The 56,730-nt window shown below is 74.8% G+C and carries 51 protein-coding genes and 2 pseudogenes (1 of these 53 running past the window's edge); 12 read left to right on the forward strand and 41 right to left on the reverse strand.

Going from position 1 to position 56,730, the window contains the following annotated elements; translation table 11 throughout:
* Window positions 1-128: 128 nt before the first annotated feature.
* From ACGFNF_RS06270 to ACGFNF_RS06300, 7 genes and pseudogenes are all read right to left on the reverse strand, one after another.
* Window positions 129-1,805: a ribulokinase gene (locus tag ACGFNF_RS06270; protein WP_393166172.1), complete on the reverse strand. Its 1,677-nt coding sequence runs from the start codon at window positions 1,803-1,805 to the stop codon at window positions 129-131.
* Between the two features lie 157 nt (window positions 1,806-1,962).
* Window positions 1,963-2,223 (reverse strand): hypothetical protein, encoded by a 261-nt coding sequence (locus tag ACGFNF_RS06275; RefSeq protein WP_132234668.1) that lies wholly within the window; start codon window positions 2,221-2,223, stop codon window positions 1,963-1,965.
* Window positions 2,224-2,290: 67 nt separating this feature from the next.
* Window positions 2,291-3,695: pseudogene (locus tag ACGFNF_RS06280) on the reverse strand (PLP-dependent aminotransferase family protein).
* Window positions 3,644-4,768, reverse strand: a complete 1,125-nt coding sequence (locus ACGFNF_RS06285) for an alpha-hydroxy acid oxidase (protein WP_357576272.1) — start codon at window positions 4,766-4,768, stop codon at window positions 3,644-3,646. Before ACGFNF_RS06285 ends, ACGFNF_RS06280 begins: the two are co-directional and overlap by 52 nt.
* Complete coding sequence (locus tag ACGFNF_RS06290) at window positions 4,768-5,739, reverse strand: alpha/beta hydrolase (RefSeq protein ID WP_357576273.1); 972 nt, start codon at window positions 5,737-5,739, stop codon at window positions 4,768-4,770. Before ACGFNF_RS06290 ends, ACGFNF_RS06285 begins: the two co-directional genes overlap by 1 nt.
* On the reverse strand, window positions 5,736-6,956 hold the full coding sequence (locus tag ACGFNF_RS06295) for a cytochrome P450 (RefSeq protein ID WP_357576274.1): 1,221 nt from the start codon (window positions 6,954-6,956) through the stop codon (window positions 5,736-5,738). The genes ACGFNF_RS06290 and ACGFNF_RS06295 overlap by 4 nt, the downstream gene beginning before the upstream one ends.
* 62 nt (window positions 6,957-7,018) lie before the next feature.
* Window positions 7,019-8,293, reverse strand: a complete 1,275-nt coding sequence (locus tag ACGFNF_RS06300; RefSeq protein WP_357576400.1) for an SGNH/GDSL hydrolase family protein — start codon at window positions 8,291-8,293, stop codon at window positions 7,019-7,021.
* 299 nt (window positions 8,294-8,592) lie between these two features.
* Here ACGFNF_RS06300 and ACGFNF_RS06305 point away from each other — a divergent pair, with 299 nt between their 5' ends.
* The 3 genes from ACGFNF_RS06305 (at window position 8,593) to ACGFNF_RS06315 (ending at window position 12,234) form a co-directional block, all read left to right on the forward strand.
* Window positions 8,593-10,188: a class I adenylate-forming enzyme family protein gene (locus ACGFNF_RS06305; RefSeq protein WP_393166175.1), complete on the forward strand. Its 1,596-nt coding sequence runs from the start codon at window positions 8,593-8,595 to the stop codon at window positions 10,186-10,188.
* Window positions 10,185-11,420 carry an MFS transporter gene (locus ACGFNF_RS06310; RefSeq protein ID WP_357576276.1) on the forward strand — a complete coding sequence of 412 codons (1,236 nt, stop codon included), beginning with the start codon at window positions 10,185-10,187 and terminating at the stop codon, window positions 11,418-11,420. The genes ACGFNF_RS06305 and ACGFNF_RS06310 overlap by 4 nt, the downstream gene beginning before the upstream one ends.
* 136 nt (window positions 11,421-11,556) lie before the next feature.
* Window positions 11,557-12,234, forward strand: coding sequence for an SGNH/GDSL hydrolase family protein (locus ACGFNF_RS06315; RefSeq protein WP_357576277.1), 678 nt, complete (start codon window positions 11,557-11,559; stop codon window positions 12,232-12,234).
* A gap of 18 nt (window positions 12,235-12,252) precedes the next feature.
* On the opposite strand, the gene ACGFNF_RS06320 is transcribed toward ACGFNF_RS06315, so the two are convergent.
* The 5 genes and pseudogenes from ACGFNF_RS06320 to ACGFNF_RS06340 all read right to left on the reverse strand — a co-directional run.
* Complete coding sequence (locus ACGFNF_RS06320; protein WP_357576278.1) at window positions 12,253-12,990, reverse strand: hypothetical protein; 738 nt, start codon at window positions 12,988-12,990, stop codon at window positions 12,253-12,255.
* 103 nt (window positions 12,991-13,093) lie between these two features.
* Window positions 13,094-13,687 carry a TetR/AcrR family transcriptional regulator gene (locus ACGFNF_RS06325; protein ID WP_393166177.1) on the reverse strand — a complete coding sequence of 198 codons (594 nt, stop codon included), beginning with the start codon at window positions 13,685-13,687 and terminating at the stop codon, window positions 13,094-13,096.
* 125 nt (window positions 13,688-13,812) lie between these two features.
* Window positions 13,813-15,228, reverse strand: coding sequence for an MFS transporter (locus tag ACGFNF_RS06330; protein ID WP_393166179.1), 1,416 nt, complete (start codon window positions 15,226-15,228; stop codon window positions 13,813-13,815).
* A 211-nt stretch (window positions 15,229-15,439) separates the two neighbouring features.
* Window positions 15,440-16,183, reverse strand: a complete 744-nt coding sequence (locus ACGFNF_RS06335) for an ABC transporter permease (RefSeq protein ID WP_357576281.1) — start codon at window positions 16,181-16,183, stop codon at window positions 15,440-15,442.
* Window positions 16,184-16,209: 26 nt separating this feature from the next.
* A pseudogene (locus ACGFNF_RS06340) lies at window positions 16,210-16,914 on the reverse strand (ABC transporter ATP-binding protein); the annotation flags it as partial.
* Window positions 16,915-17,045: 131 nt separating this feature from the next.
* Here ACGFNF_RS06340 and ACGFNF_RS06345 point away from each other — a divergent pair.
* Window positions 17,046-18,971: a sensor histidine kinase gene (locus tag ACGFNF_RS06345; RefSeq protein ID WP_393166181.1), complete on the forward strand. Its 1,926-nt coding sequence runs from the start codon at window positions 17,046-17,048 to the stop codon at window positions 18,969-18,971.
* Window positions 18,935-19,582: a response regulator transcription factor gene (locus ACGFNF_RS06350; protein ID WP_132234698.1), complete on the forward strand. Its 648-nt coding sequence runs from the start codon at window positions 18,935-18,937 to the stop codon at window positions 19,580-19,582. Before ACGFNF_RS06345 ends, ACGFNF_RS06350 begins: the two co-directional genes overlap by 37 nt.
* 67 nt (window positions 19,583-19,649) lie before the next feature.
* Here ACGFNF_RS06350 and ACGFNF_RS06355 read toward each other — a convergent pair whose 3' ends face one another.
* The 14 genes from ACGFNF_RS06355 to ACGFNF_RS06420 all read right to left on the reverse strand — a co-directional run bounded on the left by ACGFNF_RS06355 (window position 19,650) and on the right by ACGFNF_RS06420 (window position 33,281).
* Window positions 19,650-20,624, reverse strand: coding sequence for a phosphotransferase family protein (locus ACGFNF_RS06355; protein ID WP_393166183.1), 975 nt, complete (start codon window positions 20,622-20,624; stop codon window positions 19,650-19,652).
* A 37-nt stretch (window positions 20,625-20,661) separates the two neighbouring features.
* Window positions 20,662-21,906 carry a hypothetical protein gene (locus ACGFNF_RS06360; protein WP_393166185.1) on the reverse strand — a complete coding sequence of 415 codons (1,245 nt, stop codon included), beginning with the start codon at window positions 21,904-21,906 and terminating at the stop codon, window positions 20,662-20,664.
* Window positions 21,907-22,057: 151 nt separating this feature from the next.
* Entirely contained in the window at window positions 22,058-23,416 is a 1,359-nt protein-coding gene (locus ACGFNF_RS06365) for a hypothetical protein (RefSeq protein ID WP_393166187.1), read from the reverse strand.
* Window positions 23,417-24,388: a transketolase C-terminal domain-containing protein gene (locus ACGFNF_RS06370; RefSeq protein ID WP_357576287.1), complete on the reverse strand. Its 972-nt coding sequence runs from the start codon at window positions 24,386-24,388 to the stop codon at window positions 23,417-23,419.
* The gene (locus ACGFNF_RS06375; RefSeq protein WP_393166189.1) at window positions 24,389-25,360 is read right to left on the reverse strand and encodes a thiamine pyrophosphate-dependent dehydrogenase E1 component subunit alpha; all 972 of its coding nucleotides are present in this window, start codon (window positions 25,358-25,360) and stop codon (window positions 24,389-24,391) included.
* Window positions 25,357-26,154, reverse strand: a complete 798-nt coding sequence (locus ACGFNF_RS06380) for a DUF3050 domain-containing protein (RefSeq protein WP_357576289.1) — start codon at window positions 26,152-26,154, stop codon at window positions 25,357-25,359. The genes ACGFNF_RS06375 and ACGFNF_RS06380 overlap by 4 nt, the downstream gene beginning before the upstream one ends.
* A 1-nt stretch (window position 26,155) precedes the next feature.
* Entirely contained in the window at window positions 26,156-27,085 is a 930-nt protein-coding gene (locus tag ACGFNF_RS06385; RefSeq protein ID WP_393166191.1) for a phytanoyl-CoA dioxygenase family protein, read from the reverse strand.
* A complete protein-coding gene (hppD, locus tag ACGFNF_RS06390; RefSeq protein ID WP_393166193.1) occupies window positions 27,082-28,182 on the reverse strand; it encodes a 4-hydroxyphenylpyruvate dioxygenase in 1,101 nt (366 codons plus the stop codon). The genes ACGFNF_RS06385 and hppD overlap by 4 nt, the downstream gene beginning before the upstream one ends.
* A 71-nt stretch (window positions 28,183-28,253) precedes the next feature.
* Window positions 28,254-29,492 carry a beta-ketoacyl-[acyl-carrier-protein] synthase family protein gene (locus ACGFNF_RS06395; protein ID WP_357576292.1) on the reverse strand — a complete coding sequence of 413 codons (1,239 nt, stop codon included), beginning with the start codon at window positions 29,490-29,492 and terminating at the stop codon, window positions 28,254-28,256.
* Entirely contained in the window at window positions 29,489-31,105 is a 1,617-nt protein-coding gene (locus ACGFNF_RS06400) for a class I adenylate-forming enzyme family protein (RefSeq protein WP_393166195.1), read from the reverse strand. The genes ACGFNF_RS06395 and ACGFNF_RS06400 overlap by 4 nt, the downstream gene beginning before the upstream one ends.
* Window positions 31,102-31,659, reverse strand: coding sequence for a beta-ketoacyl synthase chain length factor (locus ACGFNF_RS06405; RefSeq protein WP_393166197.1), 558 nt, complete (start codon window positions 31,657-31,659; stop codon window positions 31,102-31,104). The genes ACGFNF_RS06400 and ACGFNF_RS06405 overlap by 4 nt, the downstream gene beginning before the upstream one ends.
* Entirely contained in the window at window positions 31,656-32,738 is a 1,083-nt protein-coding gene (locus ACGFNF_RS06410; RefSeq protein ID WP_393166199.1) for a beta-ketoacyl-[acyl-carrier-protein] synthase family protein, read from the reverse strand. Before ACGFNF_RS06410 ends, ACGFNF_RS06405 begins: the two co-directional genes overlap by 4 nt.
* Entirely contained in the window at window positions 32,731-33,015 is a 285-nt protein-coding gene (locus tag ACGFNF_RS06415) for an acyl carrier protein (protein WP_393166201.1), read from the reverse strand. The genes ACGFNF_RS06410 and ACGFNF_RS06415 overlap by 8 nt, the downstream gene beginning before the upstream one ends.
* Window positions 33,015-33,281 (reverse strand): acyl carrier protein, encoded by a 267-nt coding sequence (locus tag ACGFNF_RS06420; protein WP_311412663.1) that lies wholly within the window; start codon window positions 33,279-33,281, stop codon window positions 33,015-33,017. The genes ACGFNF_RS06415 and ACGFNF_RS06420 overlap by 1 nt, the downstream gene beginning before the upstream one ends.
* 15 nt (window positions 33,282-33,296) lie before the next feature.
* Between ACGFNF_RS06420 and ACGFNF_RS06425 the strand changes: the two genes are divergently transcribed.
* Window positions 33,297-34,151 carry a 4'-phosphopantetheinyl transferase superfamily protein gene (locus tag ACGFNF_RS06425; RefSeq protein WP_357576297.1) on the forward strand — a complete coding sequence of 285 codons (855 nt, stop codon included), beginning with the start codon at window positions 33,297-33,299 and terminating at the stop codon, window positions 34,149-34,151.
* Here ACGFNF_RS06425 and ACGFNF_RS06430 read toward each other — a convergent pair.
* The 10 genes from ACGFNF_RS06430 to ACGFNF_RS06475 form a co-directional block, all read right to left on the reverse strand.
* Window positions 34,082-35,467, reverse strand: a complete 1,386-nt coding sequence (locus tag ACGFNF_RS06430) for a class I adenylate-forming enzyme family protein (protein WP_357576298.1) — start codon at window positions 35,465-35,467, stop codon at window positions 34,082-34,084. The two genes, ACGFNF_RS06425 and ACGFNF_RS06430, sit on opposite strands and share 70 nt — an antisense overlap.
* A gap of 586 nt (window positions 35,468-36,053) precedes the next feature.
* On the reverse strand, window positions 36,054-36,356 hold the full coding sequence (locus tag ACGFNF_RS06435) for an antibiotic biosynthesis monooxygenase family protein (protein ID WP_357576401.1): 303 nt from the start codon (window positions 36,354-36,356) through the stop codon (window positions 36,054-36,056).
* An 83-nt stretch (window positions 36,357-36,439) separates the two neighbouring features.
* Window positions 36,440-37,687, reverse strand: a complete 1,248-nt coding sequence (locus ACGFNF_RS06440; protein WP_393166384.1) for a beta-ketoacyl synthase N-terminal-like domain-containing protein — start codon at window positions 37,685-37,687, stop codon at window positions 36,440-36,442.
* 14 nt (window positions 37,688-37,701) lie between these two features.
* Entirely contained in the window at window positions 37,702-38,976 is a 1,275-nt protein-coding gene (locus tag ACGFNF_RS06445) for a beta-ketoacyl-[acyl-carrier-protein] synthase family protein (RefSeq protein WP_357576300.1), read from the reverse strand.
* Between the two features lie 114 nt (window positions 38,977-39,090).
* Complete coding sequence (locus ACGFNF_RS06450; RefSeq protein ID WP_151456459.1) at window positions 39,091-39,495, reverse strand: cupin domain-containing protein; 405 nt, start codon at window positions 39,493-39,495, stop codon at window positions 39,091-39,093.
* Window positions 39,488-40,213, reverse strand: a complete 726-nt coding sequence (locus ACGFNF_RS06455) for an SRPBCC family protein (RefSeq protein WP_393166204.1) — start codon at window positions 40,211-40,213, stop codon at window positions 39,488-39,490. The genes ACGFNF_RS06450 and ACGFNF_RS06455 overlap by 8 nt, the downstream gene beginning before the upstream one ends.
* Entirely contained in the window at window positions 40,210-41,589 is a 1,380-nt protein-coding gene (locus ACGFNF_RS06460; protein ID WP_393166206.1) for an acetyl/propionyl/methylcrotonyl-CoA carboxylase subunit alpha, read from the reverse strand. The genes ACGFNF_RS06455 and ACGFNF_RS06460 overlap by 4 nt, the downstream gene beginning before the upstream one ends.
* Window positions 41,590-41,602: 13 nt before the next feature.
* Window positions 41,603-42,160, reverse strand: coding sequence for a biotin/lipoyl-containing protein (locus ACGFNF_RS06465; protein WP_357576402.1), 558 nt, complete (start codon window positions 42,158-42,160; stop codon window positions 41,603-41,605).
* Window positions 42,161-42,381: 221 nt separating this feature from the next.
* Window positions 42,382-44,103: an acetyl-CoA carboxylase carboxyltransferase subunit alpha gene (locus ACGFNF_RS06470; protein ID WP_393166208.1), complete on the reverse strand. Its 1,722-nt coding sequence runs from the start codon at window positions 44,101-44,103 to the stop codon at window positions 42,382-42,384.
* Complete coding sequence (locus ACGFNF_RS06475; protein ID WP_132234740.1) at window positions 44,100-44,438, reverse strand: TcmI family type II polyketide cyclase; 339 nt, start codon at window positions 44,436-44,438, stop codon at window positions 44,100-44,102. The genes ACGFNF_RS06470 and ACGFNF_RS06475 overlap by 4 nt, the downstream gene beginning before the upstream one ends.
* A 413-nt stretch (window positions 44,439-44,851) precedes the next feature.
* Here ACGFNF_RS06475 and ACGFNF_RS06480 point away from each other — a divergent pair, with 413 nt between their 5' ends.
* The 6 genes from ACGFNF_RS06480 (at window position 44,852) to ACGFNF_RS06505 (ending at window position 50,715) form a co-directional block, all read left to right on the forward strand.
* On the forward strand, window positions 44,852-45,661 hold the full coding sequence (locus ACGFNF_RS06480) for a BTAD domain-containing putative transcriptional regulator (protein WP_393166210.1): 810 nt from the start codon (window positions 44,852-44,854) through the stop codon (window positions 45,659-45,661).
* A 122-nt stretch (window positions 45,662-45,783) separates the two neighbouring features.
* The gene (locus ACGFNF_RS06485) at window positions 45,784-46,128 is read left to right on the forward strand and encodes a TcmI family type II polyketide cyclase (protein ID WP_132234744.1); all 345 of its coding nucleotides are present in this window, start codon (window positions 45,784-45,786) and stop codon (window positions 46,126-46,128) included.
* Window positions 46,129-46,143: 15 nt separating this feature from the next.
* Window positions 46,144-47,493 (forward strand): FAD-dependent oxidoreductase, encoded by a 1,350-nt coding sequence (locus ACGFNF_RS06490; protein ID WP_393166211.1) that lies wholly within the window; start codon window positions 46,144-46,146, stop codon window positions 47,491-47,493.
* Between the two features lie 230 nt (window positions 47,494-47,723).
* Complete coding sequence (locus tag ACGFNF_RS06495; RefSeq protein ID WP_393166213.1) at window positions 47,724-49,013, forward strand: hypothetical protein; 1,290 nt, start codon at window positions 47,724-47,726, stop codon at window positions 49,011-49,013.
* Window positions 49,014-49,319: 306 nt separating this feature from the next.
* Complete coding sequence (locus ACGFNF_RS06500) at window positions 49,320-49,526, forward strand: hypothetical protein (RefSeq protein WP_091630565.1); 207 nt, start codon at window positions 49,320-49,322, stop codon at window positions 49,524-49,526.
* A 229-nt stretch (window positions 49,527-49,755) separates the two neighbouring features.
* Window positions 49,756-50,715, forward strand: a complete 960-nt coding sequence (locus ACGFNF_RS06505) for a TIGR03557 family F420-dependent LLM class oxidoreductase (RefSeq protein WP_393166215.1) — start codon at window positions 49,756-49,758, stop codon at window positions 50,713-50,715.
* Between the two features lie 117 nt (window positions 50,716-50,832).
* Here ACGFNF_RS06505 and ACGFNF_RS06510 read toward each other — a convergent pair whose 3' ends face one another.
* The 5 genes from ACGFNF_RS06510 to ACGFNF_RS06530 all read right to left on the reverse strand — a co-directional run.
* Window positions 50,833-52,377 carry a hypothetical protein gene (locus tag ACGFNF_RS06510; RefSeq protein ID WP_357576307.1) on the reverse strand — a complete coding sequence of 515 codons (1,545 nt, stop codon included), beginning with the start codon at window positions 52,375-52,377 and terminating at the stop codon, window positions 50,833-50,835.
* 172 nt (window positions 52,378-52,549) lie between these two features.
* Window positions 52,550-54,643, reverse strand: coding sequence for an amino acid transporter (locus tag ACGFNF_RS06515; protein ID WP_357576308.1), 2,094 nt, complete (start codon window positions 54,641-54,643; stop codon window positions 52,550-52,552).
* A gap of 85 nt (window positions 54,644-54,728) precedes the next feature.
* Window positions 54,729-55,130, reverse strand: a complete 402-nt coding sequence (locus tag ACGFNF_RS06520; RefSeq protein WP_357576309.1) for a hypothetical protein — start codon at window positions 55,128-55,130, stop codon at window positions 54,729-54,731.
* 316 nt (window positions 55,131-55,446) lie between these two features.
* Window positions 55,447-56,217, reverse strand: a complete 771-nt coding sequence (locus ACGFNF_RS06525) for a DUF5995 family protein (RefSeq protein WP_357576310.1) — start codon at window positions 56,215-56,217, stop codon at window positions 55,447-55,449.
* A 111-nt stretch (window positions 56,218-56,328) separates the two neighbouring features.
* A protein-coding gene (locus tag ACGFNF_RS06530; protein WP_357576311.1) for an AAA family ATPase crosses the window boundary here: on the reverse strand, window positions 56,329-56,730 show its end. 2,493 nt of this gene lie beyond the right edge of the window; only the last 402 of its 2,895 coding nucleotides appear in the window; the start codon falls outside the window, past its right edge — the gene reads right to left on this strand; the stop codon is at window positions 56,329-56,331.

The following is a 56,730-nucleotide window of genomic DNA, read 5'->3' on the forward strand; positions in this document are numbered from 1 at the left end:
GGCATCGCCCAATGCGGCGTCGATCATGTAGTTGTGGTGCCCGTTTCATCCGCCTTGATGCCGTCCTGCGGCCCACCACAACTGCATGATCGACGCGCTGGTGAGGCGAGGGGGCAGGGTGGGGCGGGTCAGTGGGGGTGGGAGCGGTGGCGGAGGGTGCGGAGGCGGTGCAGGACGTCGGTGCCGCCACGGCCGAAGTGGTCGTGCAGGGCGCGGTACTCGGCGTACAGGTCGTCGTAGGCCGCCGCCCGGGCCGGATCGGGGTGCCAGGTCTCGCGCCGGCCGGCGCCCATCGCCGCCGAGGCGGCCGGCACGTCCGGGTACGCCCCGGCGGCGACCGCCGCGTGGATGGCCGCGCCCAGCGCCGCCGGGTGCGCGGAGTCCAGCACGTGCAGCGGCCGGTCGAGCACGTCGGCGTAGATCCGCAGCAGCAGCCGGTTGCCGGTCAGCCCGCCGGCCACGGTCAGCTCGTCGACGGCCACCCCGGCGGCGGTGAACGCGTCGACGACGGTCCGGGCGCCGAAGGCGGTGGCCTCCAGCAGCGCCCGCCAGATCTCCTCGGGGCGGGTGGCGAGGGTCAGCCCGACCAGCACGCCGCTCAGCTCGTGGTCCATCAGCACCGAGCGGTTGCCGCTGTGCCAGTCCAGGGCCAGCAGCCCGTGCCCGCCCACCGGTTGGTCGGCGGCCAGGGTGTCCAGCAGCTCGTACGGGCTGATCCCCCGGCGGCGCGCCTCGTCGGCGTAGCCGGCCGGCAGGGCGGTGCGGGCGTACCAGGCGAAGATGTCGCCGACCCCGCTCTGTCCCGCCTCGTAGCCCCAGGCCCCGGTGGTGACGCCCCCGTCGACCACGCCGCAGACGCCGGGCACCTCGCGGTACGCCGCCGCGTTCATGATCAGGCAGGTGGAGGTGCCGAGCACCGCGAGCATCCGGCCGGGCTCGACGGCGCGGGCCGCCGCGGCGGTGACGTGCGCGTCGATGGCGCCCGCCGCGACGGCGGTCCCGACCGGCAGCCCGGTCCACGCGGCGGCCGCGGCGGTGAGCCCGCCGGCCCGGGAGCCCACAGGCACGAGCGGACCGTCGACGCGCGGCAGCAGGCCGTCGAGGCGGGGGTGCAGGGCGCGCAGGAAGTCCGCCGACGGGTACCGCCCGTCCTGCCGCAGCCCCTTGTATCCGGCGGCGGAGACGTTGCGGGTCTCCCGGCCGCAGAGCTGCCAGACCAGCCAGTCCGTGGTCTCGATGAAGCGCTCCGCCCGGTCGAAGACCGCCGGGTCCTCCTCCAGCACCTCCAGCGCCTTGGCGAGCTGCCACTCGGCGGAGACCCGGCCGCCGTAGCGGGGCAGCCAACGCTCGCCGCGCGCGGCGGCGACGTCGTTGATCCGGGCGGCCTGCCGCTGGGCCGCGTGGTGCTTCCACAGCTTCGGGTACGCGTGCGGCCGGCCGCCCAGGTCGGGCAGCTCGCAGAGCGGGGTGCCGTCGGCGAGGGCGGGCAGCATCGTGCAGGAGGTGGCGTCGACGCCGATGCCGCACACGTCCCCGGGCCGGATCCCGGCGGCGCGCAGCGCGGCGGGCACCGCGACGCGGAGCACCTCGCGGTGGTCGTCGGGGTGCTGCAACGCCCAGTCCGGTGGCAGCGGCGTGCCGTCGGGCAGCCGCTCGCTGATCACCCCGTGCCGGTACGGGTGGACGGCCTCGCCCCGCACGGCGCCGTCGGCGACGTCGACCACCACCGCCCGGCCGGAGAGGGTGCCGAAGTCGACGCCGACGACGAACCGGGCCGACCCGGCCGCGCCTTCTCCTGCCGCCACGGCTGCTCCCTCCCGCCGCGGCGCGCCGGCACCCGGGCGGGCTACCGGTCGGCGGCGGCGGGAGGAAACGGTAGCAACACCGCCGCGCCCGCGGCACGTGACCGACAGCCGGCGGCCGGCCCGGGCCGGAGCCGGGGCGGGAGGGCGGGCCGGGGCGTCAGGCCACCGGCCGCTTGAGGTGGTAGCGGTGCACCTCGGTGCTGCCCTGGACGTTGTTCACGTCCTCGGCGGCGGAGACCAGTTCCCAGCCCTCCCGGCCGGCCCGGTTGAGGTGCGCGATCGCCGTGTCGCCGTACGCGGTGATGTCCCGGCGCGACCCGTCCGGGCCGTACCAGGTGAAGCTGACGTGAAAGGCGCGGCCCTGCCCCTGATAACGGCGGACCAGCAACGCGTACTCCCAGGCGACCATGGCGTCCATTATGAGTGTCCACCCAGGACGGCGAAACACGGGCAGTCGCGCTTTGCCATGCGGTGAACGCGTTGTGTCATCCCACCTCGGCGTTCGCCGCCCGGCGGGCCGTCTCGTCGGCGACCAGCGCGGCCAGCCGGTCCAGCCCGAGGTCGATCTGCTCCGGGGTCACGGCGCTGACCGACAGCCGCAGCGCGTCGACCGGGGCGCCGTCGTCGTAGAAGTGCGCCATCGGCGTCCAGAGCAGGCCGTACCCACGGGCGGAACGGTGCAGCAGCGCGTCGTCGACCCCGAACGGCACGGTGACCACGACGAAGAACCCACCGGCCGGGACGTTCCACCGCACCGGCGAGGTGCCCGCCGGGAAGCGCCGGGCCAGGCCGTCGACCAGGTGGCGCAGGTTGCGCCCGTACGCGGCCCGTTCCCGCACGGTGGCCGCCACGAGGCTGCACCCGTGCTCCAGCAGCGCCCCGCCGACGACCGCCTGGGCGATCGGCGAGGTGTTCACCGTGACCATGCTCTTGATCTTGGCGAGCTGGTCGGCGAGCAGCCCCACCGTGCCGTCGGCGCCGGCGACGCGCTGGTCGGCGACCACGTAGCCCACGCGCGCGCCGGGCAGCACCGTCTTCGCGAACGAGCCCAGGTAGACCACCCGCCGCGCGGTGTCCAGCGCCTTGAGCGTCGGCGGCCGACCCGACTGCGTCGGCGGCCGACCCGGCTCCGCGGCGGGGAAGAGACCGTACGGGTTGTCCTCCAGCAGCAGAAGGTCCTCCTCGGCGGCCAGGTCGAGCAGGCGCCGCCGGTCGGCCAGGCCGATGCTGGCTCCGGACGGGTTGGCGAAGTCCGGCATCACGTAGCAGGCGCGCGGGCGCAGCCCCGCCGCCCGGGCGAGGCGCACCTGCTCGCGCAGGTCGGACAGGTCGATCCCGGCGGGGCCGCCCCGCACCGGCCGCACCGGCAGGTCCAGCAGCCGGGCGGCGCCGGTCAGCCCCACGTACGTCGGGGCGACGGCGAGCAGCACGTCGCGCGGGTCGGCCCGCAGCGCCCGCAACACCAGGAACATCGCCTCCTGGCAGCCGACGGTCACCACGATCGCCTCCGGGTCGACCGTCAGCTGCTCGTCGACGGCGAGGTTGCGGGCGACGAGGTGGTGCACGATGCCCTTGGTGCGGCCGTACTGCAACAGCGTCCGGTGCACCTGCGCGGGGCTCTGCCCCAGGTCGTCGGCCAGGTGCCGGCGGAACCTCTCCAGGTGCCGGTGCAGCGCCCCGACGTCGAAGAACTCCTCGTACGGCCGGCCGGCCGCCAGCGACACCGCGTCGGGGTAGTGCTGGGCCACCTCGTTGAGGAAGTTCATCGAGTTCAGCGCCGGGTCGTCGACCGCCGGGTGCAGGTCGGCCACGCGCAGGTCCACCGTCTCCGCCACCGGTCAGCCCTCCCTGATCACGCGCAGCTCGCGGGCCGCCGCCGGGTCGGCGCAGCCGGCCAGCGCGAGAGCGTCGCGGAACTCGCCGGCCAGCAGCGCCAGCGCCGTACGCGCCCCGGCCTCGCCGCCGGCGGCGAGCGCCCACAGCATCGGCCGGCCGACGAGCACCCCCCGCGCGCCGAGGGCGAGCGCACGCAGCACGTCGACGCCGTCGCGCACGCCGCTGTCCAGCAGCACCTCGCACCGGTCGGCCACCGCCGCCACCACCTCGGGCAGCACGGTGGCGGTGGCCGGCGCCCCGTCGAGCTGCCGGCCGCCGTGGTTGGAGACCACCACGGCGTCCGCGCCGGCGGCCACCGCCAGCTCCGCGTCGCGCGGGTCCAGCACGCCCTTCACCACCAGCGGCAGGGCCGTACGGCCGCGCAGCCACTCCAGGTCGGCCCAGGTCAGCGCGGGCGCGAAGACCTCGCCGGTGTGCGCGGCGATGGCGGAGACCCCCGGGGTGGCGGTGTGCGCGAGGTCGTCCCGGCCGGCCGGCAGGTTGGCCGCCACGACGTGCGGCGGGATGGCGAACGCGTTGCGCACGTCGCGCCGCCGCGGGCCGAGGATCGGCACGTCCACGGTGACCGTCAGCGCCGTGCAGCCCGCCGCGTGCGCCCGCTCCAACAGGTCGGCGACCAGGCCCCGGTCGCGCAGCCAGTAGAGCTGGAACCAGACCGTCGCGCCGGTCTCCGCGATCTGCTCGATCGGCACGCTGCTCAGGGTGCTGGCCACGTACGGCACGTCGGCCGCGCGGGCGGCGGCGGCCAGCGCCAGCTCCCCGTCGGGGTGCACGAGCCGCTGGTACGCCATGGGCGCCACGGCCACCGGCATGGCGTACGACGCGCCGAGCAGCCGCGCCCCGGTGCGGGGGGTGTGCACGCCGCGCAGCACCCGGGGCAGCACGGCCACCCGGTCCAGCGCGCGGCGGTTCGCGGCGAGCGTCGTCTCGGCGCCGCTGCCACCGTCGACGTAGTCCCACACGTCGGGTGGCAGCGCCGCCCGGGCCGGCCCCGCGAAGTCGGCCAGGCTGGCCGGCGACGGCTGCGCCACCGGCAGGTCCGACTTCGGCAGTACGCCCTCCACCATCACCGGTCTCCCTTCCCGCCGGCGCCCGACGCGTCGCCGCCCGGCTTGGCGAGCCGGCCGCGCAGGAACGCGGCAGCCTGGTCCTGGGCGCGGCGGCCGTCGTCGAACGCTGCGGGCATGGCGAAGAAGCCGTGGATCATGCCGGCGTACCGGGTGAGGGTGGTGGGCACCCCGGCCTCGCGCAGCCGGTGCGCGTACCGCTCCCCCTCGACGCGCAGCGGGTCGTGCTCGGCGGTGATCACCAGCGCGGGCGGCAGGCCGGTCAGGTCGGTGGCGAGCAGCGGCGACGCCAGCGGGTGGCGCGCGTCGGCGGGGTCGGCGAGGTAGTGGCCCCGGTACCAGGCGACCGAGCGACGGTTGAACAGCAGCGGGTCCTCGGCGTCGGTTTCGGTGTCGGCGCTCTGGTCGGTGTTCGGGTACACCAGCAGCTGGGCGGCGAGCCGGGGCCCGCCGCGCTCGCGGGCCAGCAGGGTGACGGCGGCGGCGAGGTTGCCGCCGGCGCTGTCCCCGCCGACCGCCACGCGCAGCGGGTCGACGCCGAACTGCGTCGAATTCTCGGTGATCCACCGGGTGGCCGCGTGGCAGTCGTACACGGCGGCGGGGAAGGGATGCTCCGGGGCCAGCCGGTAGCCGACGGTGACCACCTGGCAGGGCACGGCGTTGGCCAGCCGTCGGCAGATGCCGTCGGCGGTGTCCACGCTGCCGAGGGTCCACCCGCCGCCGAAGAAGTAGACCAGGGTGGGCAGCGGCCCCTCCTCCGCCGGCCGGTGGACGCGCACCGGCAGGTCGCCGGCCGGGCCGGGCACGCGCGTGTCGCGTACCTCGTGCACCGGCTCGACCGCGCCGCCGCCCGCGCGGATCGCGGCGAGGTCGGCGGCGCGCGCCTCGGCCAGGCTCTGCGTGTACAGCGGCGGGGTGCCGGCCGCCTCGCGGGCGGCCCGGTATGCCGCCACCTGCGGATGGATGCTCACGCGGGTCCTCCTCGGGTGTGTACGGCCAGCCTGTCGACGCCGCGCAGGAAGAGGCTGCCGCTGTACGTCGGCGTCTCGGCGAGGGTGAGCCCGGGGAAGCGGGCCAGCAGCCGGGGCAGCGCGAGGCGACCCTCCAGCCGGGACACCGCCGCGCCGAGGCAGAAGTGCGGTCCGGCGCCGAAGGCCAACGGCGGCGGCCCGGTGCGGCGCGGGTCGAAGCGGTCCGGGTCGGCGAAGCGGGCCGGGTCCCGGTTGGCGGCGGAGAGGATCAGCAGGACGTTGCGGTCCTGCCCGACCGGCACCCCGCCGACCTCGCTGTCGTGGGGCGCGGCCCGGGCCAGGAAGTGCACGGGCGCCTCCAGCCGCAGGATCTCCTCGACCGTGCCCCGGGTCAACGCGTCGTCGCCCGGCAGCGCGGCGGCCACGTCGGGGTGGGCCAGCAGCAGCGGCAGCCCGTTGGAGAACATGTAGACGGTGGTGACGAAGGCGGCGTTGAACAGCACGATCAGGTTGCTCACCAGCTCGTCGACGGTCAGCTCCACGTCGCCTGCGTCGACCGCCTCGACCAGGGCGCTGATCAGGTCGTCGCCGGGCCGGTGGCGTCGGTGGGCGATCAGGCCGGCGTAAAAGTCGCGTAGCTCGGCGGCAGCGGTGTTGGCGGCGGCGAGGCGCTGCGGGGTCTGTCCCGCCACGTCCAGGAACTCGTCGATCCGTTCCACCCGCTGCCGGTAGAAGTCCAGCTCCCCGGCGGGGATGCCGATGAACTCCGCCATCACCAGGGCCGGCAGCGGGTACGCGAACTCCGCGACGAAGTCGAGGTCGGCGTCGCCGGCGTCGGCCATCCGGTCGAGCAGCCCGTCGACGACCCGGTGCACGATCGGCTCCAGCGCGGCGAGCCGGCGCGGCGTGAAGGTCCTCGCGAAGGCCGCCCGCATCCGGGTGTGCTGCGGCGGGTTGACGAACATCATCGAGGTCTGGAGGGTGCGCAGCACCTCCTGCTCCTGCCAGTCCGGCGGGGCCTGCTTGTACCACCGCGGATCGCGCAGCACCTGGCTGACCAGGTCGTAGCCGACGGCTACGGCGGCGACCGAGCGGTGCTCCGCGCGCGCCGGCACCGGGCTGACCGGCCCCAGCGCGTGCAGGGCGGCGTAGCAGGGGTACGGGTCCTGCCGGCCCTCGTCGCTGTAGAGGCGGGTCAGCAGCTGCGTGACGTCCACGGTCGGTAGGCCCCTCTCTGCGGCGGCGCGGGCGGCGGAGGGCCCGCCGCCCGCGCCGCTCGTCACAAACCGAGCAGTCGCAGCGGTACGGCGTCCGCCAGCGCCTGGTTGCCGGCGTCGTTCGGGTGGATGTGGTCCCCCGAGTCGTACGCGGGCAGCAGCCGGCCCGGCTGCGCCGGATCGCGCAGCACCCGGTCGAAGTCGAGCAGCCCGTCGAACTCGTCGCTGCCGCGCAGCCACGCGTTCACCGCCTGCCGGGTGGCCTCCTTCTCCGGCGTCCACACCCCCGGGTTGCCGTGCCCCTCGTACGGGGTGAGCGTGGCGACGAGGCTGCGCAGGCCGCGCGCCTTCACCTGCTGGTTGACCTGCCGCAGCGAGGCGATGATCTGCTCGGCGGAGTCGCCCGACATCCAGACGTCGTTGATGCCCAGGTGGGTGATCACGGTCCGGGCGTCGGTCTGTGCGAAGACGTCCTCGTCGAGCCGGGCCAGGGCGTTGGGGCCGAGTTCGTGGTAGCCGGGGAAGCCGCCCGCCCCGGGCTCGGGGCCCTCATGGTTGAGCCGGTTGCCGGCGAGGCTGAGGTTGAGCACCCCCGGGGTGCGTACGTCCGGGCGGGCGTCGATGAGCCGGTCGGCGAGCAGGTCGGGCCAGCGCTTGTTGGCGTTGACGGTGCTGCCGTTGCCGTCGGCGATGGAGTCGCCGAAGACCACCACCGAGCCGGGGCTGTGCCGGCGCTGCACGTCGATGCCCGACAGGAAGAACCAGCAGCAGTTCGGTCGGATCGTGAACCCGGCCCCGCCGGCGGCGGAGGTCAGGTCGCTGGCGCCGATGAAGTTGGTCTGCCGGGACTGGCCGTGGAAGGTCACGGGCCCGGTGGGGGTCGGGAAGTGCACGGTCAGCACGAGGTCCTGCTGGTCGCCGACGGGCAGCGCGACGGGGTCGCTGACCAGCTCGGCACCCCGGTTCATGGTGGCCGTGGTGGCGCCGCCGAAGGTCAGCGTCCGCAGGGTCGAGGGATCTATGTCGGACAGGTCGTCGGGGGTCGCGGTGTTCGGCTTCGCGACGGTGGCGCGGCCGACCCGGACGGCCTGCTCGCCGTAGGAGTTGCTGAGCCGGACCCGGAACCGCTCTCCGCCGACGGTGGTGTGCACGACCATCCGTACGCTCTGGTCGTTGAGGCCGGTGTTGGTCAGGCCGGTCGCGTTTCCCCTGGTGACCGCGGCGGCCCAGCTGCCAGCCCAGACCGTGCGCTGGTGGGACGCCCCGGTGTCCGCCGGACCGGCGCTGGCCACCATCGCCGGGGCGCCGGCGACGAGCAGGGTGGCCGCGGCCGTGATGACATGCCATCTCTTCGGAGTCGACATTGAACCTCCATCGTTGGCAGTCCAGGGCCGTCCGCTGACGGCACCGCCTGGACGATGGTCCAGAAACCTAGCCGTCCCGTTTCACGACCGTCAATCGACCTGATCGACGCGATCAAATGTCCTCCGGTCCGCCCGGAGCGCCGTTCAGGCTCTGTCCGGTGACAGTCGGTGGTACCTACGCTCACGGTCGGCGGCGGTGCGCTCGCCCGGCCGCCGCGCCGTGCCGGGCCGCCCGGCACACGGCCACACTTCTGCGGCGAGGGGGCTGTCGGATGACCGACCGAGCGGAACGACGGGCCGGCTACGTGCACCGGGCGCTGGAGCTCTTCGCGGGCTTCGGCGATCGGGAGGCGCTGGTCGGAAACGGACACCGGCTCAGCTACGCCGAGGTCGCCACGCGGGTACGCGGGCTGGCCGCGACGCTGCTCGGGCACGGCGTACGGCCGGGGCAGGCGGTGCTGCTCGCGCTCGGCAACCCGGTGGAGGGGCCCCTGGTGCAGCTCGCCCTGCACCTGCTGGGCTGCCGGACGATGTGGATCGCCCCGGTGACGTCCCGCCGGGAGGTCGACGAGTTCGTCCGGCTGGCCCGTCCCGACGCGTTCGTCTTCGACGCCCGGGACCCGGCCGGCCTCGGCCCGGAGCTGGCCGCCGGGCTGTCCGGCGTACCCGTGCTCTGCCTCGGCCCGGGCGGCGCGGGCCCGGACCTGCTCGCCGCGGCGGCGCGCGCCGGGGCGGTCGAGCTGCCGGCCGACGTGCCGGCGCCGGAGTCGTTCCTGCAGACCAGCGGCACCACCGGCACCCCGAAGCTGGTGCACCACCGGGAGAGCTTCTACGCCCAGATCCTCGCCCTGGCCGCCGACTTCCGCGCCGCCGGGCACCCGCCGCTGCGGCACCTGTCGCACTCGCCGATGTGGCTGGCCAGCGGCCAGATCACCACGCTGTTCAACCTCTTCACCGGCGGGGTGCTGTTCCCGCGCGACGGCTGGGACCCGGCGCGGTTCATCGGGACCGTCGACCGGGAGCGCATCAACTCCACATTCGTCACGCCGCCGATGCTCTACGAGGTGCTCGACCACCCGGCCCTCGACGGCGCGGACTTCTCCGCCATGTTCATGTTCAACGTGGGCGCCGGGCCCGCCGCGCCCGCCCGGCTGCGCCAGGCGATCGCGCGCTTCGGCCCGGTGCTGCGGATCGTGTACGGCCTCAGCGAGGCCGTCGTCGTCACCGCCCTGCCGGGGCTGACCGACGATCCGGCGCACCCGCAGCGGCTGCGCTCCTGCGGGCGCCCCTACGGCGACGTGCGCGTCGAGATCCGCGCCGACGACGGCACGGTGCTGCCGCCCGGCGAGAACGGCGAGGTGTGGGTGCACACCGGCCTGCGCTTCGCCGGCTACCACGGCCAGCCCGAGCTGACCGCCGAGACGCTTGTCGACGGCTGGGTCCGTACGCGCGACGTCGGGCACCTCGACACCGACGGCTACCTCTACCTCGTCGACCGGTTGCAGGACCGGATCCTCACCCGGCGGCGCAGCTGGCCGATCCACTGCCGCCCGATAGAGGACGTCCTGGCGGGACACCCGCAGGTACGGGCGGCGGCGGTGATCGGCGTGCCGGACGAGGCGGCCGGCGAGCTGCCGTACGCCTACGTGGTGCCGGCGCCCGGCGCGACGGTGACCGCCCTGGAGCTGATCGACCTGGTGACCGCCGAACTCAGCGACACCTGGGCGCCGGGCGGGGTGGAGTTCGTCGACCGACTGCCGCTCAACCGCTCGGCCAAGGTGGACAAGCGCGCGCTGCGGGCCCGGTACGCCGCGGACCATCCGTCGTCGGTCGAGCACCCGGAGGCGTCGATCGGCAGCCTGGCGTGACCCCCCGGCGGGAACTGACCGTCCTGGTCGCCGCCGACCTGATCTCCAACCTGGGCAGCCGCATCTCGGTGGTGGCGATCCCCTGGCTGGTGCTGGAGACCACCGGCAGCCCGGCGAAGATGGGTGCGGTGGCCGCCGCCGAGATGCTGCCCTACCTGCTCTCCAGTGCGCTCGGCACCCCGTGGGCGGACCGGATCGGGCTGCGCCGCACGTCCATCCTGGCCGACGCCGGCAGCGCCGCCCTGATGGTGGCGGTGGCCCTCACCCCGTGGCTCGGCTTCGGTGCGCTGCTCGCCCTGGTCGCGGTGGTGGGTGCCCTGCGCGGCGTCGGCGACCGGGTCAAGCACGTGATGTTCCGCCCGGCCGCCGAGGCCGCCGGCGTACGGCTGATCCGGCTGACCTCCGTCTACGACGGACTGGGCCGGCTGGTCACCCTGCTCGGCGCGGGGCTGGGCGGGCTGCTCGTCTGGTGGTTCGGGGTGACGCAGGCGCTCCTCATCGACGCCGCCAGCTTCGCCGCCTGCGCCCTGCTGGTCGGCCTGCTGGTCCGGCCGCCGGCCGCCCCGGAGGCACCGGCCGCCCCGGAGGGCTACCTGCGCGCGCTCGCGGGCGGGTTCCGCCACCTGGGCCGCGACCGGATGCTGCTGACCATGCTGCTGGTGATCTCGGCGCTGAACATGGTGGTCAACGCGAGCGTCGCGGTCTACATCCCGCTCTGGGTGGCCGACGTGCTGCACGGCCCCGCCGGGCTGGGCCTGGTGCTCGGCGCGTTCTCGGCCGGCGCGCTGCTGGGCAACCTGCTGTTCACGGCGTACGGTCCCCGGCTGCCCCGGTACCTGACCTTCGTGGTCGGCGCGGCGCTCGGCGGCGCCCCGCGCCTGCTGGTCCTGGCGCTGAGCGAGGAGCTGGCGGTGGTGCTGGCGGTGACGTTCGCCTCCGGCATCGGCATCGCGGCGGTGAACCCGCTGCTCGGGGTGGCGATCTACGAGCGGGTGCCGGCCGGCCTGCAGACCCGGGTGATCGGGCTGGCCGGGTCGCTGGCGTTCGCGGGCCTGCCGCTGGGCGCGCTGCTGGGCGGCTGGTCGGCCACCGCGCTCGGCCTCGCCCCCGCCCTGCTGGTCATGGCGGCGTTCTCCCTCGTGGTCACCCTGCTGCCGCTGCTGCCCGGCCTGCGGCCACGGTCGACGGTGGCGCCGGCCGAGCGGGCACCGGGTGTCGTGGGCCGGGCGTAGGGCCGGAACACGGCCACGCGGGAGGACGTACGCCGGATCGCGCTGGGTCTGCCGGAGGCGGGCGCCGACCGACCGTAGCGTCGCGTCAGTCCGCCAGGCCCTTCTCCGGCCCCCGGACGTCGGCTAGCGTGCCGGCATGCCATCGACGTTGACCGAGGCGACGGATCCCTGGTGCCTGCGCGACGGGGAGAGCGCGGCGCTGCTGCGCGACCACCCGTGGCGGCGCTTCGCGGTGCTGGGCGACAGCGTGGCCGAGGGGCTCTGCGAGCCCGTCGACGGCTATCCCGACGTGCAGTGGGCGGACCGGATCGCCGCCGAGCTGCGGGCCGTCCGGCCGGAGCTGGCGTACCTCAATCTGGGCCTGCGGGGGCTGCGGGCGCACGAGGTGCGCGCCGCCCAGCTCGCCCCGGCGCTGGCCTTCCGCCCCGACCTGGCGCTGGTGGTCTGCGGCGGCAACGACGCCTTCGGGCGGGGCTATGACCCGGACGCCGTCGACGCGGAGCTGACCGCGATCATCGAGGCGCTTCAGGCCGCCGGGGCGGACGTGATCACCGTCGGCATGTTCGACGTGTCGCTCAGCCCCGCCGTGCCCGAGCGGCACCGCGCCGGCCTCGGCGAGCGGATGCGGCGGCTCTCCGCGCGCACCGGGGCCCTCGCGGAACGGCTCGGCACCCTGCACGTGCGGCTCACCGACCACCCGCTCACCGCTGACGCGACGATGTACAGCAGCGACGGCCGGCACGGCAGCGCCCGCAGCGACGCGGTCGCCGCCGCCGAGACCGTCCGCCGCCTCGGCGCCCACCTCGCGCCCTGACCCGGCGTCGACCGCGGCTCAGCGGTGCTGGACCCACACGTTCGGCTCGACGTAGGTGCCCTGGTCGAGATCGAGGTCCACGCGCAGCAGGCTGAGGCCGTCGGGGATGACGTAGTCGCCGCTGTCGGGGAAGGCCATACCGGTCCACTGCTGCCACTCGGCGACGGTGCCGGTCATCGTCTGCGACCGGGGCACCATGGCGATCGGCCGGGCACCCAGCCGCCAGTGGGTGCGCAGCCAGGGATCGAGCGGGGAGCCGTCCTCCCGGGTCCAGGCGGCGAACCGCTCGATCGGGGTCAGCGGGTAACGGGCCTTGAGGGTGGGCCGCACCGGGGCGATCACCCGCGACCAACCACGCTGCTCGGCCACCGACCGCAGCGCCGTGAGCAGGTCGCCGGCCAGGCCCTGGCCACGCCTGTCGGAACGCACCTGGGCGGCCATCACCACGAGGGTGTCGGGTTCCTCGTCGCGGTCGTGGCCGGTGACCGCGCGGCGCAGGGAGTCGGTGTAGCCCTCCGGCAGGTGCGCCGGGTCGCCGTCCCAGCGGATCGGGACCGCCCACCCCGCCGCGACGAGGTCGCCGTCGCCGTCGAGCAGCACGAGTTCCAGGTCGGCGAACACCTCCCGCACGCGGCCGAGGTACCGGCCGGCCTGCCGGTCGGCCGTGATGAACGCCGGCCAGCCGCCCGCGAACAACCGGTCCATCTGGTCACCCGGCCGCGGCCGTGCCCGCAGCGGCTCCACGACGGTACGCATGGACGCCTTCCTACCAGGACGTCGCCGGCCGCACCACGTCAATTGGTCGGCCCGCCGATCGGCAACTCGCCACCCACACCGACGCGGAACCGTCGGCGGGCCGTCAGATGTCGGTCTTCCGCGAGGCGACCTGGACGTGGTCGCGGTAGGTGAGGGCGATCAGGTCCGCCTCCAGTTGGTCGCGGTCGGCGTCGTCGAGGATGGCGCCCCACAGCGGTGCGCTGTTGCTGCCGTCCGCGGCGGCGATGACCATGCGGACGATCGTGGGTTCGAGGCCGTCGTCGAGGAGAGCCTCACGCCACTGTTGCGCGTCCTGCTGTGCGAACGCCTCCAGGCCGGGTTCGAACATGAGATGCGCGGCGAGGGCGATGTAGTCGCGTAGCCCGGTGAGGTCGCCGGCGTGGGCGAAGCTCGCGCGGATGTACGCCCTCGTGAGCCTGCCCGGCGTTCCTTCCTCCTCCTCGGCCGCGACCTGTTCGACGTCGTGTCGGAACTGGCCCATCAGATGGTTGGCCAGACCACCGAGGAGTTCTTCCTTGTTGGGAAAGTGGTAGAGCAGACCGCCCTTGGACACCCCGGCTGCCTCGGCGATGTCCGAGACGGGCACCGCGGTGCCATGCCTGCTGATGAGACGCGCGGCAGCGTCCAGGATGAGCCGTCTCGTTTCGGCTGCGCTGCGCCCAGCGGTCCGTGCCATGTCGACGTCCTTTCTCCTCCGGTCACGAACCCGGGAGGGTCAGTGCTCCGCTGGCGCAGCGTCCTTGTGGTTCGGGATGAGCGTGAAGGCCACGATCGCGGCGATCACCATGACCGCGCTCGCGATCAGGGTAGTTGCCTGCATGGCGACACGAACGCCTCCTGCGCGGCCTCCAGCGCCGCGCTGCCGGGCGCCAGGACCGTGCTGGCCGCCGCCAGGGAGTCCTCGGCCCGGGTCGCAGCCCCGCCGGCGACATCCGCAGGGAGGGCGAGGTGGAAGCGGTAGAGCACGGTGATGACGGAGCCCAGGATCGCGATGCCGAGGGCGACGCCGAGCTCGTACGCGGTCTCCGCGACCGACGCCGCCGCGCCGGCCTTGGCCGGGCGGACCGCGGAGACCACGGCGTCGACGCTGAGGGTCTCGGCCACGCCGATCCCCAGGCCCAGCGGGACCACGGCGAGCAGCACCCAGCCCAGTTGCTCACTGCCTTCCAGCGCGGCCAGGATCGCCAGCCCGACAGCACCGGTCAGCAGGGCGACGGCGATGGCTCGTCCCCGCCCGAGCCTGGTGAGAAGGAACCCTACGGCCGCGACCGCGGCCATCGCCGCCACCGCCGCGGGCAGCTGCGCCAGTCCCGCCCGCAGGGGACTGAGCTCGCGGGCGAGCTGGAGGTACTGGGAGAAGAAGAACAGGACGCCGCTGAGGGCGAACACGGAGATGAAGTTCACCAGCACCGCCCCGCTGAACGCGGGATTGCGGAACAGGTCCACCTCGATCATCGGCGAGTCGACCCGCCGCTGGCGACGCACGAACAGCACCCCGCCGACCACGCTCGCCACGATCGCGACGGCGGCGGTGACGCCGAACGCGCCCCCGGTGAGCTTCTTGATCGTGTACACGAACGGGATGATCGTCAGCATCGACAACCCGCTGGAGACCAGGTCGAACCGGCCGGGGTCGGGGTTGCGGGACTCGGGCAGGAGCCACCCGCCGACGATCAACACGAGCAGCATCACCGGGAGGTTGATCAGGAACACCGAGCCCCACCAGAAGTGCTCCAGCAGCGCCCCGCCCACCAGCGGGCCGAGCGCGATGCCACTCGCCGCCGCGGCCGACCAGATCGCGATCGCCCGCGTCCGCTCGATCTGATCGGTGAAGATGTTCCGGATCAGCGACAGCGTCGACGGCATGATCGTCGCACCCGCAACACCCAACAGCAGACGGGCCGCGATCAGCGCCTCCGCCGAGGGGGCGAACGCCGCCAGCGCCGAGGCCAGCCCGAACGCAGCCGAGCCGATCAGCAACAACCGCTTCCGGCCGATCCGGTCGGCCAGGTTACCCATCGTCACCAGCAGACCGGCCAGGGCCAGGGAGTAGATGTCCCCGATCCACAGCACCTGCGTCGCCGTCGGTGACAACTCCGCGGTCAGCGACGGTACGGCCAGGTAGAGCACCGTCGCGTCGATCGCCAGCAACGACACGGCGCCCACCAGCACGGCCAGTGACGCCCAGCGACGCGTGGGGCTCAACGCCGCACTCATCCGCATCTCCCTAGAACTAAACCGTCCCGACGGTACAGTTCTACCAGGGAGGAGACCGGAACGACGAACCGCCCGGCTGGTGCAGGCGTACCGGATCACCGCGTCGGTGCTGGCGAGACGCGGCGCGGCTGGCCGCCGACCGGGACCGTCCGACGACGCCGGCCCCCGTTGCGTCGACGTCGTCGGCGGCCGTGCCGCTCGCGACGGCGGATCACTCCCAGCGGAAGTAGCGGGCCGCGAACCCGCCCAGCACCACGGTGAACGCCGCCATCACGGCCAGGTGCGACAGCATGGGCCAGGAACCCGCCCAGGCGTCCTGCAGGGCCTGGGACGCGGCGCCCAGCGGGGTGAAGTCGGCGATCTTCCGCACCAGGTCCGGCATCTGCGGCCCCGGCGTCCACACCCCCGCGAAGAACATCATCGGGAAGTAGATCAACTGGCCGACCCCCGACGAGGCCCGGGCGCTCGGCGTGACCGCCGCCACGAGCAGCGCGACGGCGCACATCGCGCTCGACCCGAGCGTGAACGCCAGCACGAAGCCGACCGCGTTGCCGGGCGGGGAGACGTCGAAGACGGTCGCCGCCACCAGCCAGGCCAGGCCGCAGGCGACGAGCAGTGCGGCGACGTTCACGGCCACCTGCGCGACGAGCAACGCCGCCGGCGAGACCGGGGTGGTCGACAACCGACGCAGGACGCCCCGCTCGCGGTAGCTGGCCACCACGGCCACCAGCGTCACCATCGTCACCGTCGCGATGGCCAGCGTCATGGTGATCGGCAGGTAGACCTCCACGGGACGCCGGCCGCCCATCTCCTCCGACGGGTCTCGGGTCCCCGGCAGGGCCAGGCCGAGCACCAGGATCAGCAGGGCCGGGAACGCGACGGCGAAGAACGTACCGACCGGATCCCGGAGGAACAGCTTCGCCTCGACGCGTGTGATCTTGGAAAGGGCGGTCATCGGTTGCTCCTGGCGGCGGTGAGGGAGAGGATCGCGTCCTCGAGGGTGGGCCGTTCGACGCCGGACACCTGGGCACCGGCGATCAGGTTGCGGGGAGTGTCGACGACGACGACCCGGCCGGCCACGACGACCGCCAACCGGTCACAGAGGCGCTCCGCCTCGTCCATGAAGTGGGTCACCAGCACGACCGTGACGCCACGGTCCCGGACCTGCCGGACCAGCTCCCACGTGTCCCGCCGCGCCTGGGGGTCCAGGCCGGTGGTCAGCTCGTCCAGGATCGCCACCGACGGGTTGCCGACCAGGGCGAGCGCGATCGACAGCCGCTGCTTCTGGCCGCCGGAGAGCTTCGCGAACACCGTGTTCCGTTTGGCGGCCAGGCCCAGCTCGTCCATCAGTTCCCGCCAGTCGGCCGGGTGCGGATAGAACGAGCTGTAGAGGTCGAGCGCCTCCCACACCTTGATCCGGTCCGGCAGTTGGCTCTCCTGGAGCTGGATGCCCAGCTTCCGCCGCACCGCCGCGCGGTCCCGGTACGGGTCCAGCCCCAGCACCCGTACCGTCCCCGAATCCGGGGTCCGGAGTCCCTCGACGCACTCCACGGTGGTGGTCTTGCCCGCGCCGTTCGGGCCGACGAGCCCGAAGATCTCACCCTCGTCCACGCTCAACGACACGTCGGCGACGGCCACCTGGTCGCCGTACTGCTTGCGGAGGTTGCGCACCTCGATGACTGACATGCCGGCAACGCTAGGAATCGTGGCGGGCGCGCAGAATGGGTCCAGCCGCCCGGTGGGGGTGTACCCAGCCCCACCCCTGGTCGGTAGCCTGCCCCGATGCGGTGGCGGTCGGTGCGGCGAAGACTCGACCCGTGACCCGCTTCGTGCTCGCCGTACCGCGCTGCGTCGCCCTGGTCGTCCTGGTCGCGGCCGGGTTCGCCTACGGGCACCTCCTCGTGGTCGCCGCCACCCTGGTGATCCCCTATCCGCTCGGCCTCTCCGGCCAGTTCCGGCTGACCGCGCTGGCCCGCCGGCTCGCCCGCGCCTGGGCCGGAGCGGACCTCCCCGAGCCCGTACGGTCGCCGCCACCCGCACCGCACCGGCGCGCGGACGGCTGGTACGTCCACGGGGACACGGTGTTCAGGTCGCCCCGGGTGCCGGCGTTCCTGCTCACGCTGGACCACCACGCGAAGGACCCGACGCTCGGCCGGGAATGGGCGTGGCTGATCCTCACCCCGGTCACCGGCGCGGTTCCGCTCCTGGTGCCGCCCGCGCTGATCGCGGCCGGCGGGTTCCTGCTCGCGTCGCCCCCCTGGCCGCTCGCGTGGTCGGTGCCGGTGGCCGTCGCGGCGATCGTGGCCGCGTTCCTGCTCGCGCCGGCTGCGCTGCGGGCGTTCGGGCGGTGGACCGGCGTGCTGCTGGGCAGCGGCGAGCCGCCGCGGACGGCGGTCGGACGTTGGGTCACCCGGGCGTCGGCCGCGACCTGGCGGACGGCCGGCCTGGCCGGGCTGTCCCTCCCCGCGTTCGGCGGCCTGCTGCTCAACCTGCTCACCGCCGTCGTGTCGTGGGGTGGGCTGCTGCCGTACACCCTGCCGGCCACGCGGTCGGTGGTGGAGCTCTACCGACGCCACGTCCGCCGGTGGACGGGCGCCGACCTGCCCGCGCCGTACCGGCCGTACCCGCCGCCGCCCAGCCCCGGCGAGGACGGCAACTACCGGGTCGGGCGGGTCCTCTACACCGATGTCGTGGCGGCCGTCCAGGGTCAGCGGCCGGGGTGGCTGCTCGGCGACCCGGCCACCTGGCGGGACCAGGTGTGGGCACTGGGCTCGCTCGTCCTGGCCCCGCTCTCGTTCGTCCCGGCGGTCCTGGTCGGCTTCGGGTTCTACGGCCTGTTCTGCCAGCCGCTGACCTGGGCGAGCTGGGCGGTGCCGATCGGCCTGTCCACCGGCTACTGGGTCACCCCGTTCTACCTGTGGTTCGGCTTCGAGCACGTCGGCCTCGTCGGGCCGTGGTTACCCGACTGGGCGAGCATGCCCCTCGGGCTGGCCATGGCGCTGCTCGGGCTCGGCCTGGCCGGCCCGCTGATGAGGCTGCGGCTGGCGTGGGACCGGCTCCTGCTCACCCCCACTGCGGCCGCCGTGCTCGCCTCGCGGGTCGCGCACCTCGCCACCACCCGGGCCGACGCCGTCGACGTGCAGGCGGCCGAGCTGCGCCGCATCGAACGCGACCTGCACGACGGCGCCCAGGCTCGGCTCATCGCCGTCGGGCTCGGCCTGGCCGCCGTCACGCGACTCATGGAGACCGACCCGGCGCGGGCGCGGCTGGTGCTGGCGCAGGCGCAGGAGACGTCCGCCGCCGCGCTGGCCGAGCTGCGCGACCTGGTACGCGGCATCCATCCGCCGGTGCTGGCCGAACGCGGACTCGGCGACGCGATCCGGGCGATCGCGCTCGACACCCCGCTGCCGGTGGACGTGGACGTCGACCTGCCCGGCCGGCTCGACGCGCCGGTCGAGTCGGCCGCCTACTTCGTCACCTGCGAGGCCCTCACCAACGCGGCCCGCTGCGCGGCCCACATCACCGTCTCGCTGTCGCACCGCGACGGGGTGCTCCGGATGGTGGTGGCTGACGACGGTCCCGGCGGGGCCGACCCGGCCGCAGGGACCGGGCTGCGCGGCGTCCAGCGGCGGCTCGCTACATTCGACGGAACCCTGACCCTGCACAGTCCGCCCGGCGGACCCACCGTCGTCACCATGGAGATCCCGTGCGCGTCGTCCTCGCCGAAGACCTCCACATCCTGAGGGACGGGCTGGTCCTGCTCCTCGAGAGCCACGGCTTCACCATCGCCGAGGCCGTCGGCGACGGGCCGTCCCTACGCACCGCCCTGGCCCGGCACCGGCCCGACGTGGCCATCGTCGACGTACGGCTGCCGCCGACCTTCACCGACGAGGGACTCCAGGCGGCGCTGGCCGCCCGGCGGGACGTCCCCGGCCTGCCGGTGCTGGTGCTGTCCCAGCACGTCGAGCAGCTCTACGCCCGGGAGCTGTTGGCCGACGGGGCCGGCGCGGTCGGCTACCTGCTCAAGGACCGCGTCCTGAACGCCGACCAGTTCATCGACGCCGTGCGCCGCGTCGCGGCGGGCGGCACCGCGATGGACCCCGAGGTGATCGCCAAGCTGCTGACGGCCGGCGGCACCGCCTCGCCCCTGGCCCGCCTCACGCCGCGCGAGCGGGACGTCCTCGAACTCATGGCCCAGGGGCGTTCCAACGCCGCCATCTCGCAACGGCTGTTTCTCAGCGAGAGCGCCGTGGGCAAGCACACCGCGAGCATCTTCGGCAAGCTGCGTCTCCCCCCGTCCTCCGACGACAACCGCCGGGTCCTCGCCGTCCTCGCCTACCTCAACGACGCCTGACAGAGCGCTCCCCCGGCCCGACGACGCCACCGCACGCCCCCGCCACCACCGGCGCCGGCGGCAGGGCTCAGGCGAGCTGGTCCAGTGCCCGGGTGGTGTTGTGCGCGACGATGTCGAGCATGCCGGCCCGGTCGGGGAAGTCGCCGTCGAGCAGGCGCAGCGGGCCCGCCACCAGCGACAGGTGCGTCGCGAGCCGGTAGAGGCGCAGCCGGTCCTCGTCGAGACCGGGCACGGCCAGCGCCGGATAGTCGTCGCCGAAGCGCAGCTCGAGGAAGGCGTGCTCCCACTCGACGTCGAGGAACATGGTGCCCTCGATGTCGACGAGCACCGGGCGGTCCCGGTCGTCGACCAGCACGTGGTCCGGGCCCAGTTCGCCGTGGATCAGTCCGTGGCGGGAGCGGGGGGCCACGGCGGCGTACCGCTCGGCCAGGGCGTCGGCGAGCCGGTCCCGCACGGCCGCGATCCGCTCGACCCGGGCGGCGGCCTCGGCCAGGTCGCGCAGCGCCCGGTCGAGGACGAGCCGCTCCACCGGCCGATCCGCCGTCGGGGTGTCGGCCCCCGGGCGGCCGTACCGGTCGCGGCGCCGGGCGTGCATGCTCCGGAGGGCGTCGCCCAGCCGGGCCGACACCGCCCCGGCGCGGCGCGGGTCGCGCTGGCGCAGGTCGTGCAGGGTGCCGCCCCGGACGTCCTCCACCACGGCCACCTCGCCGGGCAGCAGGGTCGCGGTGGGGTGCAGCAGCAGCCGCGGCACCCGCACCCCGGCGGCGGTGAGCTCCCGGTGCGCCGCGGCGAACAGGCCGGCCCCGGTGGCGTGCCCGAACGGGTCGTCGGGTGCCGGTGCCGCCGCCGACCAGTAGTCCTCCCCCGGGTGCCAGACGTAGGCGACGCCGGTGGAGCCGTCGTCGAGGGTCAGCCGGTAGACGCCCTTCTTCGTGCCGCCGGTCAGCCGCCGCACCGAGACCAGCGCCCGCCCCCGCCCGAACGCCGCCCGCGCCACCGGAAGCAGCTCGTCGACTGTCAGCCCCACCCGCGCGCCACCCACCCGGCCATCCTGCCCGGCGGGCTCCCGCGGTGAAAGATCAGGCGGCAGACGTGCCGCCGCCGCGCACCGCGACCACGCGGCGGCGCCGGACGAGGAGCAACAAGACTCCGCCGCCCGCCACCAGGGCGAGACCGGTTCCCGCGACCAGTCCGACCCGCGGCCCGGTGATCGGCAGGTCGCCCCCACCGCCGCCGTCGCCGCCACCACCGCCGTCGTCCCCGGCACCGTCCTTCGCCGCGACCAGGACCGCGAACCCGTCCCGGTTGTCGCTGTCGTCCACGTCGGCCGCCGGCACGGCGACGGCGTTCGCCGGCAGCCCGGTACGCGGCAGGCCGGAGCGACCGTCTGTCCGCGCGGCCAGGCCCTCGACCTGCACCGTCCCGCCCGCCAACGTGACGGGCGCCTTCATGGCGGCCGCCACCGTCACCAGATCGTGCAACTCGACGGCGGAGTGACTGCCGTCGGTCGGGTCGGTGTCCTGGCCGGCCGGAATCAGCGCGAGCGTGTCGTAGGTGCAGACGGCCGACCGCCGGTCGCGAGCGACGACGCACTCCTTCGGCGGTCGGGTGAACGTCACCGCCTCGGGCAGGCGCAGCGTGACCTTGATGCCACCGACCGCCTCGCGGCCCTGGTTGACGATCCGGTAGCGCACCGCGCCCGTCTCACCCGGCTGCAACGTCCCCGTGGGTTCGAGCCGGCCGCCCGCGCCGATCCGTACCGACTGCTTCACGTCCGGCGCCACCACCGACAGATCGGCCTCGGGTTCGTCGACCAACCTGAGCGTGAACCGCTTGGGGGCAGCGGTCTGCATCTGCTCGTCGCCCCAGGCCATGCCGGCCTCGACGGAGAAGGTGCCTTCGTAGGGCTGCTGGTTCTCCTGCACGTTGACGTCGAAGGGAAGATCCACCGTCTCGCCGGCTGCCGGCAGCAGCTCCGGAAGCGCGTGCGGACCGATCCGGCAGTACCAACCCGCGGCGTCGCCGTCGCACTCGCCGGAGCCGCCGCCCTCCGGCCACATCAGGGAGATCCCGTCCGGCCAGTCCTGCTCGCCAGGGCGGACGTAGAAGATCGCCTCTCGCGGCGTGCTGTCGGTCAGATTGGTGAGTCTGAGGTGGATCCGTTTCTTCCCGACCCCCAACGGGACCGTCGTACCGGGCACGTCGACCGTGAACTTCGGATCCGCGTTCGCCGCCGCAGCGGGACCGCCGGGGACGGCCAGCCCGGCGAGGACGAGCAGCGTCACCGCCGCCGTGCGCGACAGCCATCGATGACCAAGACCCATGGCGGGCTCCTTCAGGCAGGCGGCGATCGTCGTCGACGACCCCCAGTCAAACCGCTCACATCGACTCTTGCAAATGTCTGCGCGGCGCGGCGTGCGGGATCCGCCGCACCCGGTCACCGGGGGCGGGAGCGAGCCGCCGCGCCGCGCGGCGTCAGTCGACCACCAGCAGGCCGGAGAGGAGGACGCCTCGGGCCAGGTTGAGCACGCCGTCGCAGCCGGGGAAGCCGGTACGGATGCAGGCGCCGGCGGCCCGGCGGCCGAACAGGTACGGGGCGATGCTGTACGGCACCTCGGCGGCGACCGTCTCGCCGGTCCCGATGTGCACGAAGTCCAGCGGAACGTCGTCGGCCTTCACGTACTCCTGGAGGATGAAGCCGCCCCGGTCGACGGCGCGGGTCAGCCCGTCGCGCCACGCGCCGGCGTCGGTCTCCCGGCCGATCAGCACGTCCACCCCGGCGGAGCCGTCGGCCGGCTTCGCCACCAGGCCGGCCCGGTCGGCGACCGCCCGGTCGAGCAGGTCCGCCGTCAGCGACCAGGTACGCGGCACGTACCGGTACACCAGGTCCCGGTCGGCGGCCGGCAGCGTGTCGGCGTCCTCCCACAGCCACGCGAAGGCCCGCTTGTTGGCGACCAGCCACGCCGCCGTCGACACCCACATCGGCACCGTGCCCGCCGCCAGCGCCGCGGACAGGGCGTCGACCCCGGCGCTCGGGGTGACCCGGTTGGGCACGAAGAGCCGGAACACCCCGTCGACCGGGGCGCCGCCGGCGACGAGCCGTTTCCGGTCGTCCAGCGTGACCTGGGAGACCGGCGCGACGACCAGGTCCATGCCGCACGCGGCGGCCCGCTCGACGACCGGCGACAGCAGCCGGATGAACCGCTGCGGGTCGTCGAGTCCCGGGTACTCGGCGTCGAAGTCGATAAGCATGGCGACGCGGGCCCCCTCGGGCAGGCCGAGGCCGGCGCGGATCGCGGCGAACCGCCGGTCGACGGCCGAGGGGGCCGCCGCGACGCGGACCCGGTCGGTGAGGCCGCGCCGCCGGTAGACCTCGACGAAGCGGCGCACGGTGGTGTCCGCGTCGAACGCCCCGCCGAGGCTGCTGTCGATGTTGTACTCGACGAACCTGGGCACCCCGTCGCTGAGCAGCACGTCCGGCCGGAACGCGTCGAGCAGCGCCTCGGTCAGCGGCTCGTCGTCGTCGAGCAGCCGGGTCTCGCCGTCGGGCACGTTCAGCAGCCGGCGCAGCTCCCCCGCCGTGCCGGCACGCCGCCGGCACGCCTCGAAGATGAGCTGGGCGATCCGGTCGGCGACGGCGTTGAGCACGCCGAGCGAAGTCTCGTCCATCACCGGCGGCCGGGCCAGCCGCCACTGCTCGTTGTACGTGGCCCGCCCGTCGAAGACCTCCCGCCAGGACTCCGCCCCGGCGGCCACCATCTCGGCGCGCACCGGCGCGGGCAGGTCGAGCCACGCCCGCGCGGCGGAGGGCCAGCGGTAGTCGACGTCGTCCATTCATCCCTCCTTCATGACGTGTCCGATGGCGGCCCGGAGCTGCTCGCGGCTGGGCTGCACGGCCCGGTCCAGCGCCGGGGCGAACGGCAGCACCGCGCCGTCGGGGCGGGTGACGCGGCGCGGCGGCGCCACCAGGCGCACCCGCTCGACCATCGTCGCGATGATCTCCCCGGCGATGCCGCAGGAGCGGTTTGCGTCGTCCACCACCACCAGCCGCCCGGTGCGCCGCAGCGACTCGGCGAGGGCGTCCCAGTCGAACGGGTACAGCGTGCGTGGGTCGAACACCTCCACCGACACCTGGTCGGTGAGTTCCTCGGCGACCGCGAGGGCGTCGTGCACCAGGTGTCCGACCGCGACCACGGTCACGTCGTCGCCGGGCCGGTGCACCCGGGCGCGCCCCAGCGGCACCGGGGCGAGCGCGGCGAGGTCCACGTCGGCGCGGACGTCCAGCGCGCCGGCGGGGGCGAAGACCACCACCGGGTCGTCGCACCGCACCGCCGACACCAGCAGCCCGTACGCGTCGGCCGGGGTGGCCGGCACGACAGTGGTCACCCCGACGTGGGCGAAGAGGCTGTACGGGTGGTCGGAGTGCTGACCCGCCCAGCCCGTCCGGGAGCCGGAGCCCGGCACCAGGTAGGTGACCGGCACCGCGCACTGCCCGCCGGTCATCAGCGGGAACTTGTGCGCGTGGTTGACGATCTGCTCGAAGACCAGGAACAGCAGCGACGGGATCTGGAACTCCACCACCGGTCGCATCCCGGCCAGGGCCGCCCCGGTGGCGAAGCTGGTGAACGCCTGCTCCGACAGCGGCGTGTCCCGCACCCGGTCCGGGCCGAACCGCTTGAGCAGCCCGGCGGTGACGTTCGAGGCGGCCACCCGGATGTCCTCGCCGAGCAGGAACACCGACTCGTCGCGGGCCAGCTCGTCGGCGAGCGCCCGGGTGAGCGCCCTGCGGTAGGAGAGCCTGGGCATCTAGCCACCTCCGGTGCGCGCGGTCAGGCCGCTGGCGTACAGGTGCGCGAGGGCGTCGGCCGGGTCCGGGTCCGCGCTGGCGAGCGCGAACTCGACGGCCCACGCCAACACCGCCTCCACCTCGGCGTCCACGTCGGCCCGTACGGCGGCGGGCAGCCGGGCGCCCTGGATGTCCACCGGGTCGCGGGAGCGGCCCCGGGCCACCTCCTCGGGCGGGCGGTAGTCGAGGCGTACCGCGTGTTCGAAGGTGTGGTGGGCGTCGAAGCGGTAGGTGCGGGCCTCGATCAGCTCGGGGCCGCCGCCGGCGCGCATCCGGTCGACGGCGGCGCTCGCGGTGTCGCGTACCGCCTCGGGGTCCTGGCCGTCGATGACGGCGGCCGGGATGCCGAACGCGGCGGCGCGGCCGGGGATGCTGCCCGCGACCGCGCCCGCGACGGGCATCGTGGTGGCGTAGCCGTTGTTCTCGCAGACGAACAGCACCGGCACCCGCCACAGCGCGGCCAGGTTGAACGCCTCCAGCAGCATCCCCTCGTTGACCGCGCCGTCGCCGAAGAAGCTCACCCCGACGATGTCGTCGCCCCGGCGGCGGCGCGCCCACACCGCCCCGGTGACGATCGCCCCGGACGCGCCGACGATGGCGTTGGCGCCGAGCACGCCGACCGCGAAGTCGGCGGCGTGCATCGAGCCGCCCCGGCCGGCGTTGAGGCCGGTGACCCGGCCGCACAGTTCGGCCATCATCCGGGCCGGGTCGGCGCCTTTGGCGAGCACGTGCCCGTGCCCCCGGTGGGTGCCGGCGACCACGTCGTCGGCCCGCAGCGCCGCGCAGACCCCGGCGGCGATCCCCTCCTGCCCGAGGTACGGGTGGATGCCGCCGACGACGTGTCCGGACCGGACCAGCTCGATCGCCCGCTCCTCGAAGCGGCGGATCAGCCGGACGGTCCGGTAGAGCCGGACCGGGTCGGCGTCGGTCACCGCTCGCGCCCCTGCTTGACGGCGGCGAGGATGTCGTCCCAGAGCCGGGCGCGGGCGGCGAGCGCGGTGTTGACGGTGTCCGCGCACTCCTGCCACCTGGCGTCGTCGTCGCCGCACAGGTCGGCGAGCATCTGCATGGCCATCGGGGTGTGCTGCTCGCCGTCGACCTCGATGTGCCGCTCCAGGTAGTCGACGAACGTGTGCAGCCGCCGGCTGCGCTCGTTGACCGCCACGACCTGGGTGAACATGTCGGGGATCAGGTCCTCCCGGCCGAAGGCGAAGGCGGCGGCCTGGCAGTGCACCGGGGTGCTCTCGATGATCCGCCAGGTGGTCGCGGCGAACGCCGCCGACGGCGCGGGCACCCGGGCCGCCACCAGCGCCTCGGCCACCGGGCGGCCGGCCCGCAGCAGGTCGATCAGCGCGTCCACGGCCGTGGTGTCGGCGCCGGCCTCGCGCATGCCCCGCACGTACAGCTCGAAGTGGCTGATGTAGCCGTCGCCCAGCTCGTCGCTCTCCTCCACCATGACGATGTCGTTGATGAGGCGGCGGCTGCCGGTCGGCCCGGTGGGGATCCACGGCACGGTGACGCAGGTGAGCTGCCGCTGCAACGACGTCAGCAGGGACATGAAGTCCCAGACGGCGAAGACGTGGTGCTCCATGAAGGTCACCAGCGCCTCGTGGGTGTCGAGAGCGGCGTAGAGCGGGTGCCGCACGACCGCCTCGCGGCGCTCGCCCACCGCCTTCTCCAGCCGTTCGATCCCCGGGTGCGTCCTACCCCAGTCGTACCGTGACATGTCAGCCTCCCTGCGGGGCGCGGTCGCGCCAGATGACCGGGCAGTACTCGGGGTCCGCGTAGTCCGGCCGCCCGTCGTCGGTGCGGCGGACCAGCACGTCGTGGTTGTACGCGGCGAGGGTGCCGTCGGAGAGCCGATACTCCCGCCAGGCGTTGTCGCCGTCCTGCAGGTGCAGCGAGATCGCCCGGCGCGGGCGGCCGCTGACGTTGGCGCCGCTGCCGTGGTAGGTGCGGCAGTGGTGGAAGCTCATGTGTCCCCTGGGGATCACCATCGGCACCTTGCGGATCTCCACGCCGTTGTGGGCCGCGTTCTCAGCGAGCATCTCCTCCAGCTGGCCGCGGTCGCGGTCGGCGAAGTGGCGCACCACCGTGTCGTCGGCGCCGATCTCCGCCCAGCGGTGCGAGCCGTCGACCATCGTGATGGTGCCCATCTCCTCGCCGCAGTCGTGGAACGGGATGAACGCGGTGAGCATGTTCTCCGACGACGAGGACGCCCAGTAGTGCTTGTCGAAGTGCCAGGGCACGATGTTCGACGGCTCGCCCGAGACCGGCGGCTTCTGGATCAGCGTGGACTGGAAGATCCGGATCTCGGTGGCCCGCGCGAGGCGGGCGGCGACCGCGCCGATCAGCGGCTTGCGCAGGATCGCCCCAAGCACGTCGTGCTCGTGGTGGACGTAGTCGTTGTGCCGCTGCACCGGACCCTTCGACGGCTCCCAGTAGGCGAGCCGCGCCGGGCGCACCGGCAGGCGGCGGTCCCGCTCGCCGGCGTAGTAGCGGCCGGCGGCGGCCGTGAGGGCGTCCACCTCGTCGTCGGTGAGCAGCTTCTTCGACAGGTACCAGCCGTGCGCGGCGTAGAACGCCACGTCGTCGTCGGAGGGCAGCAGCGCCTCCTCCTCGGCGGTCAGTGCCGGCTCGAACTCGGTCGCGGTCACGTCCGCACCTCCTGCGGTGTCGGGGCCGCGACGGCGGTGCCCGCCGCGGCCAGTTCCCGTTCCTTGGCCTCGTAGAGCGCCTTGATGTTGCCGCTGCCGAAGGTCCGCGCCCCGCGCCGCTCGATCAGCTCCAGGAAGAGCGTGCGGCGCACGTGCATGGACTCGGTGAAGATCTGCAGCAGCTGACCGCCGTGGTCGCGGTCGACGAGCACGCCGAGGTCGCGCAGCCGGTCCAGCGGCGCGTCCACCGGGCCGACCCGTGCCTCCAGCGCGTCGTAGTAGCTGGCCGGGGTGCCGGCGAAGCGCACGCCCCGCTCGGCGAGGGTGGCGACCGCGGTGACGATGTCGTCGGTGCGCAGCCCCAGGTGCTGCACCCCGGCGCCGGCGTGCTGGTCGAGGAAGGCGTCGAGCTGCCCGGGCCGGCGCGAACGGTCGGGTTCCAGCAGCACCAGGGTCACCCGGCCCGACGGGCTCTGCACCACCGTGGAGTTCATCGCCTGCCCGGCGACCTCCACGTGCTCGGCGAAGACCTCCGCGAACCCGAACACGTCCCGGTAGTGCCGGACGGTCTCGTCGAGCTGCCCGGGCGGCACGCAGACCGCCAGGTGGTCGATCTCGACGAGCAGCTTGCCGCCGTCGTCGGGGGGCGTCATCTCGACCGCCCCGGGCAGGAACTCGCCCCGGTCGCCGTGGCGGGACACGAGGCGGTGCAGCACGTCGCCGAAGCCGCTCACCTCGGCGGTCACCACCTCGGCGTCCGCGCCGGTGAAGGTGGTCGGCGGCGTCACCCCCACCGCTCCCCGGCGCACCAGTTCGGCGTACGCGCCCGCGGCGTCGTCGACCTCCAACGCGACCACGGCCACGCCGTCGCCGTGGCGCTGCACGTACCGCGACGCCGGGTGTTCGGCGGTGAGCCCGGTGGTGAGCACCATCCGGACGTCGCCCTGGCTCAGCAGCAGCGACCGCTGGTCGGCCAGCCCGGTCTCGGGACCGCTCTGGCCGCGCAGCTGGAAGCCGACCGCCCGGTCGAAGTAGAAGGCCGCCTGCCGGGCGTCCCCCACGAAGAGTTCGATGTGGTCGATTGCTCGGATGTCCAATGTCCTCAGCCCTTTCCACGGTCTCCGCCGTGGTTGCCGTCCGGGCGCGGTCCGCCCGGGGTGGTGCGGGGTCAGTCCCTCGGCCGGGCGGCCCGCGCGAGCAGCAGACTCACGTTCTGCCCGCCGAAGCCGAAGGAGTTGGTCAGCGCGTATCCGGTGTCCGTCCTGCGCGGCTCGGCGCGGATGTGGTCCGCCGGGCAGGCCGGGTCCGGGTCGTCGAGGTTGTGCGTGGGCGGCAGCAGGCCCCGGCCGAGCGCCAGCGCGGTGGCCGCCGCCTCCAGCACCCCGGAGGTGCCGAGCAGGTGGCCGGTGAGCGCCTTGGTGGAGCTGACCGGCACCCCGCCGGCACCGAACACGTCGGCCAGCGCGGTGGTCTCGGCGATGTCGCCGAGCTTCGTGCCGGTGCCGTGCGCGTTGACGTAGCCGACCCGCGCGGCGGGCACGCCGCCGCTGGCCAGCGCGCGCCGCATGCACTCCGCCGCCCCCGCGCCGTCGGGCCGCGGGGCGGTCGGGTGGTATGCGTCGGTGGTGGCTCCGTACCCGGCGACCTCGGCGTAGCCGGTGACGCCCCGGGCGGCGGCGTGCTCGGCGCGTTCCAGCACCAGCAGGGCCGCGCCCTCGGCGAGGACGAAACCGTTGCGGCGGGCGTCGAACGGCCGGCTCGCCGCGGTCGGGTCGGCCCAGCCCCGGGCGAGCGCCCGGGCGTTGCCGAAGGTGTCGGCGAAGGTCGGGAAGAGGGGCGCCTCGCTGGCGCCGCAGAGCACCACGTCGGCCTCCCCGGCGCGGATCAGCCGCAGCGCGTCGGCGATCGACTGGGCGCCCGAGGCGCAGGCGGTGCCGACCGACGAGGTGTAGCCGCGGATGCCGTGGCGGATGGCGATGCGGGCCGACGGCATGTTCGGCAGGATCCCGGTCAGCAGGTACGGGCTGACCGCCGACCGGCCGCGCGCGGCGCGGGTGAGCACCTGCGCCTCCAGGGTGGCCATTCCGCCGACGCCGCCGACGATCACCCCGATCCGGCCCGGGTCCACGTCCCGGCCCACCTCGATGCCGGCGTCGGCGAGCGCGTCGGCGGCGGCGAGCAGGGCGAGCACCACGACCCGGTCCAGGACCCTGGTCTCCGGCCCGGTGGCGACCGTACGCGGGTCGACGTCCGGCAGCAGTCCGGCGACCTCCAGCGACCCGGCGGCGGGGTGCCCGGCCGGCGGCCGGGTCAGCCCGGAGCGGCCGGCGCAGAGCGCGTCGAAGGTGGCGTCGACGCCCCGCCCGGCGGGGGTGAACAGCCCCATCCCGGTGATGACGGCCGTCATGACGGCGCCTCGGTGAGGTAGCGCTCCCGCAGGACCACCTTGCGCACCTTGCCGGTGACGGTGACCGGGATGTCGGCGGAGCGGACCGGCACCACCCGGCGCAGGGTCGCGCCGACGTCCGGGCCGAGCGCGGCCCGGACCCGCCCGGTGCGGTCCTCGGCGGGGTCGGCGCCGGCGGCGAGTTCCAGCAGCACGTCGGTGACCACCCCGTCGACCCCCGAGGTGATCACCACCGTGCAGTCGGTGACGTCCGGGCAGGCGGCGAGGACGCGCTCCTCGGACAGCGCGGTGTAGAACCACCGCCCGTCCCCCGCGTCGACCGCGTCGACGGCCCGGTCCAGGTGGTGGTAGCGACCCTCGTCGTCGGCGTACACCAGGTCGCCGGTGAGATACCAGCCGCGTTGCCGGGACCGGTACGTGGTGGTCGAGTCGTTCCAGTAGCCCCGGAACAGCGACGGCGAGTCGACGCCGAGCCAGCCCACCTCGCCGGCCGGCACCGGGTCCCCGTCAGCGGTGAGCACGGCGACCTTCGCGAACCGGTAGGGCCGGCCGACGCAGCGGCCGTAGCGGTCGGTGTCGACGCGGTGGGTGATGTGGAACATCGAGTGCCCCATCTCGCTGGAGCCGAGCCCGTCGATGAAGACCGAGCCGGGCACCCGGGTGACCCCCTCGCGGGTCAGCACGTCGCGGGAGCCGACCGCGACGAGCCGGCGCACGTGCGGCTCGTGCGAGCAGTCGCCGGTGTTGAACCACAGCGACACCGAGTCCAGGTCGTACGCGGACAGGTCGAAGCGGGCCAGCTCCGCCCACGTCACGGAGAAGCCGAACACCCCGTCGGGCCGCCAGCGCTGGATCGCCTCCAGCACCCGCTCCCCGCCCTGGTCGGAGAGCAGGAGCATCTCGGCGCGGTTGCCGAGGGCCTGGTTGACCATGAGCACGGTGGCGGTGTGCGGTGCGGGCAGCGCGTTGAGGATGCGGCCGGTGCCCTGCGCCTGCGGCATGGCGAGCAGGTGCCGGGTGGCGGCGAAGAGGCTGGCGTGCGAGTGCAGCACCGCCTTGGGCACCCCGGTGGTGCCCGAGGTGTGGGTGATGACGACCGGGTCGTCGCCGTGGTGCCGGTAGTGCTCCGGCGCGGCGGCCGGATCGCCGGTGCCCGCCTCGGCCGGGGTGCCGAGCACCGGCACGCCGAGGTCGTGGTCGGCCAGCAGGGCGCGGTGCGCGTCGTCGGCGAGGACCCCGACGCCGCGCAGCCGGCGGATGTACTCGGCGGCGATCTCGGGGCGCAGCCCGCCGTTCATCAGCGCCGGGATCGCGCCGAGCCGGGTCAGCGCGAGGTAGCTGAGCACCATGTCGGCGGCGGCGGTGGCCCACACGGCGACCGGGTCGCGGGGCTTGATCCCCCGCTCGTGCAGCCAGGCGGCGCGGGCGGCGACCCGCTCGTCGAGCCGGCCCAGCGTGAACGCCCGCCCGGCCGGGTGGCCGTCCACGGCGGTGTCGAAGGTGAGGCCCGGCCCGTCCGGGTCGGCGCCGTGCGCCAGCACCCGGGCCAGCACGTTGCCGGCGCCGATCCGCTCGTCGGCGGCCAGCGCCCCGCGCAGTCCCCTCTTCCTCATGGTGCGTCTCCTCCCCCCAGCAGCACCGCGACGGCTCGGGCTCCGGGCGGTCCGCCCGCGTCCCGCGCACCGCCGTCGACGGATGCCTGTTCGATCAGGACCAGCAACGCCCGGTCGGCGTCGCCGTCGTGCAGCAGCAGTTCGGCCTCGGCGGTGCCCTCGGCGCGCGGGTCGCCGGTCGGCGCGAGGCAGAGCACCGGCCCGCCGAGGCCCCACCGGGCGGCCACGTGCCCGGCCACGCTGTTGGGCACCGACTGGAAGAAGAACAGCGGCCCGGGCCGGCCGCCGGCGGCGACCGTGGCGCGCACGTGCGCCGCGCTGGCCCGGTCCCCGGCCGCGCTGACCAGCACGACCGCGGTCCGTTCGCCGTCGGGTGCCAGCCGCCGGCCGTACGCCCGGGTCAGGCAGCGCTCGGCCACGGCCGCGACGAGGGGCGGGAAACTGGAGTGCACGTACCCGGGCACCGGCGGCGGTGCCCCGTCGCCCGGCTCGGGCCAGGCCGCCTCGGCCAGCACGGTCAGTCGGCCGGCGGGGTGCTGCGCGGTGCCGCTCATGCCGCACCCACAAGCAGCGCCGTGTTGGCGCCACCGAAGGCGGCGTTGAGGCTCAGCGCGTACCCGGTGGCGGCGGGTCGGGGCGCGTCGCGGACGACGTCCAGCGGGCAGGCCGGGTCGGGGCCGAGCCAGCCGGCGTTGACGGGCAGCTTCCCGTGCCGCAGGGCGAGCACCGTCACCACCAGTTCCAGCAGGCCGGAGGCCTCCAGGGCGTGCCCGTGCAGCGCCTTGGTGGAGCTGACCGGGACGCGTGCCGCCGCCGCGCCGAGCGCGGTGCGCAGGGCCGCCGCCTCGGCGGCGTCGCTGTGGCCGGTGCCGGTGGCGTTGGCGTTGACGTACCCGATCGCCTCCGCCGGGAGTCCGGCCCGGCGCAGCGCCGCGGTGACCGCCCGGGCCAGGCCCCGCCCGCCCGGCTCCGGCTGGCACGGGTGGAACGCGTCCCCGGCCCGGCCCCAGCCGAGCAGGTCGGCGACCGCGCCCCGGGCGGCGGCCCGCGACTCCAGCACCACCGCGGCGATGCCGTCGCCGAGCAGCAGCCCGGTGCGGCCGGCGCTGAACGGGCGCACCGCGCCGTCGGTGGCGAGGGCGCGACCGGCGTCGAAGAGCGCGTACTGGTCCGGCTCGACCAGGTAGCCGGCGGCCACCACCGCCCGGGTGACGTCGCCCCGACGGATCAGGGCGGCGGCGTCGGCGACCGCGCTGCTGGCCGAGACACAGGCGGTGGTGTACGCCCGGGCCGGGCCGGTGAGTCCCGTCCGGGCGGCCAGCGCGGTGGTGAGCGCCGGCACGTGCGCGCCGCCGTGCACGGCCAGCAGCAGGGCCGTGCCGGCCCGGCGACCGGCGTCGAGCCCGGAGTCCCGGCAGGCCGCGTCGACCGCCTCGGCGAGCTCGGCGGCCAGGTCACCGGCGTCGGACAGGACGGCGGCGGCGTCCACCCGGCGGGGTGCGGTGTCGAAGCGGTCCACCGGCCGGAACGTCGGTACGCCTGCCAGCACGCCGGCGAGCTGCGCGTCCGCTCCCCTGCCGAGCGCGCTGGTCGCGTGGACGCCGGTGAGCTGGACGGTCGCCGGTTCAGCCATCGGCGGCGGCGGTCATCGGATCGGGCGAGGTGTGCGGCGGGGTCGCAGCCGCCAGGCACGCCCGGAAGACCGACAGGGCGTCGTCGACGGTACGGATCCCGGCGAGCTGGTCGTCGGTGAGGTCGAGGCGCCGGTCGAGGCGCTGCTCGACGAGGTGCACCAGCCAGGCCAGCTCCATGGAGCCGATCCGGTCGCCGACCTCGGCGGCCGGCTTACCGGCCAGGTCGGCGAGCATGGTCACCAGGTCGGCCCGTTCCAGGTCGGGCTGACCGGCCATCAGGAGTCGTCGCTCGTCGCCCCGGCGACCCGGTCGGCGACCATCGTGGTGAACTCGCCGACCGTCATCAGGGCCAGCTTCTCGGACTCGTCGTCGGCGAACTTCAGGCCGTAGCGGTCCTCGACGCGTACGGCGAGGTCGGCGAGGGCCAACGACTCCAGGTCCACCCCGGACGGGCCGAGGGTCGTCTCGTCGTCGAGGCCCTCGACGTCGTAGTTCATGTCCTCGAGCTGCTCGACGACGAAGGCGCGGATCTCGGGTCGCATGGTTAACCTCTTTCCGTGAGCCAGTTACCGGTGCCCGGTCGGGACACCGCGTACGTGTGGATCGGTCGGGGCGTCGGCGGTCGGCCGGTCCCGGCCGGGCGGTTGTTGCGGCGCGCGGGTGCCGCGCTGCTCGGCCGCGCGGAGGCGGAGATCGTGGTGGAGCACGGCCGCGACGGACGTCCGCTGGTCACGGTGCCCGGCGCGGGGGCCCGGGTGGAGCTTCCGGTCAGCGTCAGCCGGGCCGACGGGGTGGTCGCGGTCGCCGCCCGGGCGGCCGGCCCGGTGGGGATCGACGTGGAGTGGTGCCGTCCGCTGCCCGCGCTGGCGCTGGCCGGGCGGTGGTTCGCCCCGGCCGAGGCGGCGTGGCTGGCGGGGCGCGACGCCGGCGGGCGGTCCCGCGACTTCCTGCGGCTGTGGACGGCGAAGGAGGCCGTGGGCAAGGCGCTCGGGACGGGGCTGCGCGGCGGCGGTCTGCGTCGGCTCATGCCGGTGCCGGACGACCCCGACGGCGCGCTGCGACCGGGGACCGCTGCCCCCGACGGGGCGCTGCGGCCGGAGACCGGCACCTTCGAAGGCGCGTGGCGGCCGGTGCCCGAGGCCCTCGACGGGGCGCTGCGATCGGCGCTCGGCGGCAGGCGCCTGCGCGTCGGGCATCCCCGCGTGGGCGGGGGCCTGGTCCTGGCGGTCGCGGTGGTCGCCGACGAGGCGGTGCCGCTCCATGTGGTGTCGGTCGGGGCGCTGCTGGTCCAGGCGGTGCCGGTCGGATCGGACGGGGCCGTCGGGGCCGCGCGGTGCCGCGCTCACGTGGCGGCCGCCCGCAGCGCGTCGGTCGAACGGACCAGCTTGCCGGTGGTGGTACGCGGCAGCTGATCCACCAGGCGCAGGGTGCGGGGGCGCTTGTAGCCGGCCAGCCGCTCGGCGATCAGCTTGTCGAGCACCTCCTCCGACAGCGGCCCGTCCGGCTGCACGTAGGCGGTGATGCCGCCGTCGAAGACGACCACGGCGGCGGCGACGCCGGCCAACCCGGCGACGGTCGCCTCCACCTCCGTCAGGTCGACCTTCAGACCGCCGACGGAGACCTGCGAGTCGAGCCGCCCGCGAACGGTGACCAGGCCGGTGTCCGGGTGCACGACGCCGGCGTCGCGGGTGCGCAGCCAGCCGTCGGCCCAGCGGGTGGGGTCGCTCGGCCCGACGTACGGCGACGCGGGGCAGCTCACCCACAGCTCGCCGTCGACCTCGCGGACCTCGACGCCGGGCGCCGGGGCGATGGAGGGGCGGTGCCGGCCGTGCAGGTCGGTGCCGATGACGCCGACCTCGGTCATCCCGTACATGTTGCCCAGCGGCACGCCGTACCGGTCGGTGAAGGCGCGGACCACGGCGGCCGGCACCAGCTCGCCGCCGGTGGTCATCCGCTTGAACTGCGGCAGCGGCCCGGTGGCGCGGGTGGAGGCGAGCAGTCCGATGTGGAACGGCACGCCGAGCACCGTGGCCGGCGAGCCGTCGGCCGCGATCGCGGCCAGCACCGCGTCGCCGGCGAGCCGCTCCGGCGGCACCAGCTCGACGCCGGCGTGCAGGCCGTAGAGCAGGCCACCGACCAGGCCGAGCACGTGCACCATCGAGGGCAGCAGGACGATCCGCTCGCCGGGCAGCGCCACCCCGTCGATGCGGGTGTAGCGGCGCACCTCGGCGACCAGGTCGTCGGCGGTACGACCAATCACTTTGGACGGTCCGGTGGAGCCGGAGCTGAGCTGGATCACCGCGTGCCCGCTGACCGCCGGGCGGTCGGCGTACGCGGTGACGCCCTCCGTGACGTCGACGAAGATCCGCAGTCCGCCGCCGCCGGTGCGGACCGGGGCCACGACCACCTGCGGGGTGAGCCGCGCGAGTGCCCGGTCGACCTCGTGGTCGGTGAGCCGGTGGTCGAGCAGGATCGCCTGCGCCCCGCTGCGCCAGGTGGCCAGCAGGTTCACCACGTACGCCAGCGAGGGCGGCAGCCGCAGCGCGACGGCGCCCCCGGGGCGCAGTCCGGCGGCGCCGAGGCGGGCCTGCGCGTCGGCCACCAGCCGCCGCAGGGTGCCCCGGTCGACCGGTTCGGGAAGTCGGAGACAAATGTCGGTCGAACGGCCTTCGAGCAGAATTTCGTCAACCCAGAGCGGGTCTGTCGCCGCAGGATTTCCCGTCGCCACTACCGTTCACCGCCCAGCCTCAATTAGGGCGGAACCGCCCATAAGGTGTGCCTGTCGGGGTGCTGCGGGGAACTTTACGACGCCGTCCGGATGCATAGCTAGATGCAAATGGCTAGATCAGAAAGGGCGGCCGGCCGGATTGCCCACGACCGGTTCGGCGGGCAGTATCGGGCGTGTACGTCGACTGAGGGTATCCGCCGGATGACCCGTCGTGCGTACGGCGCGGCACGCCCACCGGACGGCCGATGGTGCTCTTCGAACGCGTCGGTACGGCCGCGCGGAGCGAGTCGGAGCGGGGACGGCCACACGGGCCGGACGGGCCTGCCTGCCGTCAGGCCTGGAGCGCATCGCGGGCGGCGTCGGTGACGGCAGACACGCGCGTGCTGCGCCATGGACAGCGCCAGGAGCGACGTGTGCCGGGCGACGCACCGCGGGCCACCGCACGAGTGGAACACCATGGGTGTCAACGACGGCCGGTGACACCCATGGTGTTCCACTCGTGCCCTGCGGTCAGCGGATGAACAGCCCACCGTGTCGCTGGCGGGCGAGGGCAGCCGGCGAGGGGGCGGAACAGCCGAGGCGGGGCTCAGGTCCGGGACGTGGCGGGGGTCTGGGCGTGGATGAGGAAGCGCAGCGACCGGGCGTCGGTGAAGCACTCCCGCATCGGCCGGACCAGGTCCCGGTGCTCCGGGCTGCGTTCCCACGCCTCGAAGTCGGCCAGGCTCACCCACTCGCTGGTGATCAGCCACTGCTCCGGGTCGGCCGACGACCGGCAGACCTGGTCGACGAGGTGCCCCGCGACGCCCCCGGCCACCAGGTGCCGGACCGCCTCGTACGCGGCCAGGAACGCCTCCGTACGCTCCTGTGGTACCCGTACCAGGAACACCACCCGAGCCCGTTGCCCGCTCGCGTCGGCTGTCCGCTGCGCCCCGACCCGGGACCCGACGGGTGTCGTACCGGTGACCTGCTCGCTCACGGCGTCACTCCCCTCTGCGGCGCGGCCCCACGCAGGACCAGCGCGCTGTTGAAACCGTCGAAGCCGCGGGCGCAGACCAGCGCCAGGCGGCTGCGCGGTCGCCGGTGTTCCCGCAGGAAGTCCAGCTCACAGCCCTCGGCCACCTCGTCCGGGCCGGCGGAGGCCGGCAGCGTGTCGTGGCCGAACGCGAGCAACGCGGTGGCCACGTCCAGCGCCGAGCCGCCCTGGTGCGCGCGGCCGGTCAGCGGCTTCTGGGTGCTGACCGGGGGCGGCCGGTCGCCGAAGACGGCGCGGAGCGCCACGGCCTCGCTGCGGTCGTAGCGGGGCACGCCGAGCGCGTCGGGCAGCACCACGTCGACCGTCTCCGCCCCGACGCCGGCCCGGTCCAGGGCCAGCCGCATGGCGCGGGCGTACTGGATCGGGTCGCCGGCGGTGTCCGGTCCGGTGTGGACGGCGTCGTGGGTGGCGCCCCAGCCGGTCACCTCGCCGTACACGCGGGCGCCCCGCGACAGCGCGTGGCCCAGCTCCTCCACCACGAACACCGCGCCGCCCTCGGCGGGCAGGTAGCCGCTGGCCGCGGCGTCGAACGGCCGGTAGGCCCGCTCCGGGTCGGCCACGTCGCTCAGCAGGCCGGAGCGGAGCTGGCAGGCCAGGGCGTACGGGCTCAGCGGGCACTCGGTCGCCCCGGCGATCACCACGGGCGTGCCCCGGCGTACGGCCCGCGCGGCGTGCGCCAGGCTGTCCAGCCCGCCGGCGGTCTCGGCGACCAGCACCCCGGACGGACCCTTGAACTGGTGGTGGATGGAGAGCTGCCCGACGCTGGCCGCGTAGAACCAGGCGATCGACTGGTACGCCCCGACGGTGCGCGACGGCCCGCCCCAGAGCCGTTGCAGCTCCCGCTGCCCGAACAGGTTCCCGCCCGACGAGCTGGCCAGCGTGACGGCGTAGCCGTACGGGTCGGGGGCCCGCTCGGGCAGGCCGGCGTCGGCCAGTGCCAGCCCGGTGGCGGCGAAGCCGAGGTGCGTCCACCGGTCGGTCTGCACCAGCCGGCGGTTGTCGGCGTACGCGGCGGCGTCGAAGCCGGGCACCTCCCCGCCGTGGCGGGTGGGGTAGCCGGCGGGGTCGAAGAGCGTGATCGGCCCGGTGCGGCGGGTGCCGGCGAGCACGGTACGCCAGTGCGCGTCCACGCCGATCCCGCTGGGCGCGACGACGCCGATGCCGGTCACCACGGCCCGCGCGGTCACCACGGCCCGCGCGGTCACGGCAGCACCCGCCCGGGCAGCCGGCGGAACACCATCGCCGACTGGAAGCCGCCGAACCCGCTGCCCACCGAGAGCGCCACGTCGACCGGCAGCTCCCGCGCCTCGTTCGGGACGTAGTCCAGGTCGCACTCCGGGTCGCGGGTGCTCCAGTTGGCCGTCGGCGGCACCACGCCGTACTCCACGGCCAGCGCGCACGCGGCCATCTCGATCGAGCCGATCGCGCCGAGCGAGTGCCCGACCATCGACTTGATCGAGCTGATCGGCACCCCGTACGCGGCCTGACCCAGCGCCCGCTTGAACGCGGCGGTCTCGTGCCGGTCGTTCTGTCGGGTGCCCGAGCCGTGGGCGCTGATGTAGGAGACCTGCTCGGGGGCGATGCGGCCCTGCTTCAGCGCGGCCGAGATGGCAAGCCCCATCTCCAGCCCGTCGGGCCGCAGCCCCGTCATGTGGTAGCCGTTGCTGCGGCTGGCGTAGCCGGCCACCTCGCAGTAGACGTGCGCGCCGCGGCGCGCGGCGTGCCCGACCTCCTCCAGCACCAGCACCGCCGCCCCCTCGGCGAGGACGAAGCCGTGCCGGTCGGCGTCGAACGGGCGGGAGGCGTGCGCCGGGTCGTCGTTGTCCGGGCTGGTCGCCTTGATCGCGTCGAACGAGGCGACGGTGACCGGCGAGATCGGCGAGTCGGCGGCCCCGGCCAGCACGACGTCGGCCTCGCCGTCGGCGATGAGCTGGTGGGCGTACCCGATCGCGTCGATGCCGGAGGTGCAGCCGGTGGAGACCACCTGCGCGGGGCCGTGCAGCCCGTGCCGGCACGCCACGTCCGCGGCGAGGCTGCTGGGCACGAGCGCCTGATAGAGGTACGGGCCGCCGCGCCCGGCGTCGACCAGCCACCGGCGGCCGGTGTCGCTGACCGTGACGTACTCCTGCTCCAGGGCGGTGGTGCCGCCGACGGCGGTGCCGAGCACCACGCCGGTGCGGTCCCGCTCGGCGTCGGTGAGCTCCAGACCGGCGTCGGCGACGGCTTCGGCGGCGCAGGCGAGGGCGAACTGCACGTACCGGTCGGCGCGCCGCAGCTCGTCTCCGGTGAGGCCGGCGGCGACCGGGTCGAAGTCGCACTCGGCGGCGATCTGGGAGCGGAAGGCCGACGGGTCGAAGAAGGTGATCCGCCGGGTCGCCGTACGCCCCTCGGTGATGGTCTTCCAGAACCGGTCCCGGCTGGCGCCGCCGGGGGCGACCACCCCGACGCCGGTCACCACCGTGCGGCGCCCGCTCACGGCGCCACCTCGGTTCGCGACTGCGGGGCTCGCAACCCCGGCTCACTCCTCACGCTCACGGCGCCACCTCGGTTCGCGACTGCGGGGCTCGCAACCCCGGCTCACTCCTCACGCTCACGATCCGCCTCGCTGTTCGACCAGTTCGGTGTCGACGTGACCGAGTTCGGGGCGGGGCGCCAGCGGTCCGAGGTGGAAGACCACCTCGGCCGGCTCGTCCCCGGTGTTGCGCAGCCGGTGCCGGACGTTGCGCGGCACGAACAGCGCCTCTCCGGCGGCCAGCGGCACCGGCTCGTCGTCCAGGTCGACGGTGATCGTGCCGCGGGCGACGTAGAGGAACTCCTCGCTGTAGGGGTGGTAGTGCTCGGCGATCCGCTCCCCCGGGCGCAGCGTCGCCACCCCCATGAAACCCGAGGTGCTGCCGACGGTCTTGGGGCCGAGCAGCACCCGCAACTCGCCGCCGCGGCGGCCGTCGGGCGCGACGTCGGCGGCGGCGACCAGCCGCAGGGTCCGCTCACTCATCGCCGGCTCCCGTCGCCCGGTCGGCGCCGGCGAGCCGCTCGATCTTCTCCTTGATGACGGCGAGCTGCACCGCGCTGTTGGCGTTGATCCGGCCGGTCATGCCCGCGTCGTCCACCGGCGCGGTGGGCTTCATCGCGAAGTCCTGCACCCAGGTCATCCGGGTTCCGCCGGGCTCCTCGGTGTAGCGCCAGTGGATCCGCATGTACTCGAACGGCCCGGTCTCCACCCGCCGGGCGTCGACCTTCCTGCTGACCGGGTCGGCGGTACGTTCGCTGACCCAGCTCCACACCGTGCCGTTCTCGTCGGGGTGCATGGTGAGCCGGAACCGCACCGTGTCGCCGTCGCGGTGCAGGATGTCCGCGCGGGCGTACTCGGTGAACAGCTGCGGCCAGTTGGCGACGTCGTTGGTGACGTCCCACACCAGCGGCAGCGGCGCGGCGATGAGCACGCTGTTCTCCGTGTGTCCGGGCTGATCGGCGTCGCGGGCGACCAGCTCGGCGACGCCCGCGATGCTGAGCTGCCCGGCCTGTTCGGGGATCTGCACCTGCCACCGGTCGGCGACCACGGCGGAGAGTTCGAGCAGCGCCAGCGAGTCCATGCCGAGTTCCTCCAGGGACGCGGCCGGGGCGCGGGCGGCGGCGTCGGCGTCCAGCCCGCAGTTGGCCACCAGGATGTCGGTGATCTCGGCGGTCAGCGGACGGCCATGGGTGACGGTCATCGGAGCCTCCTGTGGTGTGCGTCGGGCGGGCCGGCGAGCAACTGCTCGACCAGGCCGGTGGAGTAGCGGCCCTTGCGGAACCCGGCGTCGTCGAGCACCCGCCGGGCGAACGGGATGGTGGTGCGGACCCCGGGGCCGGCGATGTCGAACTCGTCGAGGGCGCGTTCCAGCCGGTTGAGCGCGAGCTCCCGGTCCGGCGCCCAGACCGCCACCTTGGCCAGCAGGGAGTCGTAGTGCGGGCCGAACAGGTAGCCGGCGTGGCCGTGCGTGTCGACCCGGGTGAACGGGCCGCCGGGCGGGACGAAGCGCTCCAGCCGGCCGGGCGTCGGCGCGAAGCCGCGGTCCGGGTCCTCCACGTTGACCCGGCACTCGATGGCGACCCCGTGGAACCGGACGTCCTCCTGCCGCCAGCGCAGCGGCACCCCCGAGGCGATGTGCAGCTGCTCGTGCACCAGGTCGATCCCGGTGATCATCTCGGTGACGGGATGCTCGACCTGGATCCGGCAGTTGATCTCCAGGAAGTGGAACCGCTCGTCGGAGTCGACGAGGAACTCCACGGTGCCGGCGCCGGTGAAGCCGGCGTGCAGGGCGCCGCGCAGGGCGCACTCCGCGATGGCCTCCCCGGTGCCGGCCGACAGCGCCGGGGCGGGCGCCTCCTCCACCAGCTTCTGGTGGCGGCGCTGCACCGAACAGTCCCGGGTGCCCAGGTGCACGCCGTTGCCGTGGGAGTCGCACAGCAGCTGCACCTCGACGTGCCGGGCACCGGTCAGGTACCGCTCCACGTACACCCGGTCGTCGCCGAAGGCGGCCTGGGCGGCGGCCCGGGTCCGCGCGTACGCCCGGGGCAGTTCGGCCGGGGTGGCGACCACCGTCATGCCCCTGCCCCCGCCGCCGGCCGCCGCCTTGACGATCACCGGGTAGCCCACCTCGGCGGCCACCTCCGCCGCCGCGGCGGCGGTGGGCACCGGCGCGACGCTGCCCGGCGGCAGGGGCAGCCCGGCCCGGCGCATCAGCGCCCGCGCCGAGGACTTGTCGGCCAGCACGGACATCACCTCCGGCGGCGGGCCGATGAAGACCAGGCCGTTGTCGGCGCAGATCTCCGCGAAGTCGGCGTCCTCGGAGAGGAACCCGTAGCCGGGGTGCACCGCCTGCGCCCCCACCTGCCGGGCCGCCTCCACGATCGCGGCGGCGTTGAGGTAGCTGCGCCGGCTGGCCGCCGGCCCGATCCGTACGGCCTCGTCGGCCAGGCGCACGGTGGCGGAGTCGGCGTCCGCGGTGGAGTAGACCACCGCCGTACGCACGCCCAGCTCGCGGCAGGCGCGCAGCACCCGCAGGGCGATCTCCCCCCGGTTGGCGATCAGGACCTTCTCGAACATCGCGTCCTGCCCCTCACGCCGGGTCCAGCGCGACCAGCGGCTGGTCGTACTCGACCGGGTGGCCGTCGGCGGCAAGGACCTCGACGACCCGGCCACCCCGGTCGGAGGTCACCTCGTTCATCAGCTTCATCGCCTCGACGATGCCGACGACCTGCCCGGGACGGACCAGGTCGCCGACGGCGACGAAGGGCGCAGCGCCCGGCTCCGGCGCGCGGTAGAACGTGCCGACGATGGGCGACCGCACGGCGTACCCCTGCGGCGGCGCGGCGGTCGGCGGGGGTGCCGGGCTCGCCGTGGCGGCGGCGTGGGCGGTCCCGGCCGGGGCGGCGTGCCACTCCACCTCCAGCACCGTGTCGCCGCCGCGCAGCCTGATCCGCCGCAGCGGGCCGGGCAGCTCGGCCGCCAGGTGCCGGGCGTGCCGCCGCAGCCCGGTGAGCACGCTGTCCACCTGCTGCCCCACCTCCGCGCCCGACGCCGCCTCCACGCCGGACGCCGCCTCCGAGTCCGACGCCGCCTCCAGGCCGGACGCCCGCGCGACGCCGGGCGACGGCTGCGGAGGAGGTGCGGGCACCGGGCCGGCGGCCCGCTCGACGTCGGGCGACCGCGCCGCGTCGGGCAACCGGCCCGCGTCGGGCGAGCGGTCCGCGTCGGGCGCGGGATGCGGGCCGGGCGTGGGGTGCGTCCGCGGCGTCGGGTGGGCGTCGGGGGCCGTCCGGGTGCCGGGTGCCGGCACCGCGACGACCGCCGCCGGCCCGGATGCCGGCGGCACGGCGGCCCGGATCGCGCCGGCGCTCACCGGGCACCCGCCCGGGCGCCGAGGCGGGCGGCGCCGAAGCGCCGGAAGCGCTGCCGCCGGCGGCGGACCAGCGTCGCGGGCGGCACGTCGAGCAGCGGCAGCAGGTGCGCCAGCGCCGCCTGGCGCAGCGCCCGGGCGGCGGCCTGCGGGTCGTGGTGGGCGGCCGGGGCCGGCTCGGGGACGAGGTCGTCGACGATCCCGAGCCGGCACAGGTCGGGGGCGGTGAGCCGCAGCGCGCGGGCCGCCTGCGGCGCGGCGCCCCGGTCCGGCCAGAGGATCGCCGCGCAGCCCTCCGGGCTGATCACGGAGTAGACGGCGTGCTGGAGCATGAGCACCCGGTCGGCCACCGCGAGCGCCAGCGCACCGCCGCTGCCGCCCTCGCCGGTGATCACGGCGACGACGGGGGTGGGCAGCACGGTCAGGGCGAGGATGTTCTCCGCGATGGCCGCCGCCTGGCCCTGTTCCTCGGCCCGCACGCCGGGATCCGCCCCGGGGGTGTCGACGAGGGTGACCACCGGCAGGCCGAGGCGGGCGGCGAGACGCATCAGCCGCAGCGCCTTGCGGTGCCCCGCCGGGCTGGCCATGCCGAAGTTGCGCCCGACCAGCTCGGCGGTGGTGTGTCCCTTCTGGTGGCCGATGACCATGACCGGTCGCCCGTCGAGCCGGGCCAGCCCGCCCACCACGGCGGGGCAGTCCGCGCCGAGCCGGTCGCCGTGCAGCTCGACGAAGCCGTCGAACGCCGTCTCGAGGTAGTCCAGCGTGGTCGGGCGACCCGGGTGCCGGGCCAGCCGTACCGTCTCCCAGGCGTCGCCGCCCGGGCCCGGCGCCGTCGTCGCGGCGGCACCGCCGGCCGGGCGCGCCACCAGCGGCGACGGCTCCTGCCGGGGTACGCCGGGACGCGCCGCCGGCCGCCGCCCGGCCCGCGCGGCGACGAGCAGCGCCACCAGCCGGCCCCGCAGGGCGTGCCGGGGCACCACCATGTCGACCTGGCCGTGCCGCAGCAGGAAGTCGGCGGTCTGGAAGCCCTCCGGCAGGTCCCGGCCGGTGACCTGCCGGATCACCCGGGGGCCGGCGAAGCCCATCCGCGCGCCGCTCTCGGCGAGCACCACGTCGGTGTTGGTGGCGAACGAGGCGGCCACGCCCCCGTACGTCGGGTCGGTGAGCACGCTGACGGTGAGCAGGCCGGCCTCCCGCAGCGCGGCGATCGCCTGGCTGACCGTGGCCATCTGCATCAGCGACAGGGCGCCCTCCTGCATCCGCGCCCCGCCGGAGGCGGTGACGAGGACCAGCGGGACCCCGTCGGCGAGGGCCCGCTCGGCCGCCAGGGTGATCAGCTCCCCCACGACGCAGCCCAGGCTGCCGCCGAGGAACCGGAAGTCCATCACGGCGAGCACGCACGGCTGCCGCCCGACGGTGGCGGTGCCGCAGACGACCGCCTCGGGCAGCCCGGTGCCGGCCCGCGCGGCGGTGAGCCGGTGCGGGTACGGCAGCAGGTCGACGAAGCCGATCGGGTCGACCTCGGCCGGCCGCTCCGGCAGGGCGGTGAACGACCCCGGGTCGACGAGCTGGAGCAGCCGCTCGGGCGCGTCGACCCGGGCGTGCGCCCCGCACTCGGGGCAGACGTCGAGGTTGCGCCGCAGCCGCTTGCGGTAGAGCAGGGTGGCGCAGCCACCGCAGCGGGACCAGAGTTGCCCCTCGCGGGGCGCGGTGGCGGTCACGACGACCGCCCGACGGGCGCGGCGTCGAAGCGGTAGAAGCAGCGGGCCATCGCGTCACGCGGCTCCCGCCACGTCGGCAGGTACGGCGACACGTACGGCTGCAACCGGGCACTGACCCTGGCGAACTCGGGGTGTCCCCGGGCCGCCTCGACCGCTGCCCCGCCCGGCGACTCCGTCTCCAGCAGGTGCACGTACAGGTCACCGAGTCGGTAGAGCGACCGGTGCCGGACCCCGACCAGGCGCGGCAGTTCGGTCGCGTCGGAATCGGCGAAGATCTCGGCGACACGCGCCTCGGCGCTCGGCACCACCTTCGCGACGATCAGCGAACGGTCCATGGGCCTCCCTCCACGGCATCGGGCGTCGGTGACGACGGCACCGGCCTAGCCGGACGACTGGCGACACGATCCGGCCCCCGGCGTCACGGCGGCGTCACCGGCGACCGCCGAGCGGCGACGCAGCTTCCGTGACGCTGCGTTGACGCCAGCTGTGTACCCGCTGTGCGGCACCGATCATCCGGTGTGGACTATCCGCAGTTCGGAAGGGTTCTCGTGGACGCCGGCAGGCAAGCGCCATCCCGGACAAGACATTGACCGAGAGTGACCACAATTGATAATCTTCGTCACGGTCAGCCCGGCGGCCGCGGCGTGCGACGCCGTGCCGCGGCGGAGCGATCCGACAGTGGGGTCATGGGCAGCCGCGCCGGGGACAGCAGACGAGTCGGGACGAGCGTTCCGCAGGGGGTGCCGCCGTGGCCGCTGATCGATCGACGCCGACCACCGATTGCCGGGCCGACGCCGAGATCTCCCTGCACCTGCTCGGCGGGTTCCGGCTGCTGCACGGCGACGCCCCGGTCGTGGTGCCGCGCGGCCTGCAACGCGTCATCGCCCTGATCGGGCTGCGCCCCGGCGCCACCCGCAGCAACCTGGCCGGCCTGCTCTGGCCGGACGCGCCCGAGGACCGCGCGCTGTCGTCCCTGCGGACCGCGCTGTGGCGGCTGCGCCAAGACCCCTGCTGCCCGATCACCACCTCCGGCGACACGGTCGCCCTCGGCCCGGCCGTCCGGGTCGACGTCGACGCGCTCGTCGGCACGGCCGCGCGGGTACGCGACGGCGACGACCCCTGCGCCGCCGCCGCGCTCGCCGCCGGCCGCCACGACCTGCTCCCCGGCTGGTACGACGACTGGGTGCTGGCCGACCGGGAGCGGCTGCGCCAGCTGCGCCTGCACATGCTGGAGGAACTGGCCGGCCAGCACCTGTCGGCGGGCCGCCACGGCGCGGCGCTCGAAGCCGCGTTGGAGGCGATGGCCGCCGAACCCCTGCGCGAGACGCCGCACCGGCTGGTGGTCCGCATCCACCTCGCCGAGGGCAACGCCTTCGAGGCCGTGCACGCCTTCTACGTCTACCGCGACCTGCTGCTGCGGGAACTGCGGCTGGAGCCCTCGGCGGCGATGACAGCACTACTCGACGACACTCTCGCGCCGATCCGCGAGGCCACCCGTACCGCCCTGGCCGGGCCCCGCCGGCCGCCGTCCAACCGGATCGCGCCCCGCGCGCGCTGAGACGGCGTCACCGGCGCGGCGGGGCGAGTGACGGACAGGTGACAGTCGCCGGGGCACGGTGGCCGCACAACAGTCCGTGGTCTGCGACACGGTCGCGGAGCGCCACCGGCGAGAGGGGTCCCATGAGCCGTCTACTGATCGTCAGCAGGATCATCCCGGGCGCGGAGGGGCGGGTGGCGCAGATCTTCGCCGAGTCCGACGCGACCGAACTACCCGCCCTCACCGGGGTCCGTCACCGGTCCCTGTACTGCCTGCACGACCTGTGCGTACACCTGATGGAGACCGCCGACGTGGCCCCGGACGCGCTGGCCGAGGCCCGCAACCACCCGCTCTACCGCCAGGTCAACGAGCGGCTCTCCGCGCACACCACGCCGTACCTGCCGACCTGGCGCTCGCCGCGCGACGCGATCGCGGGCTGCTTCTACCGGTGGGACGCCGCGGACGCGGCGGCGCACCCGGCCGGCTGAACGGGGGCGGTCGCCATGTCGTCCAGACCACCCCACGTCCTGATCGTCGGGGCCGGCACGGGCGGGCTGTGCCTGGCGCACGGCCTGCGCCGTGCCGGCATCAGCGTCGCCGTCTACGAGCGGTACCGCACCCGCGGCGAAGGGCTGCTCGGCTACCGGGTCGGCATCGGGCCGACCGGCAGTCGCGCGCTGCGCGAGTGCCTGCCGCCCGCCCTGTTCGACGTCTACCTCGCCACCTGCGCCCGTTCCCCCCGCTACTTCAACGTCATCACCCAGGGCATGCGGCGCACGGCCTCGTTCACGCTCCGGCCCGACACCGACCCGGTGAACACCGAACGGTCCGTCGCCCGGATGACCCTGCGCCAGGTCCTGCTCACGGGCATGGAGGACGTCGTCCACTTCGACAAGGCCTTCACCCGGTACGACCAACGCGACGACGGGACAGTGACCGCGCACTTCGCCGACGGCAGCACCGCCACCGGCGACCTGCTGGTCGCCGCGGACGGCACGCACTCGGCGGTACGCCGCCAGTACCTGCCGCACGCGGTCACCCGCGACGCCGGCACCATCAACATCGCCACCCGCATCCCCCTGACCCCGCACACCCGGGGGCTGCTGCCCGAACGGATCGAACAGGGCATCTCGCTGATCTTCGGCACCGGCGGGATGATGGGCGTGCTGCACGTGATGGAGTTCAAGTGGGACCGCGACGGCACGCTCAAGCCCGGCGTCGACCCCGCCGACGCCGAGCTGCTGCGCGGCTGGCCGGGGCTGCGCCACGACAACACCCGCGACAACATCAACCTGGTCGTCTGGAGCACGGCCCGCCGCTTCCCGAGCGACGTCATGCAGTTGCGCGGCGAGGACCTCGTCCTGCTCGCCCTGCGACTCACCCGAAACTGGCACCCCCACCTGCGTGAACTGCTCGCCCGCAGCGACCCGGGCAGCGCCCTGCCCATCAGGGTGTCCACCAGCGAGCCGGTGCCGCCCTGGAAGAGCAGCACCGTCACCCTGCTCGGCGACGCCATCCACACGATGACGCCGGGACGCGGGGTGGGCGCCAACACGGCCCTGCGCGACGCCGCCCTGCTCTGCCGCCAGCTGCGACTGGCCGCCACCGGAGACAAGACGCTGCTCCAGGCGGTGGCCGACTACGAGGCCGCGATGGTGCCGTACGGGTTCGCCCGGGTCGCCGACTCGCTCAACCGCAGCGGCACCAGCGGGGACGACCGGATGTACAAGCCGGTCGTCGGCCGGCTCGCGCTGCTCGGCGCGCGGGGCTACTTCGGCGTCACCAGCCGGGTACCCCGGCTGGCGCGGCGCTTCGTCGACGACTTCTACAGCTACCGGGGCGAGGAGGACTGACCGTCCGACCGGGACCCCGGCGCCGCCAGTGGGCGCCGGGGTCCCCGCCTGCCCGCCCACCGCCAGCGGACTCGGCGACCCTCCGTCGCCCCGGCGGACACCGCCCGTCGCGACCCGTCCCGCCGCCACGGTGGGCACCCGGTCCTGCCTGTCGGCGTCGTCGGGCGTGTGCGAAGCTGCGGCGAGTTTTTCTCGCGGGTTTCCGGACGTGAACGATAGGGAGGTTTGCCGTGGCGTGGTCTTTCGGGCACTGGCTGATACTGATCGTGGCTCTGTTGGTGGGTCTGGCGGGCGGCTGGTTCGGGCGCGGCCGGCGGGACGCGGCGGTCGCCACCCACGGCTCGCCCATGGTGGACGGTGACCCGGTCGCCGGCATGACCGCCGTGGTGGTCGACCCGTCGCCCGTCGCCACCCTGGACGAAGCACGCCCCGAGGTGACCGTGGACCCCGCGCCGGAGGCGGTCGCCGACCGCGTCCCCGCCGCGCCCGGGGTCGACGCCCCGACCGACGCCGACCCGGGCAGCACCGACGCCCCGAAGGCCACGGTCGTCGCGGCCGACGCGTCCCGGGCCGACGACGTCGACCCGGCCGACATGGCGCTGACCGGCGACCCGGTGCCGGCGCCCGACGCCGACCCCGTGCCGTCCGGCACCACCACCGACGTACGGCCGGGGCACGAGGTCGTGCTGCCGTTGGCCGCCGAGGTGACCGGCCCCGTCGACCGCCGCCCGGCGGAGGAGCCCGCCCCGAGCGCCGACGCGGAGCCCGTCCCGGCCGCCGCCACGGAAGCCCTTCCCACCGCCCACGCGGAGCCCGTCCCGGCCCCCGCCACCTCGGCGGCGCCGACGAGCGTGACCGCGGCCGAGCCGGAGACCGCACCCGTCCCCACCGCGGCCGGCCCGGCTGAGCCCGTTGCTGAGCCCGTGGCCGAGCCCGCTGCCGTGGCCGCCTCCGCCGTCGAGCCGGAGCCGGCCGACGCACCCGCCGAGCCGGAGCCGACCCGCGCCACGCCGGTCGAGCCGGCCCCGGTCGCCGCCAACACGGTCGAGCCCACGCCGGTCGAGCCGGCCCCGGTCGCCGCCAACACGGTCGAGCTTGCCCCGGCCGCCGCCACCGCGGTCGAGCCCACCCCGGCCACCGCCACCGCCGTCGAGCCGGCCACGGCCGCCGACGCACCCGTCGAGCCCGAGTCGACGCCGGCCGACGCGCCGGCCGTGCCGGTGGTCGTGCCGGCGCCGCGCGGCGAGGTGGACGCGACCGACTCCGACGCCGCCGACGACTTCCGCCGGATCCAGGGCGTGGGCCCGAAGATGGCGGCGGCGTTGCAGGCGGCCGGCATCCGGACGTACCGGCAGCTGGCGGAGCTCGACGAGGCCGCCCTGCGGGAGACGATCCGGGCGGCCGGGCTGCGGGCCGCGCCGAGCCTGGCGACCTGGCCGCAGCAGGCGAAGGTGCTCGCCGGCGCCCCGCAGGAGGCGGCCGCCGCCCTGCCGACCCCGGTGGGCGGCGCGGACGCCTGACCTTTGCCGCCCCGGCTGCCGCTTTTCCCGTCGGCGCCGGACGGCGGTACCCGGATGGATCGGATACCGCCGCACGACCGATCCGCCGTCGCCGACATCGCGGCGCCCCGAGCCCCGGGGCGCCGCGATGTCGGCGTTCAGGGCCGAAACGCGAGGAGATGACCGCGCATCGGCCCCTGCGGGCCCGTCCCGCCCACCTGCCGGCCGGCCGCCGCGCCGTTCCTCGGCGGCGGGACCGTTAGCCGTTCATCGCGATTGGGTACAACGCCCAGCACCTCGATCCACCACACCTTTGCGGAGGCAGCGATGCGCGGCACGTCGATATTCGGAGTCCTGGTCGTCATCTGGCTGATCATCGGCGCGGTCGCCGCCGGGCAGCGCGGCTACTACAGCGGCGACGACACGAACTGCGCCGAGGCCGGCACGATCCTGGTGACCATCGTGGCCGGACCGCTGAACTACATCGGGGCCAACCCGAAGGTCGACTGCGAACTGCCCCAGCCGTCCAAGTAGGACGTACTCCTCCGGCCCGCGCCCACTCGGGCGCGGGCCGAGCCGTGTCCGGGGTACGCCACGCCGACTCCCCGACTCCGTCCCTCCTGCCGACGCCAGCCACACCGCGTAGGGCGTCCTAGGAGGCTGGGTCATCGGGGGTGGCGTCCCGCGCGACCCGACGTTTGTCGACCCCCGCCACGGGAACCGGCGTTGCGCCACCAGCGCCGCACGGGACGGGAGCACCGGCATGAGGATCGGCTACAAGCTCGCCTCGGAGGGGTACGGACCGCAGGAGATCATCCGCCAGGCCGTCCGGGCCGAGCAGGCTGGTTTCGACTTCGTCGAGATGAGCGACCACTTCCACCCGTGGCTCGACACGCAGGGGCACTCGTCGTTCACCTGGAGCGTGCTCGGGGCGGTCGCGGCGAAGACCGAACGGATCGGCCTCGCCACCGGGGTGACCTGCCCGACCGGCCGGTACCACCCGGCGATCATCGCGCAGGCCGCGGCGACCCTGGCGCTGATCTCCGACGGCCGGTTCACCCTCGGCGTCGGGGCCGGGGAACGACTCAACGAGCACGTGGTGGGGCAGGGCTTTCCCAGCGTACGGGGCCGACACGAGCGGCTCCGCGAGGCGGTGGAGATCATCCGGCTGCTCTGGCAGGGCGGCTACCACTCGTTCGAGGGCAAGCACCTGCACCTGGAGGACGCCCGGATCTTCGACCTGCCGGAGACCCCACCGGTGATCGCGGTCGCCGCGAGCGGCCGGTCCTCGGCCACGATGGCGGCGGAGCTCGGCGACGGACTGTTCGTCACCGAGCCGAAGGCGTCGATCGTCGAGCACTACCGGCAGGCCGGTGGCGACGGTCCCCGCTACGCCGAGGTGCCGATGGCCTGGGCCACCGACGACCAGCAGGCCGTACGCGCGGTGCTGGAGACCAGCCGGTGGATGGTGACCGGCTGGAAGGTGATGAGCGAACTGCCGAACCCGGTCAACTTCGACGCCGCCAGCGCGTACGTCGAGGAGCGGCACGTCCGGGAACTGTTCTCCGTCGGGCCGGACCCGGAGGCGCACGTGGCGGCCGTCCGCCCGTACGTCGAGGCCGGCTACGACCACGTCGTGCTGCAGAACGCCGGCCCCGACCCGGACGGCTTCCTCGACTTCTTCGCCGGCGACCTCGCCGCCCGGCTGCGCGCCCTCGGCTGAGCCGTCCGCCACGCGGGGCGCGTTCGGCACCGTCCGCCGCGATCGCGATGATCGCCGGCGGGGCCGGACGCGCCCCGGGCGGGGCGGGCCGTCCCGGCTGGGACGGCCCGCGACGGGTCACCGGAAGCAGTTCGCGACCGGCACCCGGCTGCCCTCGCAGTTGGTCGGCTCGTTGTCGATGATGTCGGTCTCGTCGTCGACCTTGACCTGCGCCTTGTCGACGTGGAGGCCGCTCGGCTTCACGGTGGCGACGTTGCCGGCCACCGTGCTGGAGTACAGGGAGAGCCGGCCCAGCGACGCGAGGACGCCGCCGCCCGTGGACTTCGCGCCGACGGCGTGGTTGCGCTCGATCTCGCTGCGGCGCAGCAGGACGTTCGACTTCTGGGCGTGGATGCCGCCGCCGGATCCGCGCGCCGTGTTGCCCGACACGACGCTGTCGTCGAGCGGGAGCAGGCCCTGGACGGTGGAGATGCCGCCGCCGTTGCCCGTGGCGGTGTTGTCGCGTACCTCCAGGCCGCGCAGGAAGATCAACGCGTCCGAGTTGGCGATGCCGCCGCCGGTCTGGGCGGTGTTGCCCACCACCTTCGTGTCGGCGACCCGGGTACGGGCCGAGAAGCTGGCGAGGCCGCCGCCCTGCGCCGCGTTGTTGCGCGCGAAGGTGCTCGAGTGCACCTCTGCCGCGCCCCGGTAGTTGGCGAAGCCACCGCCGTACGCGACGGCGCTGTTGCCCCGGAACTGCGAGTTCTCCAGGCTCAGCACGCCACCGTTGAGCAGGCCCCCGCCCTTGCCCGCGGTGCCGGCGGCGTGGTTGTCGACGAACGTGCTCCCGGTGACCACCAGGTGCCCGTCGTTGAAGATCCCACCGCCGCCTCCCTCCGCCGAGAGGGAGGTGCTGTCGACGATCGTGGTGCGCTCGACCACGGCGGACGCGCCGTGCACGATGTGGATGCTGCCACCCTCGGCGGCGGAGAGGCCGTTGCGGAGCACGACGTCGGAGAGCGTCAGTTCCCCGCCGTCGCGGACGGTGAAGAACCGGAACGCCTCGGCGTGCCCGTTCCGGACGATGGTGGCCCCCTCGCCCCGGACGGAGATCGGGTGGTAGATGACGGGCAGCCCGGCCCGGTCGTGCTGCGGGTTGCGCGGGGGCGCCTCGGCGTCGCCGGGGTTCTCGGCGCTGTCGGCGGTCTCCCGGGCGTCGCGGATCCCGCCGTCGTACTCGTCGGGCTGCTGGAAGGCGTGGGTCAGCTCGTACGTGCACTTCGGCGCCAGCCGCAGGTCGGCGCCGCCCTCGGCGTTGGCCCGGACCAGCGCCGAGATCAGCTTCGTCGAGTCGCACGGCACCGCGACCTCCGCGCGGTTCCCCTGGCCCGGCCGTCCGGGGCGGTCGTCCCGCTGCCCGCCGCGCCGCTCCTCGCGCGCCTGGTCCCGGTCCTCGACGGCGTCGCCGCGCGGCCCACCGGAGTGGTCGCCGGCCCACTGCGACGGCGACGGCGAGGCGGTCGGTGCGGCGGTCGGCATGTCCCGGTCGGCGGCGAAGGCGGCGCCATCCGTGAGCCCGGCCGCCCCCGCCACCAGGCTGCCCGCCACGAGGCCGCCGGCTAAGAACCACCTCGACCGCCGCCTGGGTGGTGCCGCCCGCCGGCCCCCTTGATACGTCGTCATCAGGCTTCCCTGCCTCTCGTGCGTGCGTGACACGGCCGCGTCGAACGGGACGCGGGGCGGCTGACGTCGCGACAGCCACCGGAGGTCACGATACGGGCGAGAATCGGGCAAGTCCGTCAAACATGAATAAGCGAACTATTCACCTCGACAGGGGTGAGGGAGCGCAGCGCGGTCAGCCGCCGACGTGGATGCCGGGCCGACGGGCGGGGTCCGGCTCGGACTTGCGGATGATCTCCCGCACGACGGGCGGGGTGTCGCCGCGGCCGAGGATCAGGTAGCGCAGCAGGTGCGCGAGCGGGTTCCCCTCCGACCACTCGAAGTGGGCGTGCGGGCGTACGCCGGTGGCGTCGCGCAGCGCCAGCAGGATCGCCGCGATGGCGTTGGGGACGGCCGGGCTGCCGGCCCGCAGCACCCGGAAGCCGCCCACCTCCACGCCACGCACCCGCAGCACCTGGCTGAAGTCCGACGGGTCGACCACGTCGATCTCCAGGAAGAGGATGTCGCCCTCGCCGGGCACGGGATTCATCGACCGCTGCGCCCGTTCCTTTACCGTGTACTCCTTGACCGATCCGCCGGCCCGCTTGTGCGCGATGAGGTGCAGCCGGCCGTCGTGTGCCACCGACTCGGCGATGAACCGGCGGGCCGGCTCGTCGAACTCGATCCGGTCCGTGCGCAGCTCGGTGGTCCGGGTCACCCGCGAGACCAGCGAGACGGCCACGATGCCGAGGACGAACAGCGCGGAGATGGCGATGCCGTCCGGCTTCGCGACGACGTTCTCGGCGAGGGCGTACAGCAGGACCAGGGTGAGCACGGCGAAGCCGCCGGCCGCGACGCGTTCCCGGCGGCGGGCCGCGGAGATCGTGACCGCCACGGCGGCGGAGACCATCATCGCGAGGATGCCGGTCGCGTACGCCCCGGCCTGGTCGTTGACGTCGGCCCGGAAGATCAGGGTGATCGCGACGCTGACCACGGTGTAGACGATCACGACCGGCCGCACGGCCCGGGCCCACTCCGGCGCCATCCCGTAGGTGGGCAGATAGCGGGGCACGATGTTGATCAGGCCGGCCATCGCGGAGGCACCCGCGAACCAGAGGATCAGCGCGCTGCTGACGTCGTAGACGGTGCCGAAGGTCTCGCCGAGGCGCTCGTGGGCGAGGTACGCCAGCGCCCGGCCGTTCGCGGCCCCGCCCGGCTCGAACTCCCGGGCGGGGATCAGCACGGTGGTCACGAGGGTGGTCGAGACCAGGTACACCGACATGACCAGCGCGGCGGTGGTGAGCAGCCGGCGGGTGTTGCGGATCCGCGCCGCCAGCCGCGCCTCGCGGTCCGCGCCCCCGCCCGCCACCAGCGGCATCATGCTCACCCCCGTCTCGAAGCCGGAGAGCCCCAGCACCAGCAGCGGGAACGCCAGCACGGCGGTCACCGCCACCTCCCCGGGGCCACCACCGGCCGTCAGCGCCGCGGTCCAGTCCGACAGCGGCCGCGGGTCCGCCGCGATCCCGACGAGCCCGTCCGCCACGATCAGCGCGTTCAGGGCCAGGAAAACCGCCACCAGCGGGACGGCCACCGCGACCGCCTCCCGGAAGCCGAGCAGGAACACCCCGCCGAGGACGAGCAACAGTACGACGGTGACGCCCACGGCCACGCCGGTGCCGCCGACGCTCTCGGGCATGTGCGGGTTCTCCAGCAGGTGCACGGTCGCGTCGGCCGAGGAGAGGGTGATCGTGATGATCCAGGAGGTGGCCACGAAGCCGAGCAGGACCAGCACGAAGATCTTGCCGCGCCAGAACGGCAGCAGCCGCTCCAGCATCGCCACCGAGCCCTGCCCGTGCGGGCTCTCCCGGGCCACCCTGCGGTACATGGGCAGCATGCCGAACAGCGTCAGCGCGACGATGAGCAGGGTGGCCAGCGGGGAGAGCGCCCCGGCGGCCACGGCCGCGATCCCGGGCAGGTACGACAGGGTGGAGAAGTAGTCCACCCCGGTCAGGCACATGACCTGCCACCACGCCCGCGAGCGGGCCTGCCCCTCCGCCGCCTCGGGGCCGACCGGCTGCACCTGGTGCGCGAACAGCCACCGGCGCAGCGGGCTCAGCGGCGCGGCGCGCCGGGCGGGGCTGGCCTGCGCCTCGGGGACGGCGACCGGGCGTCCGGCGCGGTCGCCGGGACGGGTGGGGTCCCGGGCGGCGCGCAGGTCCCGTGGCGGGCCGGCGGGCGGCGGCCGGCGACCACGCGTGCGCCGGGACCTCGGCCCGTGCTCGTCACGCATGCCCCCTCCCCACCCTCGGCCGTCCTGACCCGACCGTAGGCGGTCGCCGGCCGGCCGCCCGCCCGAACGGTGAAGCCGGGACGGCTCAGTCGCCGTCGCGGTCGGCCAGCACCCGGGCCAGACCGTCGGGATCGGCCACGGTGACCGTCGCCCCGGGGTGCCGCAGCCACCCGCCGGGCAGCAGGGCGGGCACCGGCTCGGCGAAGCGCAGGCAGAGCCCGGCGGCGGTGCTGCTGGCGAAGGTGACGCCGGCGTCGGCCAGCGAGAGGCGCGCGCCGATCCCCCGCCACCAGCGGTACGGGCCGGTGGGCGCGACGCCGACGACGTTGCCCCGGGCGGTGCGCAGGTGCCACGGGCCGAACCGGACCACCAGCTCGGCCCGGTCGACGCCGACCCAGGCGGTCGCCGGCCGGACGCCCACCAGCGCGAGCGCCGGCCGGAAGACCGGGTCGAAGCGGAACGCGAACCGGTGCGCCTCGCCGGTCATCGCGCGCCGCCCCGGGCGTCGCCCGGTCGGGCGGGACGGAACGGGGCGACGGGCCGGGGACGGGGTCGGGCGGCGGGCCGACGGGCCGGGTGACTCATGGCGCGGGCGTACCCGGTGCGGGCCGGCCGACACCCCCCGGGCCGGCCGACCCGCGAACCCCTCGTCCCGTCCCGGGCCGCGCGGACCCCCCGGGCCGCGCGGACCGTGCCCCGACCCGGGCCCGTCGCCCCCCGACGAACGAGCCCTGGTCCGGCGGGGACGCGTCCCCGCGCTCCGCCGGGTGCCGGGTGCGGAGCGCGGGGACCCCCCGTCACGGCTACTGCAGGAACGCCCCGAGGGGCGAGAGCAGCAACCGACCGAGCGCCGCGGCGGTGTCGTCCAGCCGCGCGCGCTCGCACTCGTGGGCGGCCGGGTCGTGCCGGCACTGCCAGATCTTCTGCGCGTTGCGCCAGGCGACGTCGCGGGTGTACTCGACCAGTTCCCCCTGGTACCAGTCGTCGATGTCGCCGTTGAGCATGTCGATGAGCAGCTGCCACCGCTCCAGGTAGCCGCGGCGCAGGCCGGGGATCTTGTCCGCGAAGATCTTGTTGATCTCCAGGTAGTCGCGGTGCTGGTCGGTGCCGTCCACCGGCTCCGACTCCAGGCTGTCGAACGTGGTCACCAGCGCGAACGGCAGGTCGAAGTTGATGTGCGCGTTCACCCCGGCGGCCGCCGACGGCAGCGGGCGGGCGTCCGGCCCGCGCATCCGCTGGAACAGGCAGGCCCAGGCCTTCGGCGTACCCGGGCTGGAGTCGGTCCACAGCCGCATCGCGTCGAAGTAGCGGGCCGCGAACTCCACGTCGAGCCGGGACAGGAACACCGGGTCGGCGAACCGGTCGTCGTAGAGCCCGTTCAGGACGTTCTCGGTGATCGTCAGGTACAGCCGGTTGAAGTCGGCCAGCGGGCAGCTCGCCTCCAGCGGAGGCAGCCGGACCAGCATGTCCTGGAGCTTGGTGAGGTGGTCGACCACCGCCGGCACGTCGGCCGGATGGTCGGCGAGCAGATCGACGATGTCCCGATGCACGGGCCCCCACACCGGTTCCGTCATCTCTCCTCCACAGTGGTTCCCCCGGCACCCCCGTGCCGTCAGCGACGCAGCACAGCCTGCCAGCCGGCGATGGCCGGCCGGATCAGTAGAACGACGTATCCGCGCCGCGCGTCAGCCGGCCCGGTTGCGTAGGAAGATCGCGCTGGCCTGCACCCGGGTGCGGACCTGGAGCTTGTCGAAGATGTGCGAGACGTGCACGCCGATGGTGCGCTCGCTGATGAACAGCCGCTGGCCGATCTCCCGGTTGGTGAGCCCCTCGGCGACGGCGGCGAGGACCTCCCGCTCCCGGGCGGTCAGCGCCGCCAGCTCGTCGCCGTCCGCCCCGGCGGCCGGAGCGTCGGTGGCCGGACGTTCCTCCAGCGACACCCGGGCCCGGCCGGCGAGGGTACGGATCTCCGAGGTCAGCGGCACCGCGCCGAGCCCCTGTGCCACCTCGTACGCCTGGCGCAGCAGCTTGCCCGCGGTGGCGCTGCGGCTGCGCCGGGCCAGCAGCGCCTCCGCCTGCCGCAGCCG

This window comes from Micromonospora sp. NPDC048868 (assembly GCF_043198195.1).
GTDB classification, from domain to species: Bacteria; Actinomycetota; Actinomycetes; order Mycobacteriales; family Micromonosporaceae; genus Micromonospora; species Micromonospora reichwaldensis.

Excerpts from the sequence above, each read along its gene's own strand:
- ACGFNF_RS06275 (WP_132234668.1), bottom strand. The coding sequence starts at position 2,223 with ATGGACGCCATGGTCGCCTGGGAGTACGCGTTGCTGGTCCGCCGTTAT.
- ACGFNF_RS06285 (WP_357576272.1), bottom strand. The coding sequence starts at position 4,768 with ATGGTGGAGGGCGTACTGCCGAAGTCGGACCTGCCGGTGGCGCAGCCG.
- ACGFNF_RS06305 (WP_393166175.1), top strand. The coding sequence starts at position 8,593 with ATGACCGACCGAGCGGAACGACGGGCCGGCTACGTGCACCGGGCGCTG.
- ACGFNF_RS06315 (WP_357576277.1), top strand. The coding sequence starts at position 11,557 with ATGCCATCGACGTTGACCGAGGCGACGGATCCCTGGTGCCTGCGCGAC.
- ACGFNF_RS06320 (WP_357576278.1), bottom strand. The coding sequence starts at position 12,990 with ATGCGTACCGTCGTGGAGCCGCTGCGGGCACGGCCGCGGCCGGGTGAC.
- ACGFNF_RS06325 (WP_393166177.1), bottom strand. The coding sequence starts at position 13,687 with ATGGCACGGACCGCTGGGCGCAGCGCAGCCGAAACGAGACGGCTCATC.
- ACGFNF_RS06330 (WP_393166179.1), bottom strand. The coding sequence starts at position 15,228 with ATGAGTGCGGCGTTGAGCCCCACGCGTCGCTGGGCGTCACTGGCCGTG.
- ACGFNF_RS06335 (WP_357576281.1), bottom strand. The coding sequence starts at position 16,183 with ATGACCGCCCTTTCCAAGATCACACGCGTCGAGGCGAAGCTGTTCCTC.
- ACGFNF_RS06360 (WP_393166185.1), bottom strand. The coding sequence starts at position 21,906 with ATGGGTCTTGGTCATCGATGGCTGTCGCGCACGGCGGCGGTGACGCTG.
- ACGFNF_RS06365 (WP_393166187.1), bottom strand. The coding sequence starts at position 23,416 with ATGGACGACGTCGACTACCGCTGGCCCTCCGCCGCGCGGGCGTGGCTC.
- ACGFNF_RS06370 (WP_357576287.1), bottom strand. The coding sequence starts at position 24,388 with ATGCCCAGGCTCTCCTACCGCAGGGCGCTCACCCGGGCGCTCGCCGAC.
- ACGFNF_RS06380 (WP_357576289.1), bottom strand. The coding sequence starts at position 26,154 with ATGTCACGGTACGACTGGGGTAGGACGCACCCGGGGATCGAACGGCTG.
- ACGFNF_RS06395 (WP_357576292.1), bottom strand. The coding sequence starts at position 29,492 with ATGACGGCCGTCATCACCGGGATGGGGCTGTTCACCCCCGCCGGGCGG.
- ACGFNF_RS06400 (WP_393166195.1), bottom strand. The coding sequence starts at position 31,105 with ATGAGGAAGAGGGGACTGCGCGGGGCGCTGGCCGCCGACGAGCGGATC.
- ACGFNF_RS06405 (WP_393166197.1), bottom strand. The coding sequence starts at position 31,659 with ATGAGCGGCACCGCGCAGCACCCCGCCGGCCGACTGACCGTGCTGGCC.
- ACGFNF_RS06410 (WP_393166199.1), bottom strand. The coding sequence starts at position 32,738 with ATGGCTGAACCGGCGACCGTCCAGCTCACCGGCGTCCACGCGACCAGC.
- ACGFNF_RS06415 (WP_393166201.1), bottom strand. The coding sequence starts at position 33,015 with ATGGCCGGTCAGCCCGACCTGGAACGGGCCGACCTGGTGACCATGCTC.
- ACGFNF_RS06420 (WP_311412663.1), bottom strand. The coding sequence starts at position 33,281 with ATGCGACCCGAGATCCGCGCCTTCGTCGTCGAGCAGCTCGAGGACATG.
- ACGFNF_RS06450 (WP_151456459.1), bottom strand. The coding sequence starts at position 39,495 with ATGAGTGAGCGGACCCTGCGGCTGGTCGCCGCCGCCGACGTCGCGCCC.
- ACGFNF_RS06455 (WP_393166204.1), bottom strand. The coding sequence starts at position 40,213 with ATGACCGTCACCCATGGCCGTCCGCTGACCGCCGAGATCACCGACATC.
- ACGFNF_RS06460 (WP_393166206.1), bottom strand. The coding sequence starts at position 41,589 with ATGTTCGAGAAGGTCCTGATCGCCAACCGGGGGGAGATCGCCCTGCGG.
- ACGFNF_RS06475 (WP_132234740.1), bottom strand. The coding sequence starts at position 44,438 with ATGGACCGTTCGCTGATCGTCGCGAAGGTGGTGCCGAGCGCCGAGGCG.
- ACGFNF_RS06485 (WP_132234744.1), top strand. The coding sequence starts at position 45,784 with ATGAGCCGTCTACTGATCGTCAGCAGGATCATCCCGGGCGCGGAGGGG.
- ACGFNF_RS06490 (WP_393166211.1), top strand. The coding sequence starts at position 46,144 with ATGTCGTCCAGACCACCCCACGTCCTGATCGTCGGGGCCGGCACGGGC.
- ACGFNF_RS06500 (WP_091630565.1), top strand. The coding sequence starts at position 49,320 with ATGCGCGGCACGTCGATATTCGGAGTCCTGGTCGTCATCTGGCTGATC.
- ACGFNF_RS06505 (WP_393166215.1), top strand. The coding sequence starts at position 49,756 with ATGAGGATCGGCTACAAGCTCGCCTCGGAGGGGTACGGACCGCAGGAG.
- ACGFNF_RS06510 (WP_357576307.1), bottom strand. The coding sequence starts at position 52,377 with ATGACGACGTATCAAGGGGGCCGGCGGGCGGCACCACCCAGGCGGCGG.
- ACGFNF_RS06515 (WP_357576308.1), bottom strand. The coding sequence starts at position 54,643 with ATGCGTGACGAGCACGGGCCGAGGTCCCGGCGCACGCGTGGTCGCCGG.
- ACGFNF_RS06520 (WP_357576309.1), bottom strand. The coding sequence starts at position 55,130 with ATGACCGGCGAGGCGCACCGGTTCGCGTTCCGCTTCGACCCGGTCTTC.
- ACGFNF_RS06525 (WP_357576310.1), bottom strand. The coding sequence starts at position 56,217 with ATGACGGAACCGGTGTGGGGGCCCGTGCATCGGGACATCGTCGATCTG.